Below are 48,205 nucleotides of genomic sequence, written 5' to 3'. Positions count from 1 at the left end.
GTCAGCGTGGACTTGCCGGCGTCGGGGTGGGAGATGACCGCGAACGTGCGCCGCCGCGACGCCTCACGGGCGACCTCTGACTCCTGCTTGGTGGCGCTCGCCGTGTCCACACTCATTTCCGCTGTCCGCTCCGCCTTCGTATACTGCCCGGTTCCCGGCCCTGTCCAGCCTACGCGCGTCGCGGCGCCGACCTGACCGCGTCAGCGAGCGGCCGCCCGGAGGGCGCGCGGCGTGAGCCGAGGGCACGAGCTAGGTGTACTGACCTGAGAGGTTAGGTGCTCCCGTGCTCCCGGACGGCGGCGTCGACGCGCCGGAGCAGCTCCTCCCGGCCGGTGCCTCCGGGGTAGACCGCCACCAGCACGTGGTCGCGCTCGGGCGCTCGCTCGGCGTACAGCATCGGTGCGGCGGCCCGGCGGACGAAGTCCATGGCCTCGTCGAAGCCCGCCCACACCTCGCGGCTGTCCTGCTCCGGGCGGCGCAGCCATCCGCGCAGGACGTGGTTGTGCGCGGAGATGAGCGACGCGGCGGCCACACCCGCGGCCAGGGAGCGGCCCTCACCGCCTCCGCGCCGGGCCAGGTAGCGGCTGAACGCGGCCTGGTAGCGGGCGGTCATCGCCACCTCCCGGTCGCGCAGACGGGGGTGGGCGCGCACCAGGTGGTAGCGCGGCACGGTGATCTCCGGGTCGCGCAGGTATCCCTGGAGTACCAGGCGGGCAGCGGAGAAGACCGAGGTCAGCGGCTCGTCCGGAGAGGCGTCCAGGTAGCGGTCCACAGTGGTGAACAGCTCGTCGTGCTCGGCGAAGAGGATGTCCTCCTTCGAGCCGAAGCGGCGAAAGAGGCTGCGGCGGCTCATCCCGCTGGCGGCGGCGATCTGGTCCATCGTCGTGTCGTCGAAGCCGTTCTCGGTGAACAGCCGCAGCGCGGCGAGTACCACCTCGCGGGTGGCCACGCGTGGGTGGCCGCCTCGGCCTCCCGGCCGTTCCATGGATCCGCCCCCTTCGCCCCGACATCCCGAAACTATCCGATCCCGTCGGTGTACCTCATCCTTTCCACCCCTTACTCTGGCACTGAATGCCATATGAAGGCACGCAGTGCCAAAGATCGAGGGGTGACTCCCCCGGGGAGGAAAGCAGATGAGCGACTTCGACCTGTTCAAGACCACCGAGGAGCACGAGGAGCTGCGTGCCGCCGTGCGCTCCGTCTCCGAGGACAAGATCGCCCCGCACGCGGCGGAGGTCGACGAGAAGAGCGCCTTTCCGCGGGATGCCCTCAACGCCCTGGTCGCCACGGACTTCCACGCCCCGCACATCGCCGAGGAGTACGACGGCATGGGCGCCGACGCCCTGGCCACATGCATCGTCATCGAGGAGGTGGCCCGCGTGTGCGCCTCCTCCTCCCTGATCCCCGCGGTCAACAAGCTCGGCACCATGCCGCTGGTCCTGGGCGCCTCCGACGAGGTCAAGCGCCGCTACCTGCCCGAGGTCGCCAGCGGCGAGGCGATGTTCTCCTACGGCCTGTCCGAGCGCGAGGCCGGTTCCGACACCGCGAGCATGCGCACCCGGGCCGTCCCCGACGGCGACGACTGGGTGCTCAACGGCCAGAAGTCCTGGATCACCAACGCCGGGGTCAGCGAGTACTACACGGTGCTGGCCGTGACCGACCCCGAGGGCGCCCGCGGCCGCAACGTCTCGGCGTTCGTGCTGCACGCCGACGACCCGGGCTTCACCCTGGGCGAGCCCGAGCGCAAGCTCGGCATCAAGGGCTCTCCCACCCGCGAGCTGTTCTTCGACAACGTGCGCGTCCCCGGCGACCGCATCGTCGGCGCCCCGGGCGAGGGCCTCAAGATCGCCCTGCGCACCCTGGACCACACGCGCGTCACCATCGGCGCGCAGGCCATCGGCATCGCCCAAGGCGCCTTGGACCAGGCCGTGGCCTACGTCAAGGAGCGCAAGCAGTTCGGCAAGCACATCGCCGACTTCCAGGGCATCCAGTTCATGCTCGCTGACATGGCGATGAAGCTGGAGACCGCGCGTCAGATGGTCTACGTGGCCGCGGCCAAGTCCGAGCGGGGCGACGAGGACCTGCCGTTCTACGGCGCCGCCGCCAAGTGCTTCGCCTCCGACTCCGCCATGGAGATCACCACCGACGCCGTACAGCTGCTGGGCGGCGCGGGTTATGTGAAGGACTTCCCGCTGGAGCGCATGATGCGCGACGCGAAGATCACCCAGATCTACGAGGGCACCAACCAGGTCCAGCGCCTGGTGATGGCCCGCCAGCTGCTCAAGTAGGCCGCTGACACGGGCGCCCGCCCCTCCCGGGGCGGGCGCTGGGCGCTCCGGGTCAGAGCACGGACTCGCGGATGAACCGGGCCAGCGGGATGGGGTCACGCTTCAGGGCGGTGCGTACGTCCTCGGTGACCTCGGCGGCGCGTCCGGCGACGGCGGCGGCGAAGCGCTCGTTGAGCGTCTCCACGTACCGCTCGCCCCATCCCCGGTCGGTGGCCCGGAAGTAGAAGCCCGCCTCGTCGAGGGTCTTGAAACGCCACACCGGGCTCTCGGTGCCCCTGGTCTGCTTGACCACCTCGCGGAAGGTGAGCGCCTGCGGGCCCGTGAGCGTGTACTCCCTGCCGCCGTGGTCCCCCAACAGCGCGGCGACGGCGGCGTCGGCGACGTCGCGGGCGTCCACGAAGCTGATCGCCGTCTTCTTCTTGACCGGCAGTTCGAGCCGGCCGTTGCGGGAGCGCGCCATGTTGGCGAACGTGCCCTCGGTGAAGTCCTGGAAGAGCCAGTTGGGCCGCAACACGGTCCACCGGTCGAACACGTCCTTGGCCCGCAGCTCGGCGGCACGCTGGTCGGAGTCCGACGGCGCGTGCTCGGTGCCCATGGCCGACATGACCACGGCGTTGCCGACCCCGGCCTCGGCCGCCTTCTCCAGGAAACCGGCGACCCGGTTGCCCAGGGCGCTCCCCACCGGCGTCACCACGAAGACGCTCTTCACACCGTCGAGGACCTCGGCCCAGTTGGAGGTGTCGGTCCAGTCCAGGCGCGTCCGCGTGGTGCGGGACACGCCCGTCACGGGCAGACCGCGGCTCCTCAGCTGGGTGACAACGCGTCGGCCCACCATCCCGGTGGCTCCTGTGACCAGAGTGCTCATCGGTTACAAGGTACCGACGCGCGGTACCCGTCCTGACACGAACCGCCCGCGACGCCGTGATCCCGGACCGTTTTCCTCCCCGCGGCCGGGCCCCTCCTCAGGCACGGACCCGGGGCCGTGCCGTCTCCATACCCAGCGCCAGAGCGGCTCCCGCGGCCGCCACGCCCAGGTTGGCGAAGAGCTCGTACCCCTCGAGGACCGCGACATGGGGCACGACGAACCGGTTGAAGGAGTTGAGGACGATGCCCAGGAACGGCTGGTACCAGAGGTGGTCGACGGCACCGCTGACACCTATGAGGAAGAGCAGGGCTCCGATTCCCTGAATGACCTTTCGCATACCAGCGACGCTAGGCGCCGGGCGCCCCGCGGCGCATCGGCCGATCGTCCATCCCGCTCCGCCATCCGTATGCGCGCCGTCGCGTCGGATGACCAAAGTATGGCGTCCGGCGACCTTGGTGGCCCCATGGCCGGATGCCTCCTCCCCGCCCGGATCCGGACATAGAATGCGCAGCGATGAACGCTATGGCCGTTCCGCGACGGCGCGGCGCGCGCGACTGGATCGTGGACTCCTCCGCCTTCCTCCTCGCGGTCCTCTTCGCGCTGGTGAGCGCCGTCGAGTTCCCCGACTCCCCCGTCACCGGTCCCGTCCTGCCCCCGTGGCTCAAGGGCACCGACGCGGCCCTGACCCTCCTGGCATGCCTGTCCCTGTGGTGGCGCCGCCGATGGCCGGTCCAGACCGCCGTCGCACTCGTCCTGTTCTCCGCCGTCTCCGGCCTGGTCTCGGGCGCCATGCTCATCGCCCTGTTCTCCGTGGCCGTGCACCGGCCGCCACGCACCAGCCTGGCGGTGTACGGGCTGAGCGTGGGCGCCGCGCTCGTGAACTCCGCCTTGTGGCCCGACCCGCACGCCCCCTTCCTCGTGCTCTTCCTCCTGGGCGCCGCCCTCCAGGGAGCCGTTACGGGATGGGGGCTCACCGTCCACCACCGGCGCAAGCTGGTGGAGTCGCTGCGCGACCGTGCCGTACACGCCGAGACCGAGGCTCAGCTGCGCGCCGAGCACGCCCAGCACCAGGTCCGCGAGGCCATGGCACGCGAGATCCACGACGTGCTCGGACACCGGTTGTCCCTCCTCAGCGTGCACGCGGGCGCCCTGGAGTACCGCCCGGACGCCCCCGCCGGGGAGGTGGCCCGCTCGGCGAAGGTGATCCGGGAGAGCGCCCACCAGGCCCTCCAGGACCTGCGCGAGGTGATCGGAGTGCTGCGCGCCCCGGTCGGGGAACTGCCGCAGCCGACCATGGCCGACATCCGGCAGCTGGTGGAGGAGGCCGGAGAGGCCGGGGCCCGTGTGGAGTTCGCCCAGGAGTACGACGGGGCGGTCCCGGAACGCATCGGACGCACCGCCTACCGGATCGTTCAGGAGGGGCTGACGAACGTGCGCAAGCACGCCCCGAGGGCGGACACACAGGTGCTGCTCCGGGGGGCGCCCGGTGACGGGCTGGTGGTGGAGGTGCGCAACGGCTCCTCCCCCGGACCGGCGTCCGCCACCGCGGGAGGGGACGGACGCGGCCAGGGCCTGGCCGGACTCACCGAACGGGTCTCCCTGGCCTCCGGGCGCCTGGAGCACGGTCCGGACACCGGTGGTGGCTGGCGGCTGTCGGCCTGGCTACCGTGGCCCGTATGAGTGAGACGGAGCGCGGGCAGATCGGAGTCGTGATCGTCGACGACGACGCACTGGTGCGGGTCGGTCTGGTGATGATGATGGGCGGCGCGCCCGACCTCAGGGTGCTGGCCGAGGCCGAGGACGGCGGCGCGGTGCTCGACCTGGTGCGGCGGCACTCCCCCGACGTGGTCCTGATGGACATCCGTATGCCCACGGTGGACGGGCTGACCGCCACCGAACGCCTGCGCGCCCTGGAGGAACCGCCGGAGGTGCTGGTGTTGACCACCTTCGACGCCGATGAGCACGTACTGCGCGCCCTTCGGGCGGGCGCGGCCGGGTTCCTGCTCAAGGACACCCCTCCCGCGGAGATCGTGGAGTCGGTGCGCCAGGTGTCCCGGGGGATGTCGGTTCTGTCCCCGACGGTGACGCGGCGGCTGATCGACCGTGTGGGCGCCAACGACCACGGTGAGCGGGCCGAGCGGGCGCGCCGGAGGCTGGCGGCGCTCAACGGCCGGGAGCTGGAGGTGGCTGTGGCGGTCGGCGAGGGGCGGTCCAACGCCGACATCGCCGCGGCCCTGTTCCTGAGCGTGCCGACGGTCAAGACGCACGTGTCGAACATCCTCACCAAACTCGGGCTCAACAACCGGGTACAGGTGGCGCTGCTGGTACACGACGCCCGGTTCCTGGACGAGAGCGGCTGACCGGCACGGACCCGGGTCCCTCAGTCAGCCGGCTCGAAGGTCTGCGACATCCGGTCCAGCAGCGCCCGGTTGGCCTCGGAGTCGTCGTTGTCGGCCACCAGGAACAGGGCGTAGCCGACGTCCTCGGTGTGGAAGCCCCGGTTGACGGCGTGCATGCGGCCGCCATCGAAGGTGAACTCCCAGTCCGCGGCGCTGACGTAGTCCTCCGCCCAGTCGGCTTCCACGTCCTCGATACCGACGAGCTCATAGCCGTCGAAGTTGCTGCTGCCGACGGGCTCGAACTCCCGCCAGTCCTCCCCCGCGTCGGCGTTGGGTTCGTCGGTCTGGTCGACCTGGAGGTAGCCGCCATCGGGGTTGTGGAAGAAGACGCTGGTGCCCCGGCGCTCCGTGTCCCAGCCCTCGGGGACGTCCACGGAGAACCCGCTGGAGTCCTCGTAGCGGACCAGGAAGTCCCACTCGTCGTCCTCCTCGCCTTCCCCGTCCTGCTCGGACGACTCCGTCGCCTCCGGCTCCTCCTGGGCCTCTGGCTCCCCCTCTCCGCTGGCGGGCTCCTCCTCCGGGTCGACGGCGGCCTGCTGTCCGGAACCGTCGACGAGCCCGGCCCCGGAGCCACCGGGGCGGTTCATGCTCACCAGGACGCTGGTGGTGGCGCCCACGACCAGCAGCACGAGTACGGCCGCGACGACCAGTAGCGTCCGCCCGCGGGGCGCGGAGAGCCCCTTCCCACGGGAGGCGGCGGATGCCGGCGCGGAGGCGTCCTGCTCGGGGCCGGGCGCCGACGCGACGGGCCCTGCGCGGACGAGCGGCTCAGCCCCGCCGGCCTCCTCCGGCCCTCCGTCCGGCTCCTCCGTCGGAACGGTGACGGCCGTGTGCGGGACTGCGGCCGGGGAGCTCTGGGCAGAGTCCCGGATCTCCCGCAGCAGGGAGCTCACCTCACCGCTCGACGGCCGGTCCTCCGGGCGCTTCTCGCACAACGCCTCCAGGACCGGGAGCAGCGGACCGGCGTTGGCCGCCTCCGGCAGGTCCTGGGTGACGATCGCGGTCAGCGTCGCCATCGGGGTCGGCCGGTCGAACGGCAGCGTGCCCTCCACCGCCTGGTAGAGGGTGATGCCCAGGGCCCACATGTCCGAGGCCGGGGTGGCCGAGTTCCCGTGCGCCACTTCCGGGGCCAGGTAGCTCGGGGAGCCGATCAGCAGACCGGTACTGGTCAGGTGGGTGGAACCGTCCAGGTGGGCGATACCGAAGTCGGTGAGGACGGCCCGGTCGTTCCCCGCGATGAGTACGTTGCCCGGTTTGATGTCTCGGTGCACGATGCCCCGAGCGTGCGCCTCGGACAGGCCCGCGGCCATCTGCTCGCCGATGGACGCGGCACGCCGGACCGGAAGCACCCCCTCGTCGCGGACGAGGTCGCCCAGGGAGGGACCGCGGACGAGCTCCATGACGATCCACGGGCGGCCGTCCTCCTCGGCCACGTCGAACACGGTGATGATGGCGGGGTGGCTGAGCTGCGCCGCGCTGCGCGCCTCGCGCAGCATGCGGGTGCGCAGCACCTCGACCTCGTGCGCGGGCAGGTTGGGCGGCGTGGTCAGCTCCTTGACCGCGACCGGCCGGTCCAGGAGGGTGTCTGTGCCTTGCCAGACCCGGCCCATGCCACCGGCACCGATGACCTCGTCCAGGCGGTACCGGTTGACCAGGAGGCGGCCGGGGTCGGCTTCCGAACTGTTCATGAAGGCGCGGTTCCTCTGCGGGGGAAGCGGTGTGGAAGTTACGGGGGAACGGCGCGAGAGGGTGCGTGCGCGGACAGGGACGCGGGGGGTGCAGAGCCCCTCGGGGCGCACCTCGAACCGTTAGCGAGTCTAGGAGTCCGCGGCCACTGGTGGCGCTGTCCGCCACGGTGGTATGTGTGTTTCCCCGGCGTGACGGAGCCACCCGAAGCCCTCTGAAATGCGAATATCCCGCCGGAAACGTCGTAGGTCATGGATCCGGCGGGACCGGAATCACCGAGCGTGCCTACCCGGAAACCGGATCACCTCAGGCGTACGGGGAGGGCCTCCACCCCCGAGCCGATGATCGACGGCAGCGGGACCAGCTCCTCGTCGGCTACCGCGACATCGAGTCGGGGGAAGCGCTCGAACAGGCGCGGCAGTGCCTCGAGGACCTCCATACGGGCCAGGCTCGCGCCCAGGCAGTAGTGGCGCCCGTGGGAGAAGGTCAGGTGCGAGGTGTCCTCACGGGTGATGTCGAACAGGTGCGCCGTCGGCCCGTAGCGCTCCTCGTCGCGCCCGGCCGACCCGTAGCCCATCAGCAGCGGATCGCCCGCCGGGACCGCGACCCCGGCCAGCTCGACGTCCTCGGTGGTGTAGCGCATCGGCACGAACTCGCCCGGTCCGTCCCAGCGCAGCACCTCCTCCACGGCCTTGGACCAGGTGGCGTCGCCCCGCAGGACCATGTCGAGCTGGTCGCGGTGGTTGACCAGCGTCCGCACCGCGTTGGCGATGAGGTTCATCGTGGTCTCGTAGCCCGCGCTGATGATGAGTACCAGGCTCCAGATCAGCTCGTCCTCGCTGAGCCTGTCGTCCTCGTCGCGGGAGGCGATGAGGGCGGAGGTCAGGTCGTCGCCCGGCTCGGCGCGCTTGGCCGCGACCAGTTCGGTGAGCACGCCCCACATCTCCATGAAGGTGGTCATCGCCTCCTCGGGCGTGACGCTCTGGTCGAAGAAGACCCCGACCAGCCGGTGCAGCTTCGGCCGCGCCTGCTCGTCCAGACCGAACAGGTCGCTGATCACCGTCATCGGCAGCGGGCGCGCCAGCGACTCCTTGAGGTCGACCACGCCGTCCGGAGCAGCCGCGGCCTCGGCCTCCATCCGGTCCAGCAGACCCTCGACGATGGTGACGACCCCCTCGCGCAGGCGCTCGATCCGGCGCGGGGTGAAAGCCTTGGAGACCAGCTTGCGCAGGCGCGTGTGCTCCCCGCCGTCGCTGGTCAGCATGTTCTCGGCGATGATCCAGGAGATCAGCGGCCAGTCCGGCGGGACCTCACCGGCGTTGAGGGCCCGCCAGTGCTTCTTGTCCTTCTGTACGCGCTGGTCGGCCAGGGCCTCGGTGACCGCCGAGTGCGTGGTCACGACCCACGCAGCAACCTCACCAGGAAGTTCGACAGGGACGACAGGCCCGAGCTCACGGAGGTGGGCTGCTTGGGCGCGGAGGTTTCCGGGGGCGATTCGGACGTGCTCCAAAGTGTTCCTTCCACGGGGTCAGGGGGCGGTGGGACCTGCGGGGCGAACTCGATGGGGAGGTGGACTGGGACCCAGGACAGGGCCGACAGCTGCCAGTCCAACCGCTCCGACGGAACGGCCATGCGGAGTCCGGGGAGTCGGCTGAGGAGCGCGCGCACCGCGATGATGGCGATGGTGGTGGCCTCGTCACGGGCGGGGCACCGATGCGGGCCCGCGCCCCAGGCCACGTGCGCCCGGTTGGTGTTCTCCTCCATCCGCTCGGCGTTCTCCCGCATGAAGAAGTGGTTCGACGCGGCGAAGGCCAGCAGGACGGGAGTTCCGGCCGCGATCACCCGTCCGCCGTCGATGGGCACGTCCACGCGCGGGTAGATGGCCGGGTAGTTGGTGATCGGCGGGTCCTGCCACAGGACACGGTCGAGGAGGTCGTTGAGGGCGGCGTCGGAGAGGGCCGCCGAACCGGATCCGGTCAGGGCCGGGTCCTCCAGGGCGGCGCGCAGGGACGCGGCGGCCAGGTTCGCGGTCGGCTCGTTGGCGGCGGCGATGACGAGGAGGAGCTGCATGATCACCTCCTCGTCGCTGAGGGCGGCGCGGTGCTGGATCAGCCGGGTGGTGAGGTCGTCGCCGGGCTCCCGGTGCTTGGCGGAGACCACCTCGGACAGGGCCCGCTCGGCCTCGGCGTTGGACTTCTCCGTGTCCACGCCCATCCACAGGTTGCGCATGGCGGTGACGAAGCGCAGTCCCTGGTCCTCGTTGAAGCCGAAGAGGTCGTTGATCACCAGCAGCGGCAGCATGCGCACGTACTCGCCGAGGGCGTCGGCGTGGCCGCGTTCGCAGAACTCGTCGATGAGCCGGTCGGCGTACCGGCTGGTGATCCCGCTCAGGTGCCCGGTGTCGATGGCGCCGAGGCTGTCGGTGATCGCGCGCCGGTAGCGCTGGTGCTCGGCCCCGTCGACGAACAGGGCGTTCATCCGCGGGGCCATCATCGGCAGCAGCGGGGAGTCCGGGTCGACCCGGCCCTCGGTGAAGTCGCGCCACAGCCTGGCGTCGTGGCTGAAGGTGGTGGTGTCCCGGGACCAGGAGATGAGCGTGGCGTAGTCCGTGACCAGCCATCCGTGCACGCCCGGTTCGAGCTCGACCGGGATCACCGGTCCGTGGTCGGCTCGCATACTGGCGTACACGGAGTAGGGGTCGGACTGCGGCTCGCTCCGGTGCAGTGCGGCGCGGGGGCATCCAGAAGACACAGGGAACCTCGGCTGGGGCGGTCGGGTACGGGCTGGGGTCCGTCCTTCACGTCATGGGGCTCGGGGGCGGGAGGGTTCAGCTCCGGTGCTCGGGGCTGGTTCGCGGTGGTGCTCCGGACAGGGCATGGCTGAGCGGTCCGCGGTCACGCGACCGAACCGTCCAGTCTCGCGCAACCCTAGTGGCCCGTTCCGGCGGGGCGCGAGACCCGTCCTCGCGCCCTCCGCGGGGACGACTGCCCCCATCTGCCGTTTCACCGCTGAATTTCGCCACCGCCGGCGGGCCCCGGAGCCACGTCGCTCGGAGCGGCGTCGGTCCGGGGCCCATGCGGTCGGGACTCAGGCGGTAGGGGCGCTTCCGTCCGTCGCCAGCGGGCGGAACCGGCGCAGGCGCTGGCTGTTACTCACCACGAACACGCTGGAGAAAGCCATCGCCGCGCCCGCGAGCATCGGGTTGAGCAGGCCCGCCGCCGCCAGCGGCAGCGCCGCCGAGTTGTAGGCGAAGGCCCAGAACAGGTTTCCCTTGATCGTGCCGAGCGTGCGGCGCGCGAGCCGGACCGCGTCGGCCGCCGCCCGCAGGTCACCGCGTACCAGGGTCAGGTCGCTGGCCTCGATGGCCACGTCGGTTCCCGTGCCCATCGCCAGCCCCAGGTCGGCCTGGGCCAGGGCCGCGGCGTCGTTGACACCGTCGCCGACCATCGCCACGGTGCGGCCCTCGGACTGCAACCGCCTGATGACGTCGACCTTGTCCTTGGGCAGGACCTCGGCGACCACCTCGGCGATACCGACCTCGGCGGCCACCGAGCGGGCCACGGCCTCGTTGTCCCCGGTGAGCAGGATCGGGGTCAGGCCCAGCTCGCGGAACCGGCGGACCGCTTCGGAGCTGGTGGGTTTGACGGTGTCGGCCACCACCAGCACGCCCCGGGCGCGGCCCTCCCAACCGACGGCGACGGCGGTGCTGCCCCCGGTCTCGGCGTCCTTGAGCGCGGAGACCAGTCGCTCGGGCAGTGCGGCCCCGTGCTCCTCCAGCAGCGCGACCCTGCCGACCAGGACGGCGCGGCCGTCGACGGTCCCCCGGACGCCGAGGCCCTCGATGTTGGCGAAGTCCCCGGGCGCGGACAGGTCGCCCACCCGGTCGGCGGCGCCGGAGGCGACCGCCCGGGCGACGGGGTGCTCGGAGGCGTTCTCCAGCGCCCCGGCCAGACGCAGGACCTCCTCCTCGCTCTCGCCGTCGGCGACGGTGACTCCGGTCAGCGCCATCCGGCCGGTGGTGACGGTGCCGGTCTTGTCCAGCACGACGGTGTCCACACGGCGGGTGTCCTCCAGCACCTCCGGTCCCTTGATGAGGATGCCGAGCTGGGCGCCGCGCCCGGTACCCACCATCAGGGCCATGGGCGTGGCCAGGCCGAGGGCGCACGGGCAGGCGATGATGAGCACCGCGACGGCGGCGGTGAAGGCCGCCGACACGGGCTGGCCGGTGCTGAGCCAGAAGACGAGCGTGCCGACGGCGATCAGGATGGCGACCGGGACGAAGACCCCGGACACCCGGTCGGCCAGACGCTGTGCCTCGGCCTTGCCGTTCTGGGCCTCCTCGACCAGGCGCGCCATCTGGGCGAGCTGGGTGTTGGAACCGACCCTGGTGGCACGCACCACCAGGCGCCCGCCCGCGTTGACCGTGGCTCCGACGACGGAGCTGTCGGGCGAGACCTCCACGGGGACGGACTCGCCGGTGAGCATGCTCATGTCGACGGCGGAGGTGCCCTCCTCCACGGTGCCGTCGGTGGCGATCCGCTCCCCGGGACGGACGAGGAAGCGGTCTCCGACGGCGAGCCGGTCCACGGGCACGAGCTCCTCGCGGGGCGAGGGTCCGTCACCGCGCAGGACGGTGACCTCCTTGGCGCCGAGTTCGAGCAGGGAGCGCAGGGCGTCTCCGGCACGGCGCTTGGAACGTGCCTCGAAGAACTTGCCCAGGAGGATGAAGGAGGTGACGCCCGCGGCGACCTCCAGGTAGATGTTGGCCGCCCCGTCGGTACGGGCGATGGTCAGCTCGAACGGGTGCGTCATGCCCGGTACCCCGGCGGTACCGAGAAAGAGCGCGTACAGCGACCACAGAAACGCGGCGGTGACCCCGAGGGAGACCAGTGTGTCCATGGTGGCCGCGCCGATCCTGAGGTTCTTCCACGCGGCCACATGGAAGGGCAGGGCGCCCCAGACGACGACGGGCGCGGCCAGGGCCAGGGAGGCCCACTGCCAGTAGGTGAACTGCAACACGGGGACCATGGCCATGGCGATGACGGGCACCGAGAGCACGAGGGAGACCACGGCGCGGTTCCACAGTGCCCGTACGGGATCGTCCGGGGCGACGGTGGTCTCGGCGGTTTCGGCCCGGCTCTCGGCCTGGGGCACGGTGGCGGTGTAGCCCGCCTTCTCGACCTGGGCGACGAGGTCCTCCACCGGGGCGGGCGGTCCGTCGAAGGAGACGCGGGCCTTCTCGGTGGCGAAGTTGACGGAGGCGCTGACGCCCTCGATCTTGTTGAGCCGCTTCTCGACCCGGTTGGCGCAGGCGGCGCATGTCATCCCGCCGATCGCCAACTCGACCGACGCGGTGTCGGTCGGGTCCGCCGTGGTTCTGCTGGTACTCATTGACCCCTCCCCGGTATCCTGCCGCTCCTGGCGCCCGTCGACGCCGCGCGCGGTGTTCCCGCCGCGGTTCCGTCCGGGGCGTCGAGCGGACCGCCGCGGCGCCCGGGCGGGACGGCCGTACCGAACGCCGCGGCGGACATGGGTCCCGGGCCTGTGGGGCCCGGGCTTCACGGCCGCTCCCGTGTCAGTCGCGGACCTCGTATCCGGCTTCGTCGATGGCGGCGCGGACCGACCCGTCGTCGACCGGGCCGTCACCGGTGACGGTCACCTTCTTGCTGTCGAGGTCGACCTTGACGTCGGTGACCCCCGTGACCTCGCTGACCTCCTCGGTGACGGCGTTGACGCAGTGTCCGCAGCTCATGCCGTCAACGGTGTAAACAGCGGTGGTGGTGTCAGCCATTTCGCCTCCTGGAGCATGTGTGGTGTGTCGGTCGTTCTGGGACCGGCCCCCGACAGCTCAAACATACCCCTATAGGGTATGTGGTTGTCAAATGTCAAGCCCGGGGCGTCCGCCACGGGGGGTCGGGGGTGACGGAGGCCGGCGATCCCGGGTTCTGCCAGCTCGCGCCCGCCCGCGGAAAGCATCCCGGAGCGCCTAGGGCCAGCGCTGCCACAGTACCCGCCGGGGGTACTCTCCCGACCGCGGCCCGCCCGGACACGACGAAAGGCCCCCGCACGGTGCTTGGGTTCTAGTGGTTGTTGCAACACAGAAGGTCAGTTGCTCGCTTTGAGTAGCTTAGCCAGGCGCTCGGCTGGGGTATCCCAGCCGAGCGTTTTGCGTGGGCGCCCGTTGAGCTGGACAGCGACCGCTTCCAGATACTCACGCGAGTGCACCGACAGGTCGGTGCCCTTGGGAAAGTACTGCCTAAGCAGGCCGTTGGTGTTCTCGTTCGAACCCCGCTGCCAAGGGCTGGCCGGGTCGCAGAAGTAGACCGGGATGTCAGTGGCCACGGTGAACTCGTGGTGGCGACCCAGCTCCGAGCCCTGATCCCAGGTCACCGAACGCGCCAGATGACGGGGCAGAGTCGCAACCGTCGAGGCCAACGCATCGCGGACCTGGTCGGCACTGCGCCCCTGGCCCAAGTGCAAAAGCATCGTGTACCGGGTCGAGCGCTCCACCAGGGTGCCGATGGCCGAAGCGCCGTTCGCCCCGATGATCAAATCCCCTTCCCAGTGGCCGGGCACCGCCCGATCGGCGACCTCCGCCGGGCGTTCGCTGATCATCACCATCGGATGAGCGAAGCGCTCTCGGCGCTGCTGGGCCTGAGGGCGGGGCTTGCGCCGAGCACGCCCCGAGCGCAGCGCGGCGGCCAGCTCGCGACGCAGTTCCCCACGGCCTTGGACGTAGAGCGCCTGGTAGATCGTCTCGTGGCACACGTGCAGCTCCGGCCGATCGGGGAAATCCCGTTTGAGCCTACGACTGATCTGCTCCGGGCTCCACTTGTCGTTGAGCAGCTCCTGGACCACAGAGCGCAGCTCGGGGTTCAGGGCGAACGTGCAGGGTTTGGGTCTGGGCCTGCGGGCCTCGGCTCGGGCCTGGGCGGCGTGGGGACGGTAGTGCCGCTGACCACGCGGGTCCACCGTGGCGTTGCGACGCAGCTCCCGGCTAATCGTGGAAGGATCTCGGCCCAGCTCGGCGGCGATGGCTCGCACACCCAGACCTTCACGGTCCAGGTCAGCGATCTGGATGCGCTCGTCGCTGGTCAGGTAGCGGCCGGGTGAGGTGGCCCCAGTGCTGGGGCGGGCAGGAGGAAGAGACCGTTCTCGCCCGTCTTGAGTCCGGGTGGGGCGGCCGAATCGCCAGCGGTGTCCCGTCTTGCGGTTGACGCCGACGATCCGGCACGCCTCGGTGGTGCTCACTCCTTTGGCCATCAGGGCAAGATACGCCGCCCGTTCAGCTTGGAGCTTCTTGCGGCCCTGAGGGTCCCGGTTCTTACGGATCTCGAAGTCGTCCATCGCACCCCGTCAAGTGGGGTGTTGCAACAACCACTAGAACCCAAGGTGTGCGGGGACCTCGCAGGTGGTCCGCCCCGGGCGCGCGCCCGGACGACCGCCCCCCGTTCCACGGCGGGCGGAAGGACCCCTTCGCCGGGGGCGGTCGGGAGGGGGACGACGGGGAGCGGGGGACTACTCGGCTTTCAGCTCCAGGCGGGCGACCACGCGCTCGCTCACATGGTGGCCGTTGAGCGTGAACCCGGCCCGCTGGAACATCTCCACGGTGCCCGTGTAGACCTCCGCGCTGGGCGCGCGGCCCCCGGCGGTGTCCATCGGGTAGGCCTCCAGGACGCGGGCCCCGTGGGCGCGGGCGTACTCGATCGCCCCGTCCAACAGGCGACTGCCCAGGCCGCGCCGACGCCTCCGGGGCGGCAGCCAGAAGCAGACCAGCGCCCACACGCCCGGCTCATGGGGATCGGCCGGACGCAGGGACCTCGACCGCGACAGCCGGATGAAATCCTTGCGCGGGGCCACGGAGACCCAGCCGCACGGGCCGTCCTCGTCGTAGGCGAGCAGACCGGGTACCCGCCCCTCCAGGGTCAGACGGCGCAACTCCTCCTTGTTGTCCGCTCCGCGCATCGAGCGCTCACAGGAGGTACTCGCCGTGTGGTCCTTGGCGCGCCTGCGGAAGAACGTGCACCAACAGTGCCCGTACGCTCCGGTCGGTCCGAACAGATTCTCCAGGTCTTCCCACCGCTCGGCGGTGGCGGGCTCGATTGAGACGATGGACATCGGACTCCCTCGACGAGACACACGGGCCGCCACAACTGTGATCCAGAACACTAGCGATTATTCGCCGTGACCGAAAGAACACGGATGCACGAAAACGCCTTACCTGGCGGGTTTCATCACCGAAAGCCGTGGTTTGGGAAGCTCGTGGGGCGGAGGGCCGCGCCCCTCCGCCCCTGCTCAGCCGGTTGGTCCGGTCCGGATCAGGACGAGACCTGGCCCGTCTTCTCGGCGGACTCCGCCTTTCCGGGTTCCCAGCACTCCACGCCGCGCAGGCCGGGCAGCCGGTCCCGGGTGAACACGGGGTCGATGCCCCGGCGCCGCTGGTCGTTGTAGTCCTTGAGCAGCCGTGCCGCGGTCGCGGCCAGCGGTGTGATCGCGATGAGGTTGACCAGCGCCATCATGCCCATGGTCGTGTCGGCCAGCGTCCATACCAGGTCGATCGAGCCCAGGGCGCCCAGGAAGCTGGCGACGAGGAAGACCACCTTGTAGCCGACGAGAACGTTCTGGCTGTTGGTCAGGTACTCCAGGTTCGACTCGCCGTAGTAGTAGTTGCCCAGCACCGACGTGAACGCGACCAGGACGATGATCAGCGTCATGAGGTGCAGCGCCCAGGGGCCCAGCGCGGAGGTCACCGCGAGCTGGGTGAGGTCGCCCTCCAGCTGCTCGCCGGTGCCCTCCTGGTAACCGATGAGGATGACGAAGGCCGTGATGGAGCAGACCACGAGAGTGTCGAAGTAGACGCCCAGGCTCTGTACCAGGCCCTGCTTGGCGGGGTGGGTGACCGAGGCGCTGGCCGCGGCGACCGGGGCCGAACCGAGCCCCGCCTCGTTGGAGAACATGCCCCGTCGCACACCCTGGATGATCACCGTGGCCAGACCGGCGGCGGCGAACTCGCGGACGCCGAAGGCGTGCTCGAAGATCAGCGAGAACATCTCCGGGATCTGCTGGTAGTTCATCCCCACGATGCTCAGGCCCATGACCAGGTAGATCGCCGCGAAGGTCGGGATCAGGGCCTGGGCCGTCTGCGCGATCCGGCGGACGCCGCCGAAGATCACCAGCGCGGTGACCACGACGACCGCGGCGCCGACGATGACCGACAGCCACATGCCCGAGGTCGCGCCCAGGTTCTCGGAGGTGTTGGCCACGGCGCCGGCGATGGTGTTGCTCTGCACCGCGTTGAAGACCAACGGGAAGGTCATGATGAGGACGATGGCGAACAGCACGCCCATCCAGCGCTGCCCCAGACCGCGCTCCATGTAATAGGCGGGGCCTCCCCGGTAACCCGTGGAGTCCCGGACCTTGTAGAGCTGGGCCAGGGTGGACTCGACGAAGCTGGCTCCGGCCACGACGATCGCCATCAGCCACATCCAGAAGACGGCGCCGGGGCCGCCGAGGGAAATGGCGACGGCCACGCCGACGATGTTGCCGGTGCCGATACGGGCGGCGGCCGAGATCATGAACGCCTGAATCGACGAGACGGCCTTCTTGCCGTCCGGGGCGGTCTCGGGTCGGCTGCGCAGCACCCGGAACATCTCCGGGAACATGCGGATCTGGACGACTCCCGTCCTGATCGTGACGTAGAGACTGACCACCACCAGCAGCGGGATCAGTACCCAGGACCAGAAGAAGTCGTTGTTGAACGTGCCGATGGCCTCGGTGAGGCTCTCACTGACAGTGGGTGTCGCGTCTGCGAGTAACACGGGGGAGGGGCTCCTTTGCTCCAGAAAGAGGACAACCGCCCTCACATACCCGTGAAGTGCGAGGAGTCACCATCAGGGGCACGCTGTGGTCGGATGGTGATGTTCCCGTTATTGCACCTCACCCTGGGGGTAGCCCCGCGGGTCAACCCTCATGGACCAGGTCCGCGTAGGACGGGTTCTTCTTGATGTAGGCCTGGGCGAACGGGCAGATCGGTACCACCTTGAGCCCGCGCTCCCGGATGTGGTCCAGGGACTCGCGCATGAGGTGGCTGGCCACGCCCTTGCCCTCGAAGGCCGAGTCGACCTCCACGTGCGGCAGGGCGTACACGCCCTCGTCGATCAGGTGGTAGGCGGAGAACCCCACCACCGTTCCGTCGGCGCTCACCTCATAGCGCGACCGCTCCGGAACGTCGGCAACCGTCAGGTCCATGGCACTCCCTGCTCCCTGCGTCCGCGCACGGGTGTGCGCGTGGGCACAATGCCCACATTCCCACACATACCCGCTGCGCACACCCCGGGGATGTCGGCCCCTGACGGTACCGGAGCAGTCGCCGTGCCGGCTCTGGAGTCACCGGCCGCCGAGATAGGGATCGGTGGTCCCGCCCGGACAGGCCAGCGCCTCGACGTCCCACCCGGCCAGTCCCGCACCCGCCTGGTAGGCGCTCTCCAGGAACTCCAGGACGGTCGCGTGCGGGTCGGCCGCCTTGCGCACGTCGGCGTAGCGCAGCAGGGCCAGGTGCCCGTTGCCGCTGGGGGTCCACTCGGCCGGGGCCGGGCTGAGCGACTGGCCGGTGAGCCCCTCCGGCTCGGGAGCCGTGTAGGAGTAGAAGCAGGGCTCGGGGATGTCGGCGTCGCCGAACCAGAAACCGAAGCTGACGACCTCTCGCGAGTACGCCTCGCGCACCACCTGGCCCGCCTCCTTCGGCAGCGGGACCGGGTGCGGAGAGAAGCGGGTGACCGCGATGTCGAAGGTGTGCCAGAAGTGGTGCACGGGGCTGGTCTTGCCGGAGAACCCGGCGGCGAACTCCTCCAGCACCATGTTGACCTGGCTGAGCACCTGCCAGTAGCGGGTGGCCTGCTCGGGGACGTAGGTGGCGTGCTCGTGGTCCTGCGCGAACGGGCGTTCGGCGTCGGGCAGGTCGAAGGGATGCGCCAGCGCGATACTGCCGTCCACGCCCAGACTGTCCAGCGCGGACTGGAACCGCAGGTAGAACGAGGCCACGCTGTTGCCCTGGAGCGGAAAGGACACCGTGCCGCCGTCCGAAGACGAGGCGACCAGCTGGTGGCGGACGAAGTCGAAGTCCACGGTGAAGACCGGGTTGCCGTCCGCCAGCCCCATGGGGCGGGAGGTGATCCCGCTGCCGGTGAGGTGGAAGGGCACGTTCCACCAGTGATTACGGCGCGGGCTGTGGTGCAGGCGCACTTTGCCGACGATCTGCTCGAAACGGTGCAGGGTCTGTTTGGTGTCCTGCCACGCGTTGAGGGGGAAGTCCGGGAACAGCTCCATGGTGACGGCTCTCCTTGTCGTACGTGCTGGTGACAGCGGTGCGGTCGGCCCGCGTTCCCTACGGTTTCCCCCCGAGCCGGTCGGAGGCATCGGTACCGGTCCCGTCCCCGGCACCCGTACTGGTTCCGGTGTCCCCGCTGGTCCGCGGCAGCGGTACCGGCGGCCCCCCGTCCCCGGTGAACGGGTTCGGGGCGATCGTGCGGGAGCGGTGGGCGGTCGGGTCCTGGACGGACGGGTGGAGAAGAGCGAACTGGTGCACCGGGTGCCCTCCGTCGGGATGTCCGGGCATGCTCATCAGGACCGCGTCCACGACACGCGCGTACGGAGTGCCGTAGTCGTGCAGGGCCTCGCCCAGCAGGTCCAGCCCGGGGCGCAGGCGCGACAACAGCGCCTCCCCCTCGCGTGCGTCGGCGCGGGCGGTGAACTCCAGGACGACCGCCAGGTGGTCGGGCTGGGCGTCCACGGGCTCAGGCCATCCCGTCTGCGCGTAGGTCCGTGTGATCTCGGCCAGGACGTGGGCACTCCAGGAGGCGTCGCCGTGGCTGGTCAGGTGCAGAGGCCGGTGGCCGAACACGTCCTCGTAGTGCTCGCACAGCTCCGCCTCGGGTGTGGTGGCGGCGTGCTCGCAGAATTCGCGGAGCGCGGTACGCACCGCGCCCCAGGGCAGTTCGGCGACCGCCCGGGCGACCAGCGGAAGGCGTTCGAAGAAGGCCCGGCCGGGATAGCCCAGCAGGACGGAAGCGGCCTGGCGGGTGACCGCGAGCCGGTGGGCCCCGCGGGCGACCCGGTCCGCCTCCAGCCATCCGGGGGTGTCGCGCACGCTTCCGCGTACCGTGCTCCGGCCCGCCGCGTTCTCGTCGGCCCCGTCCTCGTTCGCGCCGTCGGTGGCGGTACTCATTGTCTGACCCCCCTCACGCGGTGCGGCTTCCCTGCCGCTGTCACCGCTTCGGTGTCGCTATCGGGAAGGAGTCCGGGGGCGGATGCGCCGCCGCCCCGGGAGGCCGGGCGGTGTTATGCGCCCGGGAGTCGCTGTACGAGGAGGGCACGGTGAAGACCGGCAGTCACCGCTTCTGCTAATGAATATGCCTCTTCTGCGACGAATGTCACGCATCCCACACCGTTACGGGCGAGAATCACCGCAGAACGGACCGACCGGACCCGTGGCGGTGGCGGCGGTCTACGGAGCGATGTCGCGGGCGCGGACCAGTACCGCCGCGCGGTTGCCGACCTTCACCCGCTCCAGCGCGCGCACGCCCTCCGGAAGCGTGACCCGCCGGGTCCGGGCGGTCACCACCACCACCGCGCGCTCGGGCAGCACCCGTCCAAGGGACTCCAGGAATCCGCTCATCGGGTCCCCGCCCGGGACGGCGCCCGCCCATCGGGTCATCTCGCCATAGGGCATGTCCGTCACCACCAGGTCGGCGTCCACGTGCTCCTCCAGGGAGAACACGTCCGCCACCTCCGTCTCGGAGGGCAGGTCGCCGCCCGTCTCGGACAGCCCGGCCGCCAGGTCGCGGGCGGACTCGGCACGCTCCACGAAGGTCACACGGCCGAAGTCCCGGGCGGACCGGCGCAGCTCCTCCTCGCGTTCCACGAGTCCCTCAGCCGTCAGCAGCCGCAGGTTGCGTGCGGCCAGGGCGACCGCGTCGGCGTCCACGTCCGAGGCGCGCACGTGGGTGAGGCGGTCCCGGTGCAGGAAGCCCAGCACCGTCACGAGGTATCCGCTACCGCAGCAGGGGTCCCAGAGGCGCACGGTCTCCCGGCCGGTGTGCACCATCGCTCGCTGGAACAGCTCGCTGGCCAGGCGCACGGGGAACCCGGGGAAGCCCGGAGCGGACCGCAGCACGTGCCCGCTCGCCAGCGCCGAATGGTCGGTCCGCTCAACGGCGTACCGGTAGCTCAACGTACCTCTGCCCTTCCCGTACTGGCCTGAAAACACCAAAGGCCCGGTGTCCTGGGACACCGGGCCTTTCTCATGCGGTCCTGACGGGATTTGAACCCGCGGCCTCCACCTTGACAGGGTGGCGAGCACTCCTAACTGCTCCACAGGACCTCGCTGCGGTTACAACTCTAGCGCGACTTCGGAGTACTTCGTACCGGTGGCCGCCTAGAGTGGCCCACAACGCCCCAAAGAAGCGAGAGGAACCGGCGTGAACGAGTCATCGGCCCCCCTGCCGTCGGGACCGGAGAGCACCCGGGTCGACCGCTGGCTGTGGGCCGTGCGCCTGACCAAGACGCGCTCAGACGCGGCCCAGGCCTGTCGTGGCGGGCACGTGCGCGTCAACAACCGCCCGGCCAAGCCCGCCACGTCCGTCAAGGTCGGCGACGAGGTCCGCCTCCGTCTGCACGGGATCACCCGCACGGTCGATGTGAGCCATGTCATCGACAAGCGCGTGGGCGCGTCGATCGCGACCCGCTGCTACGTCGACAACACCCCGGCCCCGCCGCCGCAGGCGACCGTGCCCGTCATCAGGCGGGACCGGGGCGCGGGACGGCCGACCAAGCGCGACCGGCGCCTCCTGGACAGGCTCCGCAACGACTTTCCGCAGGGGCCGCCCCTCCCCTAGGGAGTGTTTTTTAGAAGGCTTTCGGGTCGGTGAGCGGCCGTCCGGGCCATCTCTCGCAAGACGATGTGCGAAGTTCAGCCTAGTCGTGCTTCACGAGCGCAGAGGCGTAGCGAGAGGCAGCCCGGTGGACGCGAGCCCGAAATGATGCAAAAAACACGACCCAGGCCGTGCCGGACGTGCCGGGCGGACGCCCGCCGGGGGCAGCGGACACCGCCCGGCCTCCCGCCCTGGTCAGCCTCCCGCCGGCACCGGGTGCTCCGCGAGGAAGTCCAGGACCTCGTGCGTGGCCTTGGCCCCGTCCTCGTGCAGGTAGCCGTGGCGCATCCCGGGCAGGACCAACAGCCGGGCGCCGGGGATCCGCTCCGCGAGGAGGGCCGCGTTGCCGACCGGGGTGAGGGCGTCGTCCTCGCCGTGCACGACCAGTGTCGGCGCCCCGATGGTGGGCAGCAGGTCCCAGCCGTCGTAGCCCGTGCTCGCGCCGAAGTGCAGGCGCTGGGCGCGTAGCGGCCCGCGCGGCAGGACGCGGGTGACCGTGTCGGGGTGGGCGGCGGCCCACTCGTGGGTGTAGAAGAGCTCGGCGATCATGTCGCGTCCGGCGTCCGTGCTGGCCTGGCGCAGCGCCAGGGTGGACGACCGCGGACGTTCGACCTCGCTGCGGCCCCCGGGTGCCGTGGCGCCCAGGACCAGCGCGCCGAGGCGCTCGGGCGCCGTGGCCGCGAAGGTCTGGGCGACCTTGCCGCCCATGGAGAACCCGTAGACGTGTGCCCGGGGGATCTCCAGCTCGTCCAGGACGGCGAGGGCGTCGCTCACGAACAGTTCGAAGGTGTAGGGCTCTTCGAGGGGTGCCTCGCTGCCGCCGGTGCCGCGGAAGTCCATCCGCACGACCCTGTGGCGCCGCGCCAGTTCGGTGTGCACCCCGTCCCACATCCCGTGGTCGAGGGACTGCCCGTTGAGGAGCAGGAGGGGATCGCCCCACCCGAGGGTGTCGTACCAGATACGGGTTCCGTCAGCAGCGGTCACGTGGCTCACGGATCCGGACACTACCCGAAGAACCACGCATACGAAGTGCGCGCGCCGTCCCGTCCCGCGGGGCGTGGCACGCAGCGCGGCTACCAGCGCTCCAGCCGTGTCGTGAAGACCGCCTCGGTCCGGTCACCGGGAAGGATGACCTCGGACCAGTCCACGACCCGCTCATGTGTGTCGATCGAGGCCTTCCGGAGGACCGTCACGGCGGTGCCCGCGCCCAACCCCAGCTCATGCGCCTCCTCCGCGGTCGGCGGCCTCGCGGTGACCCTCTCCTCCACCCGGTCAACCTCGATGCCAACGGTGTGAAGCTGGCTCTGCGTGCCGCCGGGCCACGGTTCCCTGGTCTCGTCGAGCAGGTCCGGGTTGGACTCCACCATGCTGAGGACGAGGTAGGAGCGCACCAGGTTGAACGGGGCCGCCTCATCCCTGTGGCGCGTCCGGTACACGCGTTCCAGCAGTTCGGTCCCCTCGGGGACGCGGAGCGCCGTCGCCGGCCCCTCGTCAGCCTCCACACGGGCGTACGTGGCACTGAACACCAGGTCCTCCACCATCAGGCCGGTGTCGTGCTCGGTCACCCCCCTGGCGAGCCTCTCCCGGAGCCCGGCCCGGACACGGTCCTTCTCCCACTGGTGGCGCTCGTTTCTTCGGAGCACGAGGTGCCGCGGCCCGCGTACGAAGTCGCCGCGGCCGTGCCGACTCTCGACCAGACCCTCGGCCCGCAGCAGCGCGAGGGCCCGGCGCACGGCCGACAGCCCCCGCGTGTAACGCTGAGCCAGTTCCGCTTCCGCTGGCACCCGGCCACCGGGTGCCAGCTCTCCCGAACGGATCTGCTGACGCAGATCGTCGGCGATCCGTTCACAGGCCTTGTCCTTGGTCACGTGCTGCCCACCCGTCCTTACCGCCGACGCTCCGGGCCTGGTCCTCAGCAGGTGTCCACGGCTTGCGGGATGGCGACGCGGCCCTGTCGACCGACACGTGAAGAGGAGTTGAGGAGCGGACGCCCCCGGGAGCTGCCCGGGCTCCCGTGCCGTTCTGCTCCTCACCCGGTGGCTGACTCCGACTTTCCCTACCACTGGGAACCGCGTGGCGGCCCGCACGGCGCTCGCTCTTTGACAACCTCATACCGAACCGCCCCCGAACCCAGAAGGGTCCGCATGACCTGGCACACCCGCCCCATGGCCGCGTTCGACGTCGAGTCCACCGGCCTGGACACCGGCAACGACCGAATCGTCACCGCCGCCCTGTGGCGCATCGACCCCGACGCCCGCACCAAGCACGTCACCACCTGGCTCATCGACCCCGGCGTCGACATCCCCCAGGCCGCCGCCGACATCCACGGCATCACCACCGACCACGCCCGTGAGCACGGGCGTCCCGCCTCCGAGGCGGTGCCGGAGATCGGCGCCGCCCTGGAGAAGACGGCCGTGGACGGCCTGCCGGTGGTGGTCTACAACGCCCCCTACGACCTGGGGCTGCTCGCCGCCGAGTTGGAGCGCCACGGCTCCGGGACGGGCTTCGATGAGACGCTGCGCGTCCTGGACCCCCTCGTGCTGGACAAGCAGGTCGACACCTTCCGACGCGGCTCGCGCAAACTGGTCGACGTGTGCACCCACCACGGTGTGCACCTGGACTCCGAACAGGCGCACGGGGCCGCCGCTGACTCCCTGGCCGCCGCCCGGCTGGCCTGGAAGCTCGCCGCGACCCACCCGGAACTGGCGGACATGGGCATCGACGACCTGCACGCCGCGCAGATCACCTGGAAGGCCGAACAGGCCGCCAGTTTCCAGACCTACCTGCGGCGCAAGAACCCCGAAGCGGTCGTGGACGGCTCCTGGCCGCTCGCCGGCCGCGTCTGAGTACCGCCCCGACCGGACACGAGGGGCCGAAGCGCCATGGACGTGGTGCTCCGGTTCCCTTCCGGCGCATGTGGACGCGGACCCACGAGGAGGCCCTGAGTGGGACTGAGGCGGCCTCTCCGCTCACGAGGTGCTCCCACGCTCCCCAGGGGCGCGTGTGTGCCCACGTGGCTCTACGCGGACGCCTCAGAGACATTCCTGGCCCGGTGGGCGGCTCCCGCTCTGTGCATGTGTTCGGTTGTGCTGCCGGCAGGCTACGGAGCGGGCTCCTCCTCGGGTGATGCGGCCTGATGCTGACCGCTCCTCTCCCGAGCGCGGTACCGGACTGCTTCCAGAGCGATCCATGGGACGGTGAGCGTGGAGAAGACCACCGCGTTGAAGACGCGGAGGGAATTCCGCCAGGCCGTCGCCCCCATGGGGCTCGAAGATAGCGACCGGCACCCGTACGAGTGCCATCACCAGGTTCGCGACTCCGGCGGTACGCGTGGGCGCTCCTTCTCCTCGGCACCGTGGGAGCGGGGTGGTGCCGACGCCTACCGGTAAGACAAGCCGGGCCGAACGGCTCACGCGACCACCGGCCCGGCAGGTGGCCGAACAGATCGCCGCCGAACACGACCGCCTCGCCGCCACCGGAAACGCAGCCACCACCGGGACCCGCGACCGCCCACCGACAGCCACCGGCGCACGAAAAGGCCCCGCCGTCTGTTCGCACAGGTGGCGGGGCCTTTTCGCATGTGTGTGGGTTGTGGCTAGGGGCGGGGTCGAACCGCCGACCTTCCGCTTTTCAGGCGGACGCTCGTACCAACTGAGCTACCTAGCCGCATTCGCCGATTTATCGGCGACGGCGGTCCTGACGGGATTTGAACCCGCGGCCTCCACCTTGACAGGGTGGCGAGCACTCCTAACTGCTCCACAGGACCTTGTTCTGTTGTCGCACCAGACCTCCGCGGCCTCGTGCGCTGCTGCGGTTCTCATTCTGCCAGATGTCCGACAGTGCTCAAACCGCTTCGTACCCCCAACGGGATTCGAACCCGCGCTACCGCCTTGAAAGGGCGGCGTCCTGGGCCGCTAGACGATGGGGGCCCGTGTGACACGCCAAGCATAGAGGAGATCCACGACCAACACCAAAGTGATCGCCTCAGAGGATCGAAACTCTCCCTAGCTGGGGCAACACTACCGTCAAGGTGTGCGCTCAACGTCGTCGGCCTCCGCCTCCGGGCTCTCGGTCGGCTCTCCCACGGGACGCTCGGGCTCTGCCTCGATCTGCCGCTCGACCTGCGCCGACGTGAGCCCGACACCGCCCAGGTCGATGTCGTCACGGGCCTGGAGGCGCCCGGTCTCGGCACCGAAGTACAGCACCGACGCCTGGTACGGAGTCGGGCGGCCGGATTCGTGATCAAGGCCACTCAGCCCCGCGCCGCCGGTGGTTCCCTGCACCAGAAACCTGGTGCCCAGGTCGGTCAGCTCGGTGGACCGCATGTGCTCGCCGCCGGTCAGCACCAGGGGTGCCACCCCGTCGAACGCCTCCGCCTGCGTGCGCGTGTGCATGATGACCACGTCCACGTCCTCCCGGGAGCGGACCACCTCCGCGGCCTCCTCCTCGCCCTGTGCGGCCACCCCGGAAGCGTCCGGGTTGAGTCGGGTCGCGTCCGGGGTGTACCTGGGGTCCCCGGACCCGTAGAAGGTCAGGCCGCCCACCTCCTGGACCTCGCCGTCCAGCACCACGGCGTTCTCCTGGGCCCCCACCGCACGCTGGGTGCCCATGGAGTCGTGCTGGCCCCGCACCCACACGTAGGGGACGTCCAGGCCGCTGATCTCCTCGGCGAACGCGTCCTCGGCCGCGCTGCCCCGGTCGGTGAGGTCGCCCGAGTCCACCACCATGTCCACCCCGTACTGGTCCTGGAGCGTGCTGATGATGCTCCACGACGCCGGGTTCAGCTGGATGTCGGCCACGTGCAGCACGCGGATCACCGACTCGTCCTCGTCGTACACGGGCAGGGTGGAGGTGGCCTCGTAGAGCATCGCGACGTTGCCGAGCAGGCCCGCCAGCTGCTCCTGGTACTGGCTGAACCGGCCCACCACCTCCTCGGCGCTGCCCACCACCTGTGGGGCGCCCGCGATCAGGCCCGTGTAGCGGGGTTCGGCGATGGAACTGGGGTTGAAGGTGTTGGCGGCGACGAGGCCGGAGACGGCGAGCACGCTCAGCGAGACGAGCGCGCTGGCCAGGGCCCGCCACACGTTCCGGAAGAGCAGCAGCCCCATCACCGTCGCCCCGAGGATCGCGGCGAGCACCGCGCGCACCAGCAGGTCGATCACGCCGGCGCGCAGGTCGGAACCGATGCCCGCAGCCATGCGGTTGATTGCCTCGGGATCGGTGAAGACCTCCTCCGCGGCGGACAGCCGGATGTCGGAGATGGTCGCCTCAAGCTTGATGGGGGCGTTGTGGGTGTCGAAGGCCAACTGTCCCAACGGGGCCACGTTGACGACCGTCTCACCGTGCCACTGGGGGCTCAGGCCGAGGGTGACGTCCGCCGGGCCGATGGGGGTGACCACCTGCCCGCCCAGCGCCAGGCCCAGCCAGCCGCCGACCAGGCCCGCCACGACGACGCATCCCCACCTCCACGCACGTCCCGCGCGCAGCCGGTCGAAGGTGCCGCGGAGCCGCTGGAGGGCCCCGCGAAAGTCGTACCCGCGGATCGCTTCCCAAGACAACACACCCCCCATCATGCCGTCGCGGGAGGCCGTTCCCAATGTTTCATCCCCTTCCAGAGTGTTATGTCGCTTCCAACGGGCTGCGGCCAGGCAGCACAATGGCGGGTGTGGTGGAACTTACGCGCAGGGACTTCGAGGAACTGGTCGCCGACGCCCTGGACCAGATCCCGCCCGAGCTGGCAGGGCTGATGGACAACGTGGTGATCACCGTCGAGGACGAGTCCCCGGACGGGCTGCTCGGCCTGTACGAGGGCATCCCGCTGACCGAGCGCGGGGACGCCTACTTCGGCGTGCTGCCGGACCAGATCTTCATCTACCGGCGCAACATCTGCGCCTTCTGCCAGACCCCTGAGCAGGTGGTGGAGGAGGTCCTGGTCACCGTGGTCCACGAGATCGCGCACCACTTCGGGATCGACGACACCAGACTGACCGAGCTGGGCTGGGGCTGATCCGCCACGCCCGTCCGGCCCTCCCCCGCACCGCGGCCCTCCTCGGAACGCGCTTCGAGCGACCCTCCGTGAAAACCAGCACACTATTCGCGCATATCTGACATTCCAGGTTGCCCCCCGAGTCCTCCCGCGCAAATACCCCCACCAGGGATGACAATACGTTCATGACCTGCGAAGGGCATGATCGAATCCACTCTCTCCTCCTTTACCCACAGCAACGAATCAGACACAAAATCACCGAAACGGCTTGCGGCGAAGCCCGCCTTCCGGAACTGTTGGTTATTGGGACACGACACAGCGTGATTACAACCCTGTAACAGTAAGGGAGTGCCGGGTGGCCAATCCGCGCCTCGAAAACACACCTGACAACGGAGACCACGAGTCTTCGAGCGCCCCCAACAGCAAAGACTGGCGGAGCAGCTACCGCGACGTCATGGCGATCGGCGAATTCCGGTCCGTCTGGCTCGCGCACGCTCTGTCGATGATCGGCACGAACCTGCTGAACATCGCCACCAGCGTCCTGGTCTTCCAGGTGACCGGATCAGCACTCGCCGCAGGCGTCACCCTGGCCCTGACCTTCCTGCCCCCGATCATCAGCCCCCTGATCGCGGGGTTCGCCGACCTCTTCCCCCGCCGACGCATCATGGTCATCTGCGATATCGTGCGCGCGGCCGTCATCGTGCTCATCGGCATCCCGGGCATGCCGATCTGGGCCATCTGGATACTGCTGTTCTGCTCGGTGGTGCCGTCGATCCCCTTCGCCGCGGCCCGAGCCGCGATGATGGCCGAGATCGTCCAGGGCGAGCGCTACGTGGCGAGCACCGCCATCATCCAGCTGACCTCGCAGCTCGGCATGCTCGCCGGCCTGGTCGCGGGCGGTGTGATCGTCTCCTACGTCGGCCCCAACATCACCGTGATGTCGACCGGCACCCTCTTCGTACTGTCCGCCCTCATCGTGCTGCTGGGGGTCAGCGCGCGTCCCGCGCCCCGTGCGGAGGAGGGGGACCGTCCCGGATTCCTGGCCATGACCCGCGACGGCGCCAAACTCGTCTTCAGCGACCCGCGGCTGCGCACCCTGGCGCTGCTCGCCTGGCTCGCCGGCCTGTACGGCATCCCCTACGGGCTGGCCAACCCCATGGCCGACGAGATCGGCGCGGGATCGACCGCCGCCGGGCTCATCATGGCGGGTTCCCCGATCGGGGCCTTCATCGGCGGGCTCGTCCTGACACGGATCGTCCCGCCGCCCACCCGCATGCGTCTACTCGGCCCGCTGGCGGTGCTCACCTGTGTGCCCCTGCTGCTGTGGCTGGCGAGCCCGCCGCTGTGGCTCATGGTGACGGCTCTCGCGTTCTGTGGCGTCGCGGGCTCCTACCAGTTCGTGGCCAACGCGGCGTTCGTGCTGTGCGTACCCCAGGAGGGCCGTGGCCTGGCCTTCGGACTGGTCGCGGCAGGACTCCAGGCCGCGCAGGGCGTGAGCATCCTGATCGCCGGGTTCTTCGCCGAGCAGTTCGGCACCGGCGCCGTCATCGCTTCGGCCGGTGTCCTCGGCATCGTCTGCGCGGCGCTGCTGGCGGTCCCGTGGTCGCGGATGGCCGGAGAGACCATCGAACAGATGAACGCGACCGAGGAGTCCGCCTAGGACGTGTTCGGTGGACGCTGCCCGTCGCTCATCGGGGCATGTGTCCGCCGAGCATGTCCTAGCGGTCCTTGCCGCACTCCGCCGGGGTCTCGCGGGTCTCCTCGACCTCGCGCTCCTCCCGCGGAGTGCGCAGCTCTCGGCGCTCCCAGTCCGGGTGTGCTCTGAGGGTCCACATCAGTTCTCGCTCGGCTTTCCTTGGAAGTTGCGGATGATCTGCTCCAGCAGGGAGCGCTTCTCGTTTTCGGCCGGCATGATCAGCCAGGCCAGGATGTAGACGAAGACGCCGCTGAACCCGAGGACGGTCAGGACCACGAAGGCCAGTCGGACGATGGTGGAGTCGATGTTGAGGAACTCGGCGATCCCGCCGCACACACCGGCCAGGTATCGGTCGGAACCACTACGGCGGAAACGTTTGTTCTGGTAGTTCTCGCTCATGTCTCCACCTTGCCCCTTCCCCACGACGATTCCCATCGGGGACAGCCCTGGGCCTCCCCTGACATCCCCCCGAGCCCTTCCTGGAGGGGTCGGGACCGGGGGTGCCGGAGCGCCCCCTCGGGTTTGACGGCGAAGGGACCCGCGGCGTTCCCGGGGTGTGGAACACACCAGGAGAAACCGGGGTCCCCTCGGTCAGTGGGAGATGTGCACCGCGCGGTGGGAGCTGTGCGCTGCGCGGTGGGAGCTGTGCCCTGCCTGGCGGGAGCCGTGCGCTACGCGGAGTTCCTGGTGTCCTTCTCGCTCCGGTCGCCGCTCTCCTCTCCCTCCCCGCTCTCCTTGCTCTGTCCGACACCGCCGATGGTGGTGGCCAACGGCTTCTCGGTGATGAACCAGGAGAGCGCGAACCCGACCAGCGAGATCGGAACCGCGTAGAGGAAGATCGGGGGCAGGGCGCCCGCGAAGGCGTCCACGATGAACTCCCGCACCGGATCGGGCAGGCTCTGTAGCATCTGCGGGGTCATGGAGCTGATACCGGCCTCGCCGCCCTCGAACTCCAGGCCACCGCCCGGCATGTCGGCCACCCGCTCGTTGAGGCGGGACACGAAGATCGACCCGAACACGGCGATACCGAAGGACGCGCCGATCTGGCGGAAGTAGTTGTTCGCCGAGGTCGCGGCACCGAGGTCGCGGCGCGGAGCCGTGTTCTGCACGATCAGCACCAGGTTCTGCATCACCATGCCCACACCCAGGCCCATGACCAGCATCGCCGAACCGTTGTAGAGGTAGGAGGTGTCGGCGTCCATCTGGGAGAGCAGGACCAGGCCCAGGGAGATGATGGCGGTGCCGATGATCGGCCAGTGCTTGTAGCGACCGGTGGCGGAGATGAGACGACCGGTCGTGATGGTGCTGGTGAGCATACCGACCACCATCGGGAGCATGAGCAGCCCGGACTCGGTGGCGGTGGCGCCCTTGACCATTTGCAGGAACGTGGGCAGGTAGGAAACCGTGGAGAACATCGCGATGCCCACGGTGATGCCGATCAGCGCGGTGAGGACGAAGTCGCGGTCACGGAAGAGGCGCAGCGGGATGATCGGCTCGGCCGCGCGCCGTTCCACCAGCACGAACAGGAGCGCCGCCACGCCCGCGCCCGCTCCCAGACTGAGGATCTGCGGACTCACCCAGTCGTAGGTGTGGCCGCCCCAGCTGGTCATCAGCACCAGGCACACGCTTGTGGCGGCCAGGAGCACGGTGCCCATGTAGTCCAGCTTCGGTCTGGGCCCCTCGGGCATGGGCAGGCGGATCATGGTCGCCGCCGTGACCAGGGCGATCGCGCCCAGGGGCAGGTTGATGTAGAAGATCCAGCGCCAGTCCAGGTGGTCGGTGAAGAAGCCGCCGAGCAGCGGACCGGCCACCGAGGAGACCCCGAACACGGCGCCCATGATGCCCATGTACTTGCCGCGCTCCCGCGGGGATACGACGTCGGCGATGATCGCCTGGGCGCTGATCATCAGACCACCGCCTCCGATGCCCTGGAGGGCACGGAAGAGGATGAGCTGGGTCATGTCCTGGGCGAGCCCGGCCAGCACGGATCCGAGCAGGAAGACGGCGATCGCGAACAGGTACACGTAGCGGCGGCCGAAGATGTCGCCCGCCTTGCCGTAGATGGGCATGCCGACGGTGGCCGCGAGCATGTACGCGGTGACGACCCAGGACAGGTGCTCCAGGCCGTTGAGCTCCCCGACGATGGTGGGCAGGGCCGTGGAGACGATGGTCTGGTCCAGTGAGGCCAGCAGCATCGTCAGGATGATCGCCAGGAAGATCCAACGCAACCTGGTGCGACCGATGGTGGTGGACATGGGACTCCGTTCGCCTGCTAGGAGGCCCCGAGGGGCCGGAGTGCCCCGGTCAGCCGGTGGGCGTGGACGGCCCGTAGGCCTCGCCCAGGTGGCGGAAGGCCGCGCGGATCTTGGCGCGGATGTCCGCGGCCTCCTCGCTCTCCGAGAAGTGGAGGCTCTTCATGGTGTGGCGCATCACCGACATGGCCGCCGCGGCGACCAGGAGGGGGCGGTCGTCCTCCGGTGAGGCTCCGGACCGCTCAGCGATGGCCGCGGCGAGCTCCGTTTCCACGTGGTGGAAGCGGGCGAGCATACCGCGCACGAGCTGGGGCTCGCGCTCCATGAGCTCCTTGCGCATGCGCATGTCGGCGCGCTGTGTGGCGAGGTCGTCGGTACTGACCAGGAACGTGATCAGCACGGTGATGAGGTCCTCGACGAAGTCACCGGTGGGGCCGCCGTTGACGAACTCCCGCCGCACCTCCTCGTCGGGGGTCCCCGGAACGTCGCCGAGGAGGGCGTCCTCCTTGGTGGCGAAGTAGTTGAAGAAGGTCCGGGTGGAGACGTCGGCCTCGGCCGCGATCTCCTCCACGGTCACGTTCTCCAGGCCGCGATCCAGAGTGAGGCGTACGGCCGCGTCCTGGAGTGCGCGGCGCGTGGCCTGCTTCTTGCGTTCGCGCAGCCCCAATGGTCCTCCCCCGTGCACGATCAATTATTGCAGACCATGCAATCTTTCTCAACAGGTGTTCTCGCGGGACGGAGCACGCCCGCGCCGGGGGCGGTGCGACCCCGCCGGTGCGGGGCCGCACCCGTGTCCTACCGGCCCACGAAACGTTCGGGCCGAACATAGACGATGACACGCTCTTCCTTGGGGTCGTCCCAGGGGTAGGGTCCTCCGAGGTACTTCTGGGCCATCTCGTTGATGAAGGCCTTGTCCTGGTCCTCGTCCACCCGGTCGACCACGCCGCGGACCTCCACGTACATGTAGGGGTCGTCGGGGTCGGTGGCCGACACCGAGATCCGGCCGTCGCGTTTGAGGTTGTGCAGCTTCTGCCGGGTCGTGGTCTGGCTGAACTTGAGGAACTCGCCGTCCCAGTCGATCCACACCGGGCTGGACTGGGGCTCGCCGTCCGGTCCGAGGGTGGCCACGTGCCCGAACGCGGGCTTGCGCAGGACCGCCTGCTGCTTCTCCGAGAACGCCATAATGCTCCTTGTCGTCGTTGGCTCAGGATGCCCTCCGAGTACACCAACACCTCCGGCCGCAGACCCGGCGACGCGCCCGGAGGACCTGTGCGACGGCCTGCGGCCGGGCCCGCCGCGCCCGTCGACGTCCGGGAGCCTCCGAAGCCGGCCGTCTCGTCTGGCCCGGACCCTCGGATCCGTTCCCCGCTTTCCCGCCCCGACGACCTGCTCTTCCTCGCACCAAGCGTGTTCGCCGCTCCACGGCCGCCGTGGCGCTGCGGTAGAGTTGTCCCGGTGCGGCTCCGGCCAGTGTCCGGACGCCACACGGGGCCTTAGCTCAATTGGCAGAGCAGCGGACTTTTAATCCGCGGGTTCAGGGTTCGATCCCCTGGGGCCCTACCACACGGAACCCCAGGTCAGAGCGTGTTCATCACCGCCACCGACCTGGGGTTTTCTCGTGCCCGGAACTTCGGAGGAGCTCCATACGGGCTCCCCAGCGCGAGATGGGCGCTCCCACCTCGCGAGGACCTCGCTCCCCACGGGGCCGCATCCGGCCGGACGAACCCCGGCCCGACCCCCACGGCTGTACCGCCCGCACACGCCCACCAGCGCTCCACAGCCGCCCGCACGCCCCGCCGGGTCACCCGGACCCCAACACGGGAACCAAACGCCACACGTCGGCCCACACCGTGCCACGAACGCACCCGCTACGGCTGTTGAGCGACAGCGGCCTGGGGGCGACACTGATCTTGTGGTGCGTCACGTTCCGTTACTCAGACGGAGCAGATACAGGGGTACTTCATCGACCTCCTGAAGCGCGCACGTAGTTCAGGAGCACAGGCCTCTGCGGCCCTTTGTGAGAGAACTACAAAATCAGCGCCAGAACCCAACATCTTGTCGTCCAACAATGACACCGCTGCGTGTTTGCACAAACACCCTCCGAGCACACAACCCTCAGTGAGATGGGAGCTGCCTCGCGACGAAGATCTGGGTGAGCCCATCAGGAGGAGGACATCCCACCGAACGAGGTCTATGACGGGCCCGAGTACCAGGACAAACCCGCCGACGCCGTACATGCCAGGCTCCTCGACCTTCTCCAGACCGAAGCACAGGAAAACCGGAACCGGCTGCCCTCGCAACCATCCTGGAGTCGGCTTCCGGCACCACCCAGGCGGAAAACACTCGTTACTACAAAACTACAGAACTACAAAACTGGTAGTATAAGAATTGTTGGAGGGCGGGAATGGTGCAAACCACACCCGCCCCAAGACACACCAGTGGTGGCTCGGCATGAACAACACCGAGCCACCACCGCTAGGTTCGGCCCGATGCCAGCGGGTCGAACCTAGCCCCCGATCTCACGGATCAGGATGCGCACCAGCAGCTCAAGGAACCTCCATAGTGCAGCTTCCTTCCACCACTGCCTGCGTCCGTGCTCCATGTTCTACTCCCCACTGTTATCGGGTTTTACTTCGACCCGACGGCTGGATTCCGCCGCCGTGCACACGCGTCAGCATCCAGCGAGCAAGGAGCCCTCGGAGGTGGTACATGGACCAATCTACCGCCCCAGCGAAGCTCCTAAAATTTTTCTTAATCAGGAGCCACCAGGCCAGCGATTAGTTTCTTTTAGTTTCACGGTTTCCACAAATTTCTGACCTGCGGAGATAATTTCCAGGCAAAATCGAGAATATTTCAAAACAGTGTAGAGTATGTGATGGAAGTCACATCTTGCTGCTTGGTCGGGAAAGTTTCAGGCCGCCTGTGCTGCCCATGTGAACGGGGCCGCGAGGATCGCCTCACGGCCCCGGCACCAGACGTCACATGCCTGAATTCTGGTTCAGGCCTGCTGGGACGCGGTTTTGAGCATGGCCGCGGTGGCCTCGGCCGCTGCCCTGGCCACCTCGGGGAACACTGTCTGGTAAGTGTCCTGGGTGAAGTGGGTGGTGGCGTGGCCGAGCTCGGCCGAGACCACCTTGACGTCCACCCCTGCTGCCAGGATCATCGACGCTGATCCGTGGCGCAGCCCGTGCAGGCCGATCGGCGGCAATCCCGCTGAGCGGACGATGCGCGCGAACCAGTCGGTGACCTGGGCCGGGTGCCAGGCGGTGCCGTCCTGGCGAGTGAACACCAGACCGGTGTCCGTCCACCCCTGGCCTGCGGCGAGTTCGGCCTCCAACTGCTGTCGCCGCCAGGCGCGCAGGATACGGACAGTGTCGGAGTCCAGGGTGATGGTGCGCTCCCCGGCCGTGCTCTTGGGTGTGCAGGTGTGGGTTCGCCAGCCCAGTTGCACGATCTGGGTGCGGATGTCGATCTCGGCGTCGGTCAGGCGGGTGTTGGTCCAGGGCAGCCCGACCGCCTCACCGCGCCGGAGCCCTTTGACGGCGATCAGGTGGAACAGGGCGTAGAGCCAGGTGTACTTGCGGGCGTGAGCCAGGAAGCGGGTGGTCTGTTCCGGAGTCCAGATCATGACCTCTCCGGGGATGGTGCCGTCTTTGGCCCACTGTTTGACCCGGCCGGGTGTCCACACCAGCGGCTTCTTGCGGGGGCAGGCGGGCGTGGGAGGCGGTGTTGACGGTGACCGGTAGGTCGGGGCGGCGCACCGCGTCGGACAGGGCGCTGCGCAAGGTGGCGCGGACGCGGTGCTTGGTGGCCAGCGACACCACCCGTTTGCCTTTCACCGGACCCCGCACGGTCGGGTCGTCGGCCTCGCGGCACTCCAGGATGTGGGTGTTGGTCTCCCCGATGGCGGTGAACATCGCCTCCACGTGGCGGGACTGGAGTTTGTCCACCCGGATCCTGCCCAGGTGCGGGAGGAGGTGGTTACGGATGTGGCCGGCGTAGGAGCGTCGGGTGTTCTCCGTCAGGCCTGGCTTGTCCGGCAGCCACTCGCGCAGCCATTGCTCGACGGTGGGCGCCTCGGTGCGTACGTCCACCCCGACGCTGATGCGCCGCTGCACCTCCCGCAGGTCCGGTAGGGGTGCGCGGGCCTTGATCGAGCCCTGGATCACGTCCGCGATCTGCGCCAGGGTCTCGGCGTCGTCCTCGGCGAGGTCGAGCAGGGAGCGGATGTGCTGGAGTGCTTCCTGTGCGTCCTCCTGGCTGGTGAGTCCGATACGGCGGGCTTGGCGCCGCTTCCCGCCAGTGGTGGGTGGGAGTTCGATCTGGTAGCCCCACCTGCCGTGGGTGGAGCTCCAGGCCCCGGTGCGGCGGCGCAGCAGTGGGCACGTGGTGCCGAGGAGTTTGTTGGTCCTGGGGTCGCGGCATCCGCAGCGTTTGAGCGTGGTTCCTTCACGAGCGGCCAACGTGGGCCTCCTGGTCTTCGTCACGGCGCGCACCGCACCCGCAGCAACCCAGCAGGGTGTGGAGGTCGGTTCCGAAGTGGAAGAGCACTCCCGCGGCCGGGATGTGCCAGAGCCGCCCCGCCCAGTGGGCGGAGAAGGGGAACGTGCTCGCCTTGAGGTGGCGGTAGACCGCCGAGCGGCTCATCCTGAAAAGGCGCCCGGCGGTGACCGGGTCCAGTACCAGCGGCAACTGGTCGATCTCACCCAGCGCGGGCGGAGTGCTCACATCCACTCGAACCACCTCCCCATCATCTGTGAGCTGTACGGATGCGGTGCGCGGCCCCGCATGGTGCGGGGCACCACGCATCCACGCCCGACCCCACCGAGAAGTGCAAGCGGATTCGATGAATCCCCCAGCGGATTCACGCTTCTGTTCGTTGGGCCGCCTGTTCCGGGTGGTATGCCGTTTTTCCTGTTCAGGGACACAGGCAACCCCTGTCGGCCCCACTGGACCCTCCCCTATCGTCGCCCCTGACCACACCGGGCCGTGTTGGGCCGTCAGACGGCCCGTCCGCGCCCGGCACACCACCATGGCCCGTGGGGCGCGGTCCCCGGGTTCGGGCCGCCACGCCGCCCACCAGCGGCCTCCGGTTCCCCAGCGGTGCCGGTCGTCGTATGTCCCCCATGTCCGCTCCTTCGTGATCGGTCGCGATCCGCTCTGAACCCCGTCACCCGGCACGCGGCCTCGCCGCGCTGGTGGTGTTCTCACCCTGATGAACCCCGAAGAAGACACCCGCCACCGCGGATGCGACACCGGCTCCGCAGCCGCGAGGCCGCGCCCGCGCAGCACCGCTTCGCTCACCCGACCGGACGTGAAGCAGATGCGCCGCGCCGTCGCGAGAGGGGCGTGAGAAGAGCAGGTGCGCCGCCGTCCTCCTCGGCCCGTTGGCCGATCTTGGCCGCGCCGCTCCACCACCACGGAGCAGTACGGGAAAGACCAGAAGCAACAGGTAGGAAGAGCAGAGGATGCGGCCCGCTGTGGTTGGTGTTGGCCTGGTGATGAGGGTGCGCGGGGGCGTTCGCGCCTCCGCGCACACCCGGCGCCGCCCGCCCTACGTGAAGGGGACTACCTCCTTGGGTAGACAGCCGCGGCGGCCGGTGGACCACCCCCAAGCCCGCGCGAGCTGCACTGTGACTGCTCCCAGGGGTGGTCCATCCAAGGCCGGACCCCCACGCGGACGCCCCGAAGGAACGCCGACAGGACCCCCGAACGGCTCAGGGGTTCACTGCCCTCGTCCTCACTCTTGTGTCCGGTTGGGGTAGGCGCGTGGCAGGTCGCGCAGGGGCACTCGGCCGGTGCAGTGGGCCAGGCGCCAGATCGGCTCGGCCGCGCCCTGCTGGGCCAGCCTGGCGTGGGTGGTCAGGTACACCCCGACCCTGCCGGTGCAGTCCACGGCGAGCTTGTGGGCGGCGTTGTCCTCGCGCTGGTCGGAGTGGACCAGTACCACCACGATCGAAGGCAGCTTGCTCTCGCGGGCCAAACGCGCGTAACCGGGCATCTTGTTCTTGAGCTGGGTCAGGGACTCGGTGCCGGTGTCGTACTCCACGAAAGCGTCCACCACCGTCTGGTCCTGCTTTCCAGCACACGTAGGCGTCGGGGCGGATGTGGCGGCCCCACCGGTCGGCGCATGCGCGCTCGCCCTCCCAGTGCCGCAGGTGCGCGCCGACCGCGCGGGCGCTTTCGGTGAAGGCCGCCCGAGTCTCGGCCAAGCCAAGGATGTGGTCCAGCTGGGGTGAGTGGGCCAGGGCCAGGACGCGGTCGGCGCGGAACTTCAACGCGTCGGGTTCCTTACCCTGGTAGAGGGCGAGAAGGACCGCACCGGTGGGGGTCAGGACCCAGCGGTCGGGGGCGTTACGGTCGTGGGCGTGGCGGCGGAAGCGGTTAAAGATCCCGTACCGGTACAAGGTGAGCAAGTGCGAACGGGCGCGGCGTGGCCCGGCCTTGGGGAAGTAGATGCGGTGCAGGTGGTGGGTGGTCATCACCCGGTGTTCCCAGAGCCCGGCCAGGATCTGGCGGTCCCGATCGGTGATCTGTGGTGCCAGGTGGATCAGTGTTTCCTCATAGTTGTGCACGCCTGCCCTCCCGGGGACGTCGCGGTCCTGTGCTTTTGACTCCCTGACGAAGTCCGCGAAGGCGCAGATGCGACACCGGCAGGGGAGAACTTCTTCTCTCGCGGGTCCCCGTGTTCAGCCCCCGAGGGCGGGTTCACTCCGGGTTCAGAACGGGTTCAGTGGACACACCACACCCCACTAACTCCCTCGGGGCGACACCACACAAGTGGTGCCGCCCCGAGGCAAAAGCTGATTGCTCAGCGGCGTGTGTCCAGCCAGGTCCTCACCGCAGAGGCCAGCTCATCGAACTCCCCCGGCCCGTCCGCGACCGCGACCCGCTCCTTGCGGTCGGGCACTCCGCCCGGGTGGTGAAACAGGTAGGGGCGTACTCCGCGCACTCCGTCGTCATCGACGCACCAACCCTGTTCTGAGGGGTGAGGGCGACGAGGGCTCGGGACGGCGGGCGTGGCTGCACGAGGTCGCCGAGCGCACCCACGCAGCTGATGCCCTGTACGAGTATCAGGCGTTGGTGTTCCCGGTGTATCTACAGACCGAGGCCTACCCGCGAGCCGTGATCCGCTACGGTGCTCCCTGGTTGTCCGCGAGCGAACTCGCCGAGCGTGCCCAGCAAAGGGCCCGTAGGGCGCAGCAGATGCCCAAGGCGCTCTCCCCCGTCATCTGGCTCGTGGTCGACCAGTCCCTGCTCATGCGCCGCTACGGTTCGGCCCAGGTGCAGTTGGAGCAGCCCGAATACGTGGTGGACCTGGTGGAGAGGGAGCGCGTCAACCTGTTGGTGGTGCCCGTGGACGAGCCGCGCCACGCGGGCAACAACGGCCCCTTCCGGGTCATCACCTCAGCTGACCAGCCCGAGGTGGTCTACGTGGAGTCCGCTCACCAGGGGCAGATCATCACCGCGATCAACGAGGTGGGCCGTTACCGGATGTGGTTCGCGGCCTTGCAGGGTGTGGCTTGGGGACCGGATGAGACGCTGAGGACCATCCGTAAGGAGATGAAGAGGATCAACGGTGACTGAGTGGCACAAGTCGTCCTACAGCGGCGGCAACAACGAGTGCGTCGAGGTCCGCGAGCACAGCACCGGCGCGGACGTGCGTGACACCCAGAACCGCTCGCGGGGCCAGCTCGCCTTCACCTCGGCTGCGTGGGGCGTCTTCCTCGTCTCCCTTGTCCAGGCAGACAGGAACAGATAGCAACCCTGTAACCGATACGGGGTTCGCAGTACGTCTTCCTCAAGCTGTGTCGGTGCGTTCCAGAGGTGAACGTCCCGAGCCCGCTGGAGTGGTTGACCTACCACAATGCGCGCTGTCCTACCTGCGCCGTCTGCGGCACCGGCTTCGGCCTCACGAGGAGCTGCCCGAGGTGGAGGAGTTCGCGGTACGGGTCAGGGAGGTCATACCAGGGTGAGCGCCCGGTACAGGGCGACCACGGTGGACGCGCCGACGATCTCCCCCCGGGCGATCATCTCCACCGCCTCCTCCAGCGGCCACCAGCGGATCTCCTGGGCCTCGTTGATGTCGGGAGGGGTGTCGGTGATGTCGGCGCCTCGGGCCAGGTAGATGATCTGGGGCTGGTCCACCGATCCGATGGCGGGCTGGAAGGTCACCATGTGCTCCATCGAGCGGGGACGCCACCCGGTCTCCTCCTCGACCTCGCGTGCCGCCGCGGCCTCGATGTCCTCAGCACCGTCGACGTAGCCGCCAGGTAGCTCCCACACCCACCGGTCGATGATGAAACGGTGTCGACGCATCAGCAGGGCTTCGCACTGGTCGTTGACCACGAGCGTCATCGCGGCCGGGGGGCATGGCGACGACGTACTGGGTGAAGGACACCCCGTCCGGGAGGGTGACGTCGACGGTGGAGAGGCGGATGTGCCGGTTCTGGTCTACGAGCTTCTCGCCGTGGACCGTCCATTGGGTGCTCACACCGGCACTGTAGGCCTTCCGAGCTTCAACGAATGCTCGGACCCCTCACGACGAGCACCGCCTACGGAACCCGACTAGATAGGCCTCCACTGGCCTCCCTTACGAGTTGGTGCGTGATAGCGGGTGAGGCATGGTGGTCCCGCCCGCGACGCTTGTCAGATGTTCGCGGTGCGACCGGAGACCAACCCGGCGATGGCCCGGTAGGTGGCCGGGAGGTTCTCGCGCCGATGCGTCCAGCGCGTCAACTGCTTCCAGTGCTTGTGGTCGGCCAGGGCATGCTCAACGGTGATCCGATCCGACGAATGCGCATGGCGGTGGTGTTTCCACCGCTCGTGGAACTCGGGCAGAGCGCTCCGGTTCGGTTTACGCGGCGGGGTGAGGGCCTGATGCGGATGGTCGCGAAGCAGGCCGAGGTACCCGTCATCGAGCAGGACCTCCACGTCCGGGAAATGCTTGAAGCAGGCGTCGATGCCCGCGGTGCGGGCCGCAGTGGCGTCGTGCATCCGCCCAGGCCGCATCGCGTCGGTCCACAAGGTGCGCCCGCGGTGGTCGGCCACGACGGTGGCCTTCATGGTGTTCTGCTTCTTCTTGCCCGAGACGAACGCCCGTCGGCCGCCCTGACCCGCTATCACGCACCAACTCGTAAGACCTGTTCGCATCGCGTGTCGCTCGACCGTTGGGACGGCCACCGGAGCGAAGCTGCACGCGGCCAACTGGTCTCGGTTCTCCTGGAGCTACGGCGAGGGACAAAGCAATCCGTGATGAGTTCCCCCTTCGGCCGACTGTCCTGTTGCAGTGCGTTCAGGAGTACTGGCTCTCCAACAGGGTGGGCGTGGAGGTCATGAAGTCGAACGAGGACAGCAGCTCGTAGCGGACCTCGTCGCTGTGCAGGAAGTAGCGGTCGTAGAGGGTCTGGATGCCCAGGAAGGTGAACTGCTCGAGGCGCAGCGCGGCGCCCAGGTGGGCCAGGGCGAACCTGGCCGACCCATGCCGCGATCCTCGGGGTGATCGTGCAAGCTGCGTTGACCCTGACCAATATCGAGAAGCGAATTCACTGAGCTCACCTCATCGGCCACACATGACATTTGTCATGCACCTCCACGTGCAACCGTGCATGATTCAGCTATTTTCATATTGCACGAATGGAACTCCGTCCCTATATTTATTTCGCCCCCTTCCTCGTTTGAAGATCGTGGGTTTTTACCCCCATTCCCTTATGAAGGGCAAGCAGTGAAGAAGAGATTTGTTGCAGCTCTGACGGCCACTGCGGTCATCTTGTCCGCCCCGGGTGTGTCAAACGCCCAGGAGGCGATGGATTCGTCGGAGTCGACGAACTCTCCCGAGCAGGTCATCAGCGCAGCGTTCTTCGGCACCGGACCACTTGCCGAAGGCGTTCTGCGCGTTGCACTTCCGGAGGAGGTCAGTCAGGAAGAGTACGACTCCATGGTCGAGGAGACCGTGGATCTGATGACCGAGACCGACCCCGAGGCGGTCGAAGGAATCACCGAAGACCTGACGAGTGGTTCCCCCATCAAGGTCGAGCAGGCCCTGGAGGACGGCACCGACCTCATGGTTGAGATCGTCGGGGACGACGGCCAGGTCACTCCCGACTCCCCGTGCGGTTTCGCCGCAGTCTGCGTCGCGGTTGCGGCCGCCGTGGCCCTGTCCGTCGTCGTGGCCCAGAACAGCGCAGCCGTCACCACCGCCGCCGCTGTGAGTCAAGCCCTCTGGCTGCACGTGGGTGCGGGGGCTGAGGTGCCGCTTGAGCACGAGCAGGCAGTCGCCGAACTCACGAGGCAGCTCGCGGCGTGAGTTCTCACCTTGTAGGACAGTCCCGTCCGGGCGGCGGTTCCGCCGCCCGGACGGGCGCCATGGACAGGGCTCGCCGCCAGTACCTGCTGGGCATTGTCGTGATGGCGTTCGTCGTCTTCACCGTCTTCCTCGCCTTCGCTCCCTCCCAAGCGCTGTTGAACAGAAACCAGGGCCAAGGTCTGGCAGTGGTGGGCGAGTTCGCGCCACAGGGCTGGGCGTTCTTCACAAAGGATCCGCGTGAGCCGTACGTCTCGGTCTACCAACGACGTGGACAGGAATGGGAGCAGATCAACTCCACCACCGTGGCGGGAGGTGAGCATCTTTTCGGACTTGACCGGAGCGCCCGTACGGAGAGCTACGAGATCGGCATCATCACCGGTGCGATCTCCGAGGATGGGTGGACGGGGTGCGACAAGGAGCTGATCACCCACTGCCTGCCGGAGTCCCCGAAGCCGAACGTGTCGGTCGATTCCTATGGCGAAGCCTCCAGATTCTGCGGTGTCCTCGCCGTCACCAGACAAGAACCGGTGCCGTGGGCTTGGGCCGACCTAGTGGAGCAAATGCCGGGTAACTACGCGGTCGTGGACGTGAAGTGCCACGATTTCGAAAGAGGTCAATCGCTGTGATGTCAATCAGTGAGTGGCCGCGTCCGGTTGCGGCGTGGCTGGACCGCCGGGTGGAAACCGCCCTGCGTTTCTCCGCCCACAACCCGTACGTCGGGCTGGCCAGGAGCCTCATCGCGTTGGGGACCCTGTGTTCTCTGGTTGCGACACCCGTGGAACACCTGTTCTATGCGAGTGAGGCCAGGCCAGAGGGGCGGGTCTGCGCGGGTGCCGCAGGCACTATCGGAGCCTTCTGCGTTGTTCCTTACGAGTACCTGGACCTCGCTCGCTGGGGCGCGGTCCTGGTACTCGCCTTGGTCGCAATCGGCCTTGCACCACGTCTGACCGCAGTTCCCCACTGGTGGATCTCGCTCTCCTTCTACTCGTCCAGCAACGTGATGGAGGGCGGAGACCAGGTCGCCGCAGTGCTCACCCTCCTTCTTCTGCCCGTCTGTCTGACCGATCCCAGACGTTGGCACTGGCAGCAGGCACCGGAGCCGTCCCGCGTGTCAACGGGCGTTCGTGTCGCCAACGCACTCGCCCTGGCCCTCATCTGGGTCCAGGTGTGTTTCATCTACTTTCACGCCAGTATCGGGAAATTGGCAGTCCCTGCTTGGATGGACGGTACATCGTTCTGGTACTGGGCGCTGTACTCGCCTTTCGGTGCTCCGGGCCACCTGAGATGGTTGATGGAACCGTTACTGACCGTCGGCCCGGTGCTCGTAGCGGTGACTTGGGGAACACTACTAGTCGAGTTTCTGATCGCCTGTTGTTTGTTCGCCGGTCACAGGTTGCGGTACGTGGCGCTGGGGGCGGGTATCACCCTGCACGGACTGATCGCCTTGGCGGTCGGGCTTCCGGGCTTCTCCCTCATCATGTTTGGGGCACTGGTCCTCTACATGGTGCGCCCCGGCGACAGGCTACCCCGCTGGGTGTCCGACCGACTGCCTGGCCAACAGGGGCCGGAGGAAGGGGAATCCTCCTCAAGAGCGGAGACTCGCAAGCGCGCGGTCACTTCAGAAGGGAAAGTGAGCACGTGAATCCCAGGAACCTTCTCGGAATGCCAGGAGAGCTCGCTCCGGTTGCCGTCGAGAGAATGGAGGGAGGCGCACTGATTTGGACCTCCATCGTGGTCCTCATCACCGCGGTTCTGCTCCTCGTCGGCGCCTACACTGGCGCCAAAGGAAAGTTGCGGCCCAACCCATATTTCGGTATCCGGACCAACCTCACTTTGGGCAACGATGAGATCTGGTACGAAGTCCACCGCAAAATCGCTCCCTGGTTGGCGGTCTCCGGAACCGCCATGGCGATCGGTGGAGTCGCCCTCTTCCTGGTCGAGGACGGGGAGTTCCAACTGGGGGTGTTGCTCGTCGCCGCCGCCGTGTGCGTGACGACGGTCGTCGCGGGTGCGCTCACGAGCTCCTGGGCTGTGCGCGACCGTTTGGCCCGGCGCGAGCGGGCCTCGGATGAGAATCCCTCCGATCGGAAGGGAGAGTGATGCCAACCGGAGCGAAGCGGTTCCACCAACTGTCCGTGCCTGTGACGGCGACGTTCTCTCCGTATTTCACCAGAACAGGTGGGTGACCGCGATGGACGGTCTCCAGGACGCGAGCGATGTCCCGAACGCGGGCCTGTTCCTGTACGACCGGGACTGCGGCTTCTGCCAGCGCTCGGTGGATTTTGCCAGACACCGGACGCGTAGTGACGTGACCTTCGCTCCGTGGCAGGGATTCGACCTGGCCAGCGCCGGGCTCACTCCTGCTCAGGCCAATGCTCAGGCTTGGCTACTGCTCCCTGACGGATCGTCGCGGTCGGGTGGCGACGCAATCGCCGGGGTACTCCGGCAGGGGTGCCGCTGGGCCCGCTGCCTGGGCTCCTTCATGCTGCTGCCCGGGGTCCGGACGCTGAACCGAGCTGTCTACCGTCTGGTCGCGGCCCACCGCCACCGACTTCCGGGAGGCACCTCCTCCTGCGCACTTCCCCACCACGGCACCTGACCCCCTCGCCCCACCCGTGCGGCTTCCAGTCGTGGGTGGGGCGCAACCCCATCTCCCCAAGGCGCCGCCGAGCGTTCGTGCCGCCACGAAGGATGATGACCGGTCCCACCCGCACAGCGGGTATGACTGCTGTCACCCGAGCGAGGATGACCGGGACGTGACGGCCGTGACTGTCACGCGACCCGTACCGCCGAGGAGGATCGGAGCATGCTAGCTCCGAAAGAACCACAATCAGTCCCCGAACCTCACGCACCATTTCGGCGCCCGCTGGCCCCAACCGTTCCTCGCCGGGTGCTGTTCACCGCACTGGCCGTTGGTATGACGGTGGCTCTGGCCTGTCATCTGCTCCTCCCATATGCGCCCCACCGTTCAGCGACCGGTGGAGAGTTCGTCGGTGCCCCCGCTCTGGTCGCCGATGTCGAGATCGCACTCGACCCAGTACAGGTCCAGGGCCTGGCCGTCGCCCGTTTCGACAACCACACTCCGGACGAGGTCGAGTGGGTGACGGCCGGCACCGCCGATGGCACCGTGTCTGTCAACACGGACGCACACTTCGAGACGGCCTCCGTCTTCAAGGTCTTCACAGCGATGCTGTTGGCTGACATGGTGGAACGTGGTGAGACCTCTTTGGACCGAACTTTGGCCGATGTCTTCCCCGACACGGCCTTCAGAGATCCCGAAATCGCCACTGTCACCCTTCAGGAGCTGGCCACACACCACGCTGGGATACCGACAGAGGCCGAAGTAGGGGTGTTCGGAGCCCTCAGCTCACTGGTAGGCGGTGACAAATACGCGGATGCCGCCGCGCCTCTGGAGTTCGCGGCTACCACCCTCTCGTGGAACCGGGGTCGCTATCAGTACAGCAATGTCGGATACGCCCTCCTTGGCGAGACCCTCGCGGAGGAGGCCGGAAGCACCTATCCCGACCTGGTCCACGAACGGGTTCTCTCACCTTTGGGGTTGGACGATACCGCGATCCGCCCTGAGGGCACCCCTGAGGACGGGGCCGGGCCGCACATCGAGGCGGGCGCCCGGGCACAGGACTGGCACAATTCCGACTACGCGGCCGCGGGGATCACCACTTGGAGTACCCCGGAGGACCTGGTCTCCCTCATGGCCGCGATCGCGAGGGGGGACGCCCCCGGCATGGGTGTTCTCGAGACCGTACATGAGGAGGTCGACCCCGTAGTCCCGACTGCGAGAAGTGGAAACACCTCGCTCGGTATGGGGCTGGGCTGGCATCTGACCGATGTTCCCGGCATCGGTGAAGTGACCTGGCACAGCGGTGGCACGCTGGGCACCCGCACGATGGTCGCCACCGACGGAGAACGTTCCACCGTCGTCATGGCCAACTCCTTTGGGGTGGAGGCGCCCGCCTTGGCCCTCACGCTCTTGGGGGATGCCCCGCAGCCGGTCCCCACAGCGCCCTCCTCCCTCGCAATCATGGCGCAGACCCTCCTCATGGCGCTTCTGCCTCCGGTTCTGCTCTGCGGGTTGGTGCTGCGGCGGCGTACACTCCTCACCCAGCGCCCCCTCGACCGGCTGCGGATCGTTTCACTGTCTCTCGGCGCGTTCGCCTGGGTCGCCGTCGCGCTGAGGCTGGGTGGATGGGTGGACACGCCGGAAACAGCTTGGGCGCTCGGCACGGGCATGGCAGCCGCAGGTGCTGTACTGGGCGCCTGGCACTGGCGCTCGGCCCCGGTCGAGGCGGGAAGGTGGCGTTGGCTGCACGTTCCCGTGTTCGCCCTGTCGATCATGGTGTCCTCGGTGATGCTGGTCGGGGCACTCTGGGGAACTCTGACGGTCTGGTAGCCGTGGCGCGCAAAATCACACGGCCACCCCGGCATTCGTCCCGGATCATACGGCGGCCAGTCATGGAACCTCGCCGCCTCCCAGTCACGTACGGTGACGGTCGTACCAGAGGGCGAGTTGGGTGCGATCGCGCAAGCCCAGTTTACGAAGGGCGTTCGTCACATGGTTGCGGACGGTGCCCTCGGTGATGAACAGGCGCTTCGCGATGCCTCGATTGGCCTCGCCCTCGCTGATCAACCCGACCACCTCGTATTCACGTTCGGACAACGGGCCCGGGCCAGGTGTCGTCAGTTGTGCCGCTGGCGCGCTCGGTGAACTCAGTTCTCTGATGAGACGGTCGGCAACCGCACCGGTGAGAACACTCTCTCCATGTGCGACTCGACGCACTACGTCAGCGATCTCCTCTGGCTCAGCATCCTTGAGCAGATACCCTTTGGCCCCGGACCTCAGCCCGTCGAACAGGTACTCGTCTTCCTCGAATGCTGTGAGGACCACGGACCTGATCGAGGGATACGACTCCTGGAGCCGCTTCAACAGGGTGATGCCGTCCATGACCGGCATGTGGATATCGACGAGCGCGGCATGCGGCAGGCGTTCTTCGTCGCACGAGGCGAGAAAGTCCAGCGCGGCTTGACCATGTTCGGCCACCTTCACGACCTCGATGCCCTCTTCAGGGGATAGAAGGCGTGCGAGGCCGCGGCGCATCAGGGCTTGGTCGTCTACGATGAGGACTCGCACCAGTTCCTCATGTTTCACGACATCTCCTCCATGAGGTAGGCAGGCTGGCAGGGAACATGGGCAGAGAGGCGGAACCCTCCTTCGGGGCGGTTGCCCGTGTGGAGGTTTCCGCCCAAGGAGGTGAGTCGTTCTTCCAGTGAGGACAGGCCAAAGCCCGACGTCCCGTAACCGTCGGCGGCTCCCGTCCCGTCGTCAACGACGTCAACCTCCACCGTGCCATCCCCGATCCTGACGTCCACGGTGATTCTGTCAGCTTGGGAATACCGCAGCGCATTGGTCAGTCCTTCCTGCACAGTGCGGTACAACGCGAGTTCGACTTCGCCGTCCATATCGTCAGGCCACGCACCGACGAGGCGGAACTCGGTACTGACGCCCGTGTCTTTGAACGCCGTGGTGAGCCCCTGTAGCGCCTCAGGCCCGTTGAGCTGCTCCAGATCGAGGGGTTTGAGGGCGCGAACCCAGCGACGGGTCTCAGCCAACGCTTCCCCGGCCAGCCGATACGCGTCATCAATCTCCTCACGGACCACCTCCGGAACGCCGTCCGCCGAGCGCCGTGCACTGGACAGGCAGAGTTTGATGGCGGTCAGGTAATGCCCTGTGCTGTCATGCATCTCCCTGGACATACGCCCGCGTTCCTCCTCAATCGCAAGTTCACGGACCCTTGAGGAGTAATGCCGTAGTTTGCGGTGGGCCTCGGTGAGTTCCCCGAGTAGCTCACGAGTCTGCCGTGCCCTGCGACTGGCGGATAGCAGGGACGCGAGGATGATCAGCACACCGAGGCAGTACCCGAGGAGCAGGGTGCCGTTCGTGGCGGCCAGAGAGAGCGGCATCAGCGGGTGAAGCGCTCCTGTGACGAAATTCGCCAGACCGAAAGCGAAGCAAACGGCAAGCGCGGTCAGCAGATTGTGCGCGTACAGGGCATGCGCAACAGAAACGATAATAATAAAGTAGTGCCCGAAATCGAGCACTGGCAGGAGGAGAACAGTGGATCCCAGGAATACATAGGAGAGACCTCTTTGCACTAATGACTTCCCCCCTCCCCAGGGAAGGAAAGGCCAGAGCGCAACACTGGGGACATAGAAAGCAAGAAAAGCAAAGAATGACCAATCACCATGCACCCACTGCTCCGGAACGAAATGATCCTGCATGTACGCAGAAACAGAGCGCGATGCCAGCGCGATGAGAATGGAGGTCCAGAAAAGAACCCCCAAAGGCAGGGGGCAGACATCTCCCGCACCACGGCCCGATAATATCAACGTCTTGAGAGACGGGGTAGGCATAGAATTCAGATTACCATAGGCGCCAAAGATCCAGGTGATACTGATCTTTGACCATGCGACAGTCCAGGAAAGAGAGGGATGCCGTCCAGGCGCCGTCAGCCCTGATCAACTCCACTTCCCCGAACCTGACGTGACGCGACCACATGGGGAGAGTTGGCGGCGTAGAGTGCCTTGCGTGATTCGTGATGCGCTCGATCAGAGGACCCTGGACGCGGCCTTACGAGTTGGTGCGTGATAGCGGGTGAGGCAAGGGATGAGCGGCTGTGGCATGATCCCGCCGTGGCGATCAAGGTCAATCGTGCGGTCCTGGCCCATCCATGGCTCACCGGCATCTCCCAGCATCACCTGGCCGCGCTCGTGGAGGAGCTGG

The 48,205-nt window shown here is 68.3% G+C and carries 43 protein-coding genes, 5 tRNA genes and 3 pseudogenes; 16 read left to right on the top strand and 35 right to left on the bottom strand.

The annotated features are described in order from the left end of the window. Positions 1-271: 271 nt before the first annotated feature. Positions 272-985, bottom strand: a complete 714-nt coding sequence (locus tag AC0T5L_RS25325; protein WP_476167990.1) for a TetR/AcrR family transcriptional regulator — start codon at positions 983-985, stop codon at positions 272-274. A 148-nt stretch (positions 986-1,133) separates the two neighbouring features. Between AC0T5L_RS25325 and AC0T5L_RS25320 the strand changes: the two genes are divergently transcribed. Beyond that, positions 1,134-2,288, top strand: a complete 1,155-nt coding sequence (locus AC0T5L_RS25320) for an acyl-CoA dehydrogenase family protein (protein WP_476167989.1) — start codon at positions 1,134-1,136, stop codon at positions 2,286-2,288. A gap of 52 nt (positions 2,289-2,340) precedes the next feature. Here the strand turns inward: AC0T5L_RS25320 and AC0T5L_RS25315 are convergent, their stop codons facing one another. Together AC0T5L_RS25315 and AC0T5L_RS25310 are read right to left on the bottom strand one after the other, a co-directional pair. Then, positions 2,341-3,153: an SDR family oxidoreductase gene (locus AC0T5L_RS25315; protein WP_476167988.1), complete on the bottom strand. Its 813-nt coding sequence runs from the start codon at positions 3,151-3,153 to the stop codon at positions 2,341-2,343. Positions 3,154-3,250: 97 nt separating this feature from the next. Beyond that, on the bottom strand, positions 3,251-3,490 hold the full coding sequence (locus AC0T5L_RS25310; protein ID WP_476167987.1) for a hypothetical protein: 240 nt from the start codon (positions 3,488-3,490) through the stop codon (positions 3,251-3,253). Positions 3,491-3,666: 176 nt separating this feature from the next. Between AC0T5L_RS25310 and AC0T5L_RS25305 the strand changes: the two genes are divergently transcribed. Together AC0T5L_RS25305 and AC0T5L_RS25300 are read left to right on the top strand one after the other, a co-directional pair. Further along, complete coding sequence (locus AC0T5L_RS25305) at positions 3,667-4,833, top strand: sensor histidine kinase (RefSeq protein WP_476167986.1); 1,167 nt, start codon at positions 3,667-3,669, stop codon at positions 4,831-4,833. Then, entirely contained in the window at positions 4,821-5,513 is a 693-nt protein-coding gene (locus tag AC0T5L_RS25300; protein ID WP_476167985.1) for a response regulator transcription factor, read from the top strand. Before AC0T5L_RS25305 ends, AC0T5L_RS25300 begins: the two co-directional genes overlap by 13 nt. A 20-nt stretch (positions 5,514-5,533) precedes the next feature. On the opposite strand, the gene AC0T5L_RS25295 is transcribed toward AC0T5L_RS25300, so the two are convergent. From AC0T5L_RS25295 to AC0T5L_RS25235, 13 genes are all read right to left on the bottom strand, one after another. Beyond that, positions 5,534-7,240 (bottom strand): serine/threonine-protein kinase, encoded by a 1,707-nt coding sequence (locus AC0T5L_RS25295; protein WP_476167984.1) that lies wholly within the window; start codon positions 7,238-7,240, stop codon positions 5,534-5,536. Positions 7,241-7,539: 299 nt separating this feature from the next. Beyond that, positions 7,540-8,637: a cytochrome P450 family protein gene (locus tag AC0T5L_RS25290; RefSeq protein WP_476167983.1), complete on the bottom strand. Its 1,098-nt coding sequence runs from the start codon at positions 8,635-8,637 to the stop codon at positions 7,540-7,542. After that, complete coding sequence (locus AC0T5L_RS25285) at positions 8,634-9,914, bottom strand: cytochrome P450 family protein (protein ID WP_476167996.1); 1,281 nt, start codon at positions 9,912-9,914, stop codon at positions 8,634-8,636. The genes AC0T5L_RS25290 and AC0T5L_RS25285 overlap by 4 nt, the downstream gene beginning before the upstream one ends. Before the next feature lie 411 nt (positions 9,915-10,325). Then, positions 10,326-12,629: a heavy metal translocating P-type ATPase gene (locus tag AC0T5L_RS25280; protein ID WP_476167982.1), complete on the bottom strand. Its 2,304-nt coding sequence runs from the start codon at positions 12,627-12,629 to the stop codon at positions 10,326-10,328. Between the two features lie 184 nt (positions 12,630-12,813). Then, entirely contained in the window at positions 12,814-13,029 is a 216-nt protein-coding gene (locus AC0T5L_RS25275) for a heavy-metal-associated domain-containing protein (RefSeq protein ID WP_476167981.1), read from the bottom strand. 314 nt (positions 13,030-13,343) lie between these two features. Beyond that, positions 13,344-14,501, bottom strand: a complete 1,158-nt coding sequence (locus AC0T5L_RS25270; protein ID WP_476167980.1) for an IS30 family transposase — start codon at positions 14,499-14,501, stop codon at positions 13,344-13,346. A 255-nt stretch (positions 14,502-14,756) separates the two neighbouring features. Then, positions 14,757-15,356 (bottom strand): GNAT family N-acetyltransferase, encoded by a 600-nt coding sequence (locus AC0T5L_RS25265; protein ID WP_476167979.1) that lies wholly within the window; start codon positions 15,354-15,356, stop codon positions 14,757-14,759. A 200-nt stretch (positions 15,357-15,556) separates the two neighbouring features. Continuing rightward, positions 15,557-17,056 (bottom strand): alanine/glycine:cation symporter family protein, encoded by a 1,500-nt coding sequence (locus AC0T5L_RS25260; RefSeq protein ID WP_476167978.1) that lies wholly within the window; start codon positions 17,054-17,056, stop codon positions 15,557-15,559. Between the two features lie 142 nt (positions 17,057-17,198). After that, positions 17,199-17,486 carry a GNAT family N-acetyltransferase gene (locus tag AC0T5L_RS25255; RefSeq protein ID WP_476167977.1) on the bottom strand — a complete coding sequence of 96 codons (288 nt, stop codon included), beginning with the start codon at positions 17,484-17,486 and terminating at the stop codon, positions 17,199-17,201. 138 nt (positions 17,487-17,624) lie between these two features. Next, a complete protein-coding gene (locus AC0T5L_RS25250) occupies positions 17,625-18,563 on the bottom strand; it encodes a DUF5996 family protein (RefSeq protein ID WP_476167976.1) in 939 nt (312 codons plus the stop codon). Between the two features lie 58 nt (positions 18,564-18,621). Then, the gene (locus AC0T5L_RS25245) at positions 18,622-19,461 is read right to left on the bottom strand and encodes a nitrate reductase molybdenum cofactor assembly chaperone (RefSeq protein ID WP_476167975.1); all 840 of its coding nucleotides are present in this window, start codon (positions 19,459-19,461) and stop codon (positions 18,622-18,624) included. A 279-nt stretch (positions 19,462-19,740) separates the two neighbouring features. Further along, entirely contained in the window at positions 19,741-20,466 is a 726-nt protein-coding gene (locus tag AC0T5L_RS25240; protein ID WP_476167974.1) for an rRNA methyltransferase, read from the bottom strand. A gap of 75 nt (positions 20,467-20,541) precedes the next feature. After that, positions 20,542-20,616 (bottom strand) — tRNA-Asp (locus AC0T5L_RS25235). Positions 20,617-20,713: 97 nt separating this feature from the next. Between AC0T5L_RS25235 and AC0T5L_RS25230 the strand changes: the two genes are divergently transcribed. Beyond that, positions 20,714-21,130, top strand: coding sequence for an RNA-binding S4 domain-containing protein (locus tag AC0T5L_RS25230; protein WP_476167973.1), 417 nt, complete (start codon positions 20,714-20,716; stop codon positions 21,128-21,130). 231 nt (positions 21,131-21,361) lie between these two features. Here AC0T5L_RS25230 and AC0T5L_RS25225 read toward each other — a convergent pair whose 3' ends face one another. Both AC0T5L_RS25225 and AC0T5L_RS25220 read right to left on the bottom strand, forming a co-directional pair. Next, positions 21,362-22,159 (bottom strand): alpha/beta fold hydrolase, encoded by a 798-nt coding sequence (locus tag AC0T5L_RS25225; protein WP_476167972.1) that lies wholly within the window; start codon positions 22,157-22,159, stop codon positions 21,362-21,364. Positions 22,160-22,239: 80 nt separating this feature from the next. Then, positions 22,240-23,034, bottom strand: coding sequence for a GntR family transcriptional regulator (locus AC0T5L_RS25220; RefSeq protein WP_476167971.1), 795 nt, complete (start codon positions 23,032-23,034; stop codon positions 22,240-22,242). A gap of 276 nt (positions 23,035-23,310) precedes the next feature. On the opposite strand from AC0T5L_RS25220, the gene AC0T5L_RS25215 reads away from it, so the two are divergent. After that, a complete protein-coding gene (locus tag AC0T5L_RS25215; RefSeq protein WP_476167970.1) occupies positions 23,311-24,012 on the top strand; it encodes an exonuclease domain-containing protein in 702 nt (233 codons plus the stop codon). Positions 24,013-24,758: 746 nt separating this feature from the next. On the opposite strand, the gene AC0T5L_RS25210 is transcribed toward AC0T5L_RS25215, so the two are convergent. The 4 genes from AC0T5L_RS25210 to AC0T5L_RS25195 form a co-directional block, all read right to left on the bottom strand. Beyond that, positions 24,759-24,832 (bottom strand) — tRNA-Phe (locus AC0T5L_RS25210). A 25-nt stretch (positions 24,833-24,857) separates the two neighbouring features. Next, positions 24,858-24,932 (bottom strand) — tRNA-Asp (locus AC0T5L_RS25205). Between the two features lie 90 nt (positions 24,933-25,022). Next, positions 25,023-25,095, bottom strand: a tRNA-Glu gene (locus tag AC0T5L_RS25200). 96 nt (positions 25,096-25,191) lie between these two features. Beyond that, positions 25,192-26,736 (bottom strand): metallophosphoesterase family protein, encoded by a 1,545-nt coding sequence (locus AC0T5L_RS25195; protein WP_476167995.1) that lies wholly within the window; start codon positions 26,734-26,736, stop codon positions 25,192-25,194. Between the two features lie 86 nt (positions 26,737-26,822). Here AC0T5L_RS25195 and AC0T5L_RS25190 point away from each other — a divergent pair, with 86 nt between their 5' ends. Both AC0T5L_RS25190 and AC0T5L_RS25185 read left to right on the top strand, forming a co-directional pair. Beyond that, positions 26,823-27,173 carry a metallopeptidase family protein gene (locus tag AC0T5L_RS25190; protein WP_476167969.1) on the top strand — a complete coding sequence of 117 codons (351 nt, stop codon included), beginning with the start codon at positions 26,823-26,825 and terminating at the stop codon, positions 27,171-27,173. 334 nt (positions 27,174-27,507) lie between these two features. Beyond that, on the top strand, positions 27,508-28,812 hold the full coding sequence (locus AC0T5L_RS25185; RefSeq protein WP_476167968.1) for an MFS transporter: 1,305 nt from the start codon (positions 27,508-27,510) through the stop codon (positions 28,810-28,812). Between the two features lie 174 nt (positions 28,813-28,986). On the opposite strand, the gene AC0T5L_RS25180 is transcribed toward AC0T5L_RS25185, so the two are convergent. The 4 genes from AC0T5L_RS25180 to AC0T5L_RS25165 all read right to left on the bottom strand — a co-directional run bounded on the left by AC0T5L_RS25180 (position 28,987) and on the right by AC0T5L_RS25165 (position 32,282). Continuing rightward, the gene (locus AC0T5L_RS25180) at positions 28,987-29,247 is read right to left on the bottom strand and encodes a PspC domain-containing protein (protein WP_476167967.1); all 261 of its coding nucleotides are present in this window, start codon (positions 29,245-29,247) and stop codon (positions 28,987-28,989) included. A gap of 272 nt (positions 29,248-29,519) precedes the next feature. Next, positions 29,520-31,103, bottom strand: coding sequence for an MDR family MFS transporter (locus AC0T5L_RS25175; protein WP_476167966.1), 1,584 nt, complete (start codon positions 31,101-31,103; stop codon positions 29,520-29,522). 49 nt (positions 31,104-31,152) lie between these two features. Further along, positions 31,153-31,767: a TetR/AcrR family transcriptional regulator gene (locus AC0T5L_RS25170; protein ID WP_476167965.1), complete on the bottom strand. Its 615-nt coding sequence runs from the start codon at positions 31,765-31,767 to the stop codon at positions 31,153-31,155. 128 nt (positions 31,768-31,895) lie between these two features. Next, the gene (locus AC0T5L_RS25165; RefSeq protein ID WP_476167964.1) at positions 31,896-32,282 is read right to left on the bottom strand and encodes a PPOX class F420-dependent oxidoreductase; all 387 of its coding nucleotides are present in this window, start codon (positions 32,280-32,282) and stop codon (positions 31,896-31,898) included. Positions 32,283-32,587: 305 nt separating this feature from the next. On the opposite strand from AC0T5L_RS25165, the gene AC0T5L_RS25160 reads away from it, so the two are divergent. After that, positions 32,588-32,663, top strand: a tRNA-Lys gene (locus AC0T5L_RS25160). A gap of 1,435 nt (positions 32,664-34,098) precedes the next feature. Here AC0T5L_RS25160 and AC0T5L_RS25155 read toward each other — a convergent pair. From AC0T5L_RS25155 to AC0T5L_RS25135, 5 genes and pseudogenes are all read right to left on the bottom strand, one after another. Beyond that, positions 34,099-35,563, bottom strand: a pseudogene (locus AC0T5L_RS25155) (tyrosine-type recombinase/integrase). Beyond that, positions 35,550-35,828 (bottom strand): helix-turn-helix domain-containing protein, encoded by a 279-nt coding sequence (locus tag AC0T5L_RS25150; protein ID WP_476167963.1) that lies wholly within the window; start codon positions 35,826-35,828, stop codon positions 35,550-35,552. Before AC0T5L_RS25150 ends, AC0T5L_RS25155 begins: the two are co-directional and overlap by 14 nt. Positions 35,829-36,840: 1,012 nt before the next feature. After that, entirely contained in the window at positions 36,841-37,164 is a 324-nt protein-coding gene (locus AC0T5L_RS25145; protein WP_476167962.1) for a replication-relaxation family protein, read from the bottom strand. 70 nt (positions 37,165-37,234) lie between these two features. Next, a pseudogene (locus AC0T5L_RS25140) lies at positions 37,235-37,582 on the bottom strand (replication-relaxation family protein); the annotation flags it as partial. Positions 37,583-37,911: 329 nt separating this feature from the next. Beyond that, the gene (locus AC0T5L_RS25135; RefSeq protein WP_476167961.1) at positions 37,912-38,052 is read right to left on the bottom strand and encodes a hypothetical protein; all 141 of its coding nucleotides are present in this window, start codon (positions 38,050-38,052) and stop codon (positions 37,912-37,914) included. Between the two features lie 29 nt (positions 38,053-38,081). On the opposite strand from AC0T5L_RS25135, the gene AC0T5L_RS25130 reads away from it, so the two are divergent. Continuing rightward, positions 38,082-38,687 carry a DUF5753 domain-containing protein gene (locus tag AC0T5L_RS25130; RefSeq protein WP_476167994.1) on the top strand — a complete coding sequence of 202 codons (606 nt, stop codon included), beginning with the start codon at positions 38,082-38,084 and terminating at the stop codon, positions 38,685-38,687. Beyond that, positions 38,680-38,862, top strand: coding sequence for a DUF397 domain-containing protein (locus AC0T5L_RS25125; RefSeq protein ID WP_476167960.1), 183 nt, complete (start codon positions 38,680-38,682; stop codon positions 38,860-38,862). The genes AC0T5L_RS25130 and AC0T5L_RS25125 overlap by 8 nt, the downstream gene beginning before the upstream one ends. A gap of 200 nt (positions 38,863-39,062) precedes the next feature. Here AC0T5L_RS25125 and AC0T5L_RS25120 read toward each other — a convergent pair. Together AC0T5L_RS25120 and AC0T5L_RS25115 are read right to left on the bottom strand one after the other, a co-directional pair. Next, a pseudogene (locus AC0T5L_RS25120) lies at positions 39,063-39,594 on the bottom strand (NUDIX hydrolase). A gap of 155 nt (positions 39,595-39,749) precedes the next feature. Then, complete coding sequence (locus tag AC0T5L_RS25115; protein WP_476167993.1) at positions 39,750-40,253, bottom strand: transposase family protein; 504 nt, start codon at positions 40,251-40,253, stop codon at positions 39,750-39,752. Between the two features lie 571 nt (positions 40,254-40,824). Between AC0T5L_RS25115 and AC0T5L_RS25110 the strand changes: the two genes are divergently transcribed. From AC0T5L_RS25110 to AC0T5L_RS25085, 6 genes are all read left to right on the top strand, one after another. Continuing rightward, positions 40,825-41,406, top strand: coding sequence for a sporulation delaying protein family toxin (locus AC0T5L_RS25110; protein ID WP_476167959.1), 582 nt, complete (start codon positions 40,825-40,827; stop codon positions 41,404-41,406). 59 nt (positions 41,407-41,465) lie between these two features. Beyond that, positions 41,466-42,032, top strand: a complete 567-nt coding sequence (locus tag AC0T5L_RS25105; protein WP_476167958.1) for an SdpA family antimicrobial peptide system protein — start codon at positions 41,466-41,468, stop codon at positions 42,030-42,032. Then, positions 42,032-43,048: a sporulation-delaying protein SdpB family protein gene (locus tag AC0T5L_RS25100; RefSeq protein ID WP_476167957.1), complete on the top strand. Its 1,017-nt coding sequence runs from the start codon at positions 42,032-42,034 to the stop codon at positions 43,046-43,048. The genes AC0T5L_RS25105 and AC0T5L_RS25100 overlap by 1 nt, the downstream gene beginning before the upstream one ends. Further along, the gene (locus AC0T5L_RS25095; RefSeq protein WP_476167956.1) at positions 43,045-43,506 is read left to right on the top strand and encodes an SdpI family protein; all 462 of its coding nucleotides are present in this window, start codon (positions 43,045-43,047) and stop codon (positions 43,504-43,506) included. Before AC0T5L_RS25100 ends, AC0T5L_RS25095 begins: the two co-directional genes overlap by 4 nt. Before the next feature lie 91 nt (positions 43,507-43,597). After that, on the top strand, positions 43,598-44,005 hold the full coding sequence (locus AC0T5L_RS25090; RefSeq protein WP_476167992.1) for a thiol-disulfide oxidoreductase DCC family protein: 408 nt from the start codon (positions 43,598-43,600) through the stop codon (positions 44,003-44,005). Between the two features lie 501 nt (positions 44,006-44,506). After that, positions 44,507-45,817 (top strand): serine hydrolase domain-containing protein, encoded by a 1,311-nt coding sequence (locus tag AC0T5L_RS25085; protein ID WP_476167991.1) that lies wholly within the window; start codon positions 44,507-44,509, stop codon positions 45,815-45,817. Between the two features lie 84 nt (positions 45,818-45,901). Here the strand turns inward: AC0T5L_RS25085 and AC0T5L_RS25080 are convergent, their stop codons facing one another. Then, positions 45,902-46,573: a response regulator gene (locus AC0T5L_RS25080; protein ID WP_476167955.1), complete on the bottom strand. Its 672-nt coding sequence runs from the start codon at positions 46,571-46,573 to the stop codon at positions 45,902-45,904. After that, positions 46,570-47,835 carry a sensor histidine kinase gene (locus tag AC0T5L_RS25075; protein ID WP_476167954.1) on the bottom strand — a complete coding sequence of 422 codons (1,266 nt, stop codon included), beginning with the start codon at positions 47,833-47,835 and terminating at the stop codon, positions 46,570-46,572. The genes AC0T5L_RS25080 and AC0T5L_RS25075 overlap by 4 nt, the downstream gene beginning before the upstream one ends. Between the last annotated feature and the right edge of the window lie 370 nt (positions 47,836-48,205).

The sequence above is a fragment of the Nocardiopsis sp. TRM 82005 genome (assembly GCF_056312425.1).
The sequence above is the reverse complement of the archived record's forward strand: the minus strand, read 5'-3'. Positions and strand labels throughout refer to the sequence as shown.

Excerpts from the sequence above, each read along its gene's own strand:
- AC0T5L_RS25325 (WP_476167990.1), bottom strand. The coding sequence starts at position 985 with ATGGAACGGCCGGGAGGCCGAGGCGGCCACCCACGCGTGGCCACCCGC.
- AC0T5L_RS25320 (WP_476167989.1), top strand. The coding sequence starts at position 1,134 with ATGAGCGACTTCGACCTGTTCAAGACCACCGAGGAGCACGAGGAGCTG.
- AC0T5L_RS25315 (WP_476167988.1), bottom strand. The coding sequence starts at position 3,153 with ATGAGCACTCTGGTCACAGGAGCCACCGGGATGGTGGGCCGACGCGTT.
- AC0T5L_RS25310 (WP_476167987.1), bottom strand. The coding sequence starts at position 3,490 with ATGCGAAAGGTCATTCAGGGAATCGGAGCCCTGCTCTTCCTCATAGGT.
- AC0T5L_RS25305 (WP_476167986.1), top strand. The coding sequence starts at position 3,667 with ATGAACGCTATGGCCGTTCCGCGACGGCGCGGCGCGCGCGACTGGATC.
- AC0T5L_RS25295 (WP_476167984.1), bottom strand. The coding sequence starts at position 7,240 with ATGAACAGTTCGGAAGCCGACCCCGGCCGCCTCCTGGTCAACCGGTAC.
- AC0T5L_RS25285 (WP_476167996.1), bottom strand. The coding sequence starts at position 9,914 with ATGCGAGCCGACCACGGACCGGTGATCCCGGTCGAGCTCGAACCGGGC.
- AC0T5L_RS25280 (WP_476167982.1), bottom strand. The coding sequence starts at position 12,629 with ATGAGTACCAGCAGAACCACGGCGGACCCGACCGACACCGCGTCGGTC.
- AC0T5L_RS25275 (WP_476167981.1), bottom strand. The coding sequence starts at position 13,029 with ATGGCTGACACCACCACCGCTGTTTACACCGTTGACGGCATGAGCTGC.
- AC0T5L_RS25270 (WP_476167980.1), bottom strand. The coding sequence starts at position 14,501 with ATGGCCAAAGGAGTGAGCACCACCGAGGCGTGCCGGATCGTCGGCGTC.
- AC0T5L_RS25265 (WP_476167979.1), bottom strand. The coding sequence starts at position 15,356 with ATGTCCATCGTCTCAATCGAGCCCGCCACCGCCGAGCGGTGGGAAGAC.
- AC0T5L_RS25255 (WP_476167977.1), bottom strand. The coding sequence starts at position 17,486 with ATGGACCTGACGGTTGCCGACGTTCCGGAGCGGTCGCGCTATGAGGTG.
- AC0T5L_RS25250 (WP_476167976.1), bottom strand. The coding sequence starts at position 18,563 with ATGGAGCTGTTCCCGGACTTCCCCCTCAACGCGTGGCAGGACACCAAA.
- AC0T5L_RS25245 (WP_476167975.1), bottom strand. The coding sequence starts at position 19,461 with ATGAGTACCGCCACCGACGGCGCGAACGAGGACGGGGCCGACGAGAAC.
- AC0T5L_RS25215 (WP_476167970.1), top strand. The coding sequence starts at position 23,311 with ATGACCTGGCACACCCGCCCCATGGCCGCGTTCGACGTCGAGTCCACC.
- AC0T5L_RS25195 (WP_476167995.1), bottom strand. The coding sequence starts at position 26,736 with ATGGGGGGTGTGTTGTCTTGGGAAGCGATCCGCGGGTACGACTTTCGC.
- AC0T5L_RS25190 (WP_476167969.1), top strand. The coding sequence starts at position 26,823 with ATGGCGGGTGTGGTGGAACTTACGCGCAGGGACTTCGAGGAACTGGTC.
- AC0T5L_RS25180 (WP_476167967.1), bottom strand. The coding sequence starts at position 29,247 with ATGAGCGAGAACTACCAGAACAAACGTTTCCGCCGTAGTGGTTCCGAC.
- AC0T5L_RS25175 (WP_476167966.1), bottom strand. The coding sequence starts at position 31,103 with ATGTCCACCACCATCGGTCGCACCAGGTTGCGTTGGATCTTCCTGGCG.
- AC0T5L_RS25165 (WP_476167964.1), bottom strand. The coding sequence starts at position 32,282 with ATGGCGTTCTCGGAGAAGCAGCAGGCGGTCCTGCGCAAGCCCGCGTTC.
- AC0T5L_RS25115 (WP_476167993.1), bottom strand. The coding sequence starts at position 40,253 with ATGCGAACAGGTCTTACGAGTTGGTGCGTGATAGCGGGTCAGGGCGGC.
- AC0T5L_RS25105 (WP_476167958.1), top strand. The coding sequence starts at position 41,466 with ATGGACAGGGCTCGCCGCCAGTACCTGCTGGGCATTGTCGTGATGGCG.
- AC0T5L_RS25100 (WP_476167957.1), top strand. The coding sequence starts at position 42,032 with ATGTCAATCAGTGAGTGGCCGCGTCCGGTTGCGGCGTGGCTGGACCGC.
- AC0T5L_RS25090 (WP_476167992.1), top strand. The coding sequence starts at position 43,598 with ATGGACGGTCTCCAGGACGCGAGCGATGTCCCGAACGCGGGCCTGTTC.
- AC0T5L_RS25075 (WP_476167954.1), bottom strand. The coding sequence starts at position 47,835 with ATGCCTACCCCGTCTCTCAAGACGTTGATATTATCGGGCCGTGGTGCG.